Consider the following 51,190-nt stretch of genomic DNA (forward strand, 5'->3'; position numbering starts at 1 on the left):
CAGGCGTAGGACCGGCTCCGGCAGCCCCAGCTCCCGCACCGGAAGCCCCTGCAGGTCCTGCGGCAGTCCGAGCAGCCGCGTCGCCTCGTCGTTCGCCAGCAGCAGTCGCCCGTCGGCACCGATGATCAGCACACCCTCCCGCACCGCGTGCAGGACCGCGTCGTGGTGCTCGTACAACTGCGCCAGCTCCACCGGGGACAGGCCGTGCGTCTGCCGCCGCAGCCGCCGGGACACCAGCGTCGTGCCCGCCGTGGCCAGCGCCAGCGCGGCCGCGCCACTGCCCAGGATGATCGGCAGCTGCGGCAGCCACAGGGCCGCGACGTTCCTGACCGTGAGTCCGGCGGAGACCAGGCCGACCACCTTGCCCCGTGGGTCGGTCACCGGGACCACGGCCTGCACGTCCGTCCCCCTGCCCGCGGGCAGGGGTGGCCCGCCGGCCTGTTCGACGACGGTGTGGCCCTTCAGCGCCGGTCCGATGGTGCCGACGAACTGCTTCCCGATCTCCCGCGGGTAGGGGTACGTGTACCGGGTCCCCGTCGTGCTCAGGACGACGATGAAATCCATGCCCGTGCGTTCGCGCGCCGCCTCGGCCCGTGGCTGGAGCACCGCTGACGGGTCCCGGCTCCGCAAGGCCGCGGCCGTGCCCGGGGCGCTCGCGAAGGACTGGGCCGCGATGACCGACGCGCGTCGCCCCTGCTGCAGAGCGTCACGCGCTGCCTGGAGGATCATGCCCACCACCGTGGCCAGGACCAGCAGGACCACGATGGCGACCTGGAGCAGGAACACCTGACCGGCCGCACTGCGCGGGTCCAGCAGGGAAGCGCGACGTTCAGGCTGGCGTCCCACGGGCGGATGACGTTCCGGGCCCCGAGGGTGCCCGGAGAATACCTCCATACACCCTTGATAACACCACCGTGGGCCGGCCGACGCCGATCGAGCGCATGCCCTGTCCCGGAACGAAGCCCGTTTTGCCCCGATAAGATGCTTCAGTGATCAGGAAAGGACGGCCCCGGCGACACCGCCCTCCCCACGGTGGGCGACGCGTAGCCGTGGTGCTGCCGCCCGTCGTTCTGACCGTCCTGATCTCCGGCCTGGCCTTCGCCACCCCCAGAGAGGTCGCCTTCAGCCGTCTGCTGCCCGCCGCCCCCGCCCTCGCCGCCGCGATGTGGCCCGTGGTCCCGACCATCCTGCTGGGGGCGTTCTGTCTGCTGGTCATGACCGGACTCGGCCTCGTCTACTCCGATCTGGGAACGCCCTACACGGCGGCCGCGATCGTCGCGGTCACCGCGGCGGCCGCCTACACGAGCCATCTCCGGCTCCAGCGGGAGGAGGCACTCTTCCAGGTCCGGCTCGTCGCCGACGCGGCGCAGCAGGTGCTGCTGCGCCCGCTGCCGAGCCGGGTCCAGGACGTCGAGATCGAGTCGCTGTATCTGGCGGCGCAGGAGCAGGCCCGGATCGGAGGCGACTTCTACGAGGTGGCCGACACCCCGTACGGGGTCCGGCTGCTCATCGGTGACGTGCGCGGCAAGGGGCTGTCGGCGGTGGGCGCCGCCTCGGCGGTGATCAACTGCTTCCGGGAGAACGCGTACGACCAGCCCGACCTGAGGTGCATCGTCCATCGCCTGGAGACCAGCATCGGCCGCTACAGCGTCGCGATCCTCGACCCCGATCAGCCCGAGCACTTCGCCACGGCTCTGATCGCCGAGATCCGGTACGGCGGCGGGCAGGTGAGGATCCTCAACTGTGGGCACCCCCCGCCCCTGCTGATGCGGAACGGAGAGATCAGCGTCCTTGAGCCCACCGCCCCCTCACCGCCCCTCAACCTCGCGACGCTCCTCGGAGACGACTACAACATCGACACCATCACCTTCACCGCGGGCGACCAGATGCTGCTCTACACCGATGGTGTGACGGAGACCCGGGACCGTGCCGGCACGTTCTTCGCGCTACCGGAGTGGATGCGGCAACTCGGTCCGGCGGCACCCCGGGAACTGCTGGACCGGCTCCACCGGGACCTGCTCCACTACAGCGGCGGAAGGCTGGACGACGACATCGCCGCCGTCGCCGTCCGCTGCGCGGCACGGCGCTCCTAGGGAATGGCCAGCTCGGCCCAGATGGTCTTCCCGGACGCGGTGTAGCGCGTCCCCCAGCGCTGGGACATCTGGGCGACGAGGAACAGGCCGCGGCCACCCTCGTCGTCCCGGCGAGCCCGCCGCAGATGGGGTGCGGTGTGCGCGTTGTCGGACACCTCGCACAGCAGGCAGCGGTCCCTGATCAGCCTCAGCATGACGGGCCCGGTGGCGTACCGGATGCTGTTGGTGACCAGCTCGCTCACCACCAGAGCCGCGCTGAACGACAGATCGGACAGCCCCCAGTCCGTCAACTGGCGCTCGGTGTCCGTGCGGGCGTGCGCCACCATGGCCGGGTCCGGCGGCAGCTCCAGGTCCGCCACGCGGTCGGCGCCGAGCCGCCGGGTGCGGACGAGCAGCAGCGTGGCATCGTCCGTCTGCGGGCCGGGCGGCCGGGCCGACAGCGCGCGGTCACACAGTTCCTCCAGCGGGCACCGCTGCCAGGTGAGGACATGGGCGAGGCGGTCGATTCCGCTGTCGATGTCGGTGTGCCGGTCCTCCACCACCCCGTCGGTGAAGAGCGCCACGACGCTGCCGCTGGACAGACTCAGCTCGACGTTCTCGTAGGGCAGGCCGCCCAGCCCCAGCGGCGGCCCCGGCGCCAGCGCGGACAAGGCCACCGAGCCGCTCGCATCGGCCACGACCGGCGGGGGATGGCCCGCGCTCGCCCAGACGCACCGGCCGCTGACCGGGTCGTAGATCGCGTACAGGCAGGTCACCCCGAGCGTCTCGTCGCCCAGCCCGTCATCGGAATCGGGCTCCGAGTCCTGCGCGACCAGGCCGTCCAGCCGGGTGAGCAGCTCGGCCGGGTCCAGGTCCAGCAGGGCCAGGGTCCGTACGGTGGCGCGCAGCCGGCCCATGGTCGCGGCCGCGTGCACCCCGTGGCCCACCACGTCGCCGACGGTCAGACCCACCCTGGCGCCGGACAGCGGGATCAGGTCGAACCAGTCGCCGCCCACCCCCACGCGGCTGTCGGCGGGCAGGTAGCGGTACGCCACGTCGACCGCGCTCTGCTCGGGCAGGTGCTGGGGCAGCAGGCTCCGCTGGAGCACCAGGGCCGCCGCGTGCTGGCTGGTGTAGCGGCGGGCGTTGTCGATGCCGACGGCGGCCCGCTCGGCCAGTTCCACCGCGAGCGTCTGCTCCTCGGGCCCGAAGCGGTCGGGGTTGCTGCTGCGCCGGAAGGTGGCGAGGCCCAGGACCGCGTTGCGGGTGAGCAGCGGGACGAAGAGGCAGGAGTGCGAGGCGGCCGGTCCCGTCCCGCCCGGGGGCACGGACGGGGCGGCGTCGACGACGGGGCGGCTGGTGGCCAGGCTCTGCGCCTGCGGTGACGAGGGCGGGTAGGAGACCGGACTGGTCCGGAACTCCTCGGGGGTCCGGCCGTGCATCCGCAGCAGGCTGTGCCCCGGCGCCGAGCCCGTGGGCGGCTGGCGCCCCTCGATGACCGCCGGCGGCAGGTCCACCAGCACCTCGTCAGCCAGCTGCGGTACCGCCACGTCCGCGAGCTCCGCGGCCGTGCGACGCACGTCCAGCGAGGCACCGATGCGCTTGCCCGCCCGTACGAGCAGGGACAGTCGTTCCTGGGCGCGGTAGCGGTCGGTGATGTCCAGGGACTCCTCGAAGAGCCCCAGCAGTTCGCCCCGGGCGTCCACCAGCCGGTGGTAGGAGCAGGACCAGACGTGCTCGCGAACCGGGTCGGCGGGGGCGCGCCCGCGGTAGTGCATGCCCATGATCGGCTCGCCCGTCGTCAGCACGTGCTCCATGATCTGGTCTTCGTCCGGAGGGTGGTGGCGGGAGATGAACTCGCCCTCCGGGAAGAGATCCGCGGCCGGGCGGCCGATGTACTGGTCGATCCCCGCCAGCTCCAGATCGGTGGAGACGTTCCCCCAGACGACCCGCATGTCGGTGTCGAAGATCGTCAGGCCCACGGCGGACTCGGTCGTCAGCCCCTGCAACATCGCCAGCTGCGCCTCCCAGCCGCGCAGCGTGTCCAGGTCGGCCGCGACCACGACGGTCGCGGCGGCGCCACGGTGCGCGAGCGGGCTGAAGGTCACTGCCGCGCGCAGCGTCCGACCGTCCCGGCGGCACAGGTCCAGGACGGTGCTGCGGGGCCGGTGCCCCTTGCAGAGCTTGCAGAGGGTGGACAGACGCTGCCCCGGGGTCGCCGCGAGCAGCCGGGCGGCCGGCTTCCCGAGCACATCCTCGGGGGAATGCCCGAGCAGGCGCTCGGCCGAGGATCCCCATCCGGAAACGCGGCCTTCGGCGTCCAGTACCGCGGCGGCGGCCTTGGTGAGGTCCAGCGGACTGTGGAAATCGACGTTGGCGGCATGCGGAAAACGATCCATGGCACCGCTTCCCTCCGTGCTCCCTCAGCATCCCGTGCCGGCCGACGGACGACAACCGCACGCGCGAGAGCCGCGTCGCACCGCGGAGGGGAGTCCTCCCGTGCAACGAGTTGCATCGGTCGCCGTCGTCGGAGGATCGGCGTCATGGCGGGCCGATCAGCCGGTCTTCTTCCACTGCGGCCACTGCTCCAGCGCGGTCGTGACGCGTTTCGTCAGGGGCGGGACGGTCCGGGTCGCCTGTTCGTAGGCGGCGACGAGGTCCTCCAGCATCTTGGTGTTGCGCTGCACGTCGTCGGTGTCCGAGTCCAGCACGGACGCACATTCGCGGGCCGCGTCCCGGCTCCTGGCCAGCAAGCTGGACCACGCGCGGCCCAGTTCCGGGTCGGGGACGCCCAGATGGCGCCGGGCCGTGGCCGTGTCGCGGGCCAGACCGGCGCAGATGGGGCGCAGGGTGTCACCGTCGACGGCACCGGTCCCGGCGTCCGTCGACTCCTTGAACCACTGCGCGAACGCGGTGTAGCGGGACGCCACGGCGACGATGTCGGCCTGGCCGCTCGTCCTGAACCAGGCCAGCAACTGGAAGCTGCGCACGCGTTCGTCGGTGCCGGCGGCCGGTGGACGGTCGGGCACCGCCAGGGCAGTGTCGCGGCCCGTCACCGAACGCACGGCCACGACGGACGACACCACGGCCAGGAGCGCGACGGCGCCCACGGCGACGCGGGTCGGCCAGGACCGCCGTACGGCCTCTGGAGGCGCTGAAGGCGTCGGGGCACGGGGGGTCCGGGCCAGGGGCGCGGCGACCAGGGCGGCCCCGAACATCGCCGGTGCGGCCGTCTGCACCAGCAGTCCGGTCAGCGACCAGGACGCGTCGGGAAGCCAGTGGCAGGTGTCGCCCATGACTCGCAGCGGGCCCAGGCAGCCGTCTGCGGACTGCAGCAGGAACTGCCCCGCCAGCGCCAGGATCTGGGCGATGCCGGCGGCGGTCAGGGCGCGGGGCAGCCGGTGGGTGCGGGTGGTCAGGGCGACGACGGCCGCCGTCACGGCCACGCCGGCCCACAGGGCGACGGTCCGCCACCACAGGTGGACGACGCCGAAGGCCGTGCTCCGCTCGCCGAGCGGAGGGCGCCAGGAGTGGACGTACGCCATCGCCACCGCCACGGCGGCGACCCCGAGCACGCCTCCGGCCAGGCCGGCGAGGAGCGTGGAGCGCAGCCCCGTCGCCCGTGGCCGTCCGAGCAGCAGCACGGCCGGGTACACCCACAGCACCACCGCTGCCGCCGCGATCACGGGGGTCGAGCCCGCGACGCTCAGGCTCGTGAGGACCGAGGCGATCCAGGGCAGCACCGCCGCGTACTGCTCCCGCGTCCCCCACGGGCCGGGGAACATCTGGCGGATGTCCTGTTCCAGACCGCCCGCCCGGTACAGGTCCCCGGCCAGCAACAGCTTGCCCGCGCCCATCCACCAGCTCAGACCGGCCGCCGCCACGACACACCCCGCGACGGCCGCGACGAGTACCGCCGCGCGCAGCGCGCGCGGTGTGCCCGGGCTGTTCCGCAGGCTCAGCCGGGCGCACGCGGCCAGCCAGCAGACGTAGACCACACCTCCCAGGAACGGGAAGAGCAGGGGCTCCAGGTGCGCGGGCCACCAGCCCGGGCCGATGCTCGACCCGGACAGCAACTCCCCGCAGACCAGGCCGAGTCCGAGCGCAGAGCCGGCCCGCACACCCGAGGGGCCCGGAGCGCCCCGGTGCGCGGCGTACAGGGCCGCGCGCCAGACGGAGACCGCCAGGAGGGCCGCCGCCAGGCCCCCGACGACCCAGGCGGCCGGCAGCGCGTCCCACCAGATGCCCAGCGCGTTGCCGGTGACCAGGGTCACCGCCCCGAGCAGGAACAACGGCACGTCCGTCAGCGTGAACAGGGCCGCCGGGTCCTCCAGCGCGCGGCGCCGCTCCGCCCAGGACGGGTGACTGCGCCACAACGCCGGGACGCCGCGGGCCGGGCGGCCCTGTGCCCCGGCTGCCTCGGCCCGCGCCCGCCAGACGCCGGCATCGGCGCCCAGCGCCACGGCCCCCCGGTCGGCGTACAGCTCGCGGTGGCGCAGGGTGTCGGCGCGGGCCAGGACCACCAGCAGGAACAGGAACCCGGCGGTCGCGATGTCCCGGACCATGTACGGCCGGGAGGCGGGCCAGAAGACGGCGTCGGCGCCCATGAACCAGCCGAACTGCGCCGCGACGAGGCTCCCGCCGAGCACGAGGGTGAAGGGGACGGCGGCCAGGACGAGGAAGGCCCGCCACAGGGCCGTCACGGCGTACGCGATGTCCACGTCCCGGTGGCGCAGATGGGCCAGTTCGTGCAGGAGCACCGCCTGGAAGCGGGCCGGGTCGGAGCGGCGGACGTGCAGCAGGCCGTTGTCGAGGCAGAGAGTGCGCCTGCCCGCCCGGCCGAAGACGACCGCGCCGGCGTCGAACGCGGTCAGGTCGACCACCAGGTCGGGCAGGGCGCGCACTCCGGCGACCCCGGCCAGCCGGGCGACCTCGGCCCGGATCTCGCCTTGCGGGTCGCGACCGGGCAGGGGCACCAGACCGTGCCGCCGCCGTCTCCAGCGCGGCAGCAGCAGGTACACGGCCGCGGCCACCAGCAGGACGACGCCACTGCCGGCCAGGCCGTACCACTCCGGCGTCACGGGGGCGCCCTTGGCGCACTCCTTGATCGCCTCCGCGTGGGCGCTGCTCCGCGTCACGTTGTCGATGACGTTGCCGCCCGGGTCGTAGCCCGCCGCGAACTCGCAGAGGAACGCGACGTTCTGGGCGGGATACGGCCGCAGGAGACCGGTCAGCATCTCGACCGTGGCCGCCGCCATCGCGACGACGAGGACGAGGAAGCGCAAGGAGGTCCCGGCGGGCAGTACGCCCGGGTCGGGGGCCGGCGGCGCGGGCGCCGGGCGGGGCGCGGCCGCCTCCGTGGCTCCGCTCACCGGGCCGCCCCGTCCTCCTGACGCTCCCCGTCCTCACCCGGCTGGTCGTCGCGCGGGTCCTCCGTGCCCGCCAGGGCCAGCCGTGCGACCACGCTGTCGGCCAGGCCGTCGGCGTCGGCGAAGCCGCGCCTGACCGCCTCCTCGTGCACCCGCCGCCGTACGGACGCCAGTTGCTCCCGGTCTAGGCGGGGCACCTCGGGCGGGGTGACCGGGCGGCGGGCGGACGGGAGCAGCCGTCCCAGGGCGGTCGCGGCCCGGCTCATCAGCCGCCCGGTGCCGTCCGCGACGGCGGCGCGGCAGGCCTCGTCGACCACCAGCAGGACCAGGGGTGTGACCATGGCCGCGACGGTGTCGAGACCGAAGCCCAGCGGGTCGGACCGTCCGCCGGAGGACGTCCGCCGGATCCGCCGTACCACCACGCCGTAGTCCAGGCCGGCCAGGTCATCCACCAACTGCCGTTCGCCCGGGGCGTGTCGGTCGACGACGTCCCGTACCACATCCAGCACGGTCGCACGCATGCGCCCGCTCCTTCCCCCGTCCGTTCCCCGTGCGCACCCGCACCCGGGCGCGCTGTTCGGGTCCTTCCCACTGGGGCATGCCGTACGCCTGCCGGAACCCCCGGTTCACCGGACCGCCGGGCCGGTACGGCACCGACCGGCCACAGTGGCTCGGAACGAACCTCCGGCGTTCAGCCGCCGTCCAGCTCCTGCTCGCACCAGATCGTCTTGCCCCGGCGTCCGAACCGGGTGCCCCAGCGGGCGGCGAGCTGGGCGACGAGCGCCAGGCCTCGGCCGCCCTCGTCGATGGCGCGGGCGTTGCGCAGGTGGGGCGCGGTGCTGCTGCCGTCGGACACCTCGCACACGAGGCTCCGGTCGCGGATCATGCGCAGCCGGATCGGCGGACTGCCGTACCGGATGGCGTTGGTGACCAGTTCGCTGACGATCAGTTCGGTCGTGAAGGCGAGGTCCCCCAGCCCCCAGGCCGCGAGCTGGTGTTCGGCGAGCCGGCGGGCGGTGCCGACGACGGCCGGATCCTCGGGCAGCGACCACTCGGCGAGCTGGTCCTGGGCCAGGCCGCGGGTGCGGGCGAGCAGCAGAACGGCGTCGTCCTCGCCCTGGCTGGGCAGGAGGGCGTACACCGCGTCGTCGGCGAGCCGGCGCAAGGGGCGGTCGGGATGGCTCAGGACGCGCAGCAGGGTCTGCCGTGCGCCCGGCGCCGTGCGGACGAGCCCGTTGGTGTACAGCGCCAGCAGGCTGCCGTCCGGCAGCTCGACGCGCACCGCCTCGTACCCGCCGCACCCCGTGCCGAGCAGTGGGCCGGCGGGCGGTTCGAGGACCAGGGGATCGCCGAGCGCGCCGAGGGTCACCGGGGGGCGCGTGCCCCGCGCTGGCGGCCGTACAGGAGCGGGTCACCGGGTCGAACACCGCGTACAGGCAGGACGCCGTGACCGGCTCGCCCGTGTCCCGCGTCAACGAGACGGTGATGTCGTCGAGGCAGGTGAGCAACTCCTCCGGCGCCAGGTCCCGGACCGCGAGGGTGGTCAGTGCGGTGCGCAGCTGTCCCATGGCGGCCGCCACCTCGATGCCGCTGCCGGTGACGTCGCCGACGGTCAGGGCCACCCGGCTGCCGGAGAGGGGGATGACGTCGTACCAGTCCCCGCCGCCGCCCGTGGTGCCGGGCAGGTGGAGCGCGGCGGTGTCGACCGCGGTCAGCCGCGGCGGGGTGCGGGGCAGCAGATGGCGTTGCAGGCCGGTCGCTATGGAGCGCTCGCGGGCGTAGCTGCGGGCGTTGTCGATGCTGAGCGCCGTACGCTGGGCCAGCTGCTCGGCCAGGGAGAGGTCGTCCTCGTCGTACGGCCGAGGGTCACGGTGCCGGAAGAAGCAGACGACTCCGAGGACGGTGTGGCGCACCACCAGAGGGGTGACCAGGAGCGAGTGCACACCCGCGTCGGTCAGCAGCCTGGCCCGCTCGGGATCGGTGGCCAGCCATGGTTCGTCGGACGTCAGGTGGGTGACGAGCCGGGGCGAGGCGTCCTGGAGGCTCCGGCTGAAGGGTGTGGGGAAGGGGAAGGTGTCCAGAGTGCCCGAGGGGCCCTGCCGCGCGGGGTCCTTCACCGAGCGGAAGGCGACCCGGCGCAGGGGTACGTCCGCGTCGACCGGACCTCCCGACAGCGCGGCGCCGCGCACCGCCTCGTCCAGCACGTCCACCGACACCGCGTCCGCGAACCGGTCCACCACCACCGCGGCCAGCGCGTCCGCCGTGTCCCGCACGTCCAGGCTGGTGCCGATGGCCTGGTGGGCGTCGTGCAGGATGTCCAGCCGGTCCGCCGTGTGCTGGCGCGCGGAGACGTCCTCCACGACGGCGACGCCCAGGACCTGTCCGCCACCGGGACGGACCCGGAAGGCCGACACCGAGAGCACCGTCTCCTGCTCCGGGCCACCCGGAGGCCGGCCGCGGATCAGACGGCCCCGGACCCGCGCCTCGCCCGTCAGCACCTGACGGGCGAGCGAGAGCAGTTCCGGATCGTGGAAGCCCTCCGCGACCTCGTCGAGCCGCCGCCCGAGCACCGCGTCGCCGGGCAGTCCGCGCACTCCGCGTCGCGCGGTGTTGTAGCGCACGATCCGCAGCTGTTCGTCGAACACGTACAGCCCCATGGGCGCCTGGGTGAACAGCGCCTCCAGCACGGTGGCCGACAGGTCCTCGCTGTCCTGCGGCGACGACATCGCCGGGCCTAGCCCCGCGCGCCCGCGGCGGCGCCCGGGGCATCGGGGGGGAGGACCGCGGCAGCCGGTCCGCTCGTGCGGCAGGGGACCGTGCCGTGGGCGGCGAAGACGCTCGGCGAGCCGGAGCGGGGAGAGCACGGCCGGTCGGGCACGGCCCCGGAGGGGACCGGCGCGCAGCTCTGCGGGTCTCCGGTGAGACCGTGATCGGCGATGGGCGGATAGCGGCGCATCACTGGCCCCTTCGGCGTCGACACCGGGCTCTCTCTTGCGACCCTGGCGGGTGGGCCGGACGGCAGCCATCGGGGTGAGCCGAGCGGGTGAACGGCGCGGGCTGGGGGACAGGGGGCTGGGGGACAGGGGGACAGGGGACAGGGGCCAGCGGAACGCGGACGTGAGCGGGCGTGGCCGGTGGGCGGACGCGTGACCGGTGGGCGGACCCGCGTGACCGGTGGGCGGGGCGGACCGTGTGGCCGGTGGGCGGACGCGTGACCGGTGGCCGCCCGGGGCCGCTGTCCGTGCGCCGAGCACCGCCCGGCCGCGTTCGGGTCCGCCCCGGGGCGCCCGCGGGCCGGGCCGCGGCCTCCGGGTCGTGGCCGCCCCTGCGGTCGAACCCCTTGACCACCCGCGCTCCGGACGGAAACGGGACGACGGTCGCGCGCCGCGCCGCCGACCCCTGCCGAGCAGCGGAATACGGGTGGGAGCGACCGTGTTGGAGGGGCATAGTTGAAACGTCAACTTTGGAAGGCGGGAGGACGGATGCAGTTCGGCATCTTCACCGTCGGTGACGTGACCGTGGACCCGACCACGGGTCGTACGCCGACCGAGCGCGAGCGGATCAAGGCCATGGTCGCCATCGCGCTGAAGGCGGAAGAGGTCGGCCTGGACGTTTTCGCGATGGGTGAGCACCACAACCCGCCGTTCGTGCCGTCCTCGCCGACCACCATGCTGGGCTGGATCGCCGCGCGGACCGAGCGGATCGTCCTGTCGACGTCGACCACGCTGATCACCACCAACGACCCGGTGAAGATCGCGGAGGACTACGCGATGCTCCAGCACCTGGCCGACGGGCGGGTGGACCTGATGATGGGCCGCGGCAACACCGGGCCGGTGTACCCGTGGTTCGGCAAGGACATCCGGGACGGCATCGACCTGGCCATCGAGAACTACGCGCTGCTGCGCCGGCTGTGGCGTGAGGACGTCGTGGACTGGGAGGGCAGGTTCCGCACCCCGTTGCAGGGCTTCACCTCCACCCCGCGCCCGCTGGACGGCGTGGCACCGTTCGTGTGGCACGGCTCGATCCGCTCCCCGGAGATCGCCGAGCAGGCCGCCTACTACGGCGACGGCTTCTTCCACAACAACATCTTCTGGCCCAAGGAGCACACCAAGAAGCTGATCGACCTGTACCGGCAGCGGTACGCGCACCACGGTCACGGCACCCCCGAGCAGGCCATTGTCGGACTCGGCGGTCACGTCTACATGCGTCCGAACTCCCAGGACGCGGTCCGGGAGTTCCGCCCGTTCTTCGACCACTCACCGGTGATGGGAGGCGGGATCCCGATGGAGGAGTACATGGAGCAGACCCCGCTGACCGTCGGCACGCCCGGGCAGGTCGTCGAGAAGACGCTCACCTTCCGTGAGCACTTCGGGGACTACCAGCGCCAGCTGTTCATGGTGGACGGCGGCGGCATACCGCTGGAGACCGCGCTGGAGCAGATCGAGATGCTCGGTGCGGACGTCGTACCGGTGCTGCGGAAGGAGTTCGCGAAGAACCGGCCGGCCGACGTGCCCGACGCGCCCACCCACGCGTCCCTGCGCGCGGCCCGCGACGCGGAACGCGTGCACACCACCGGCCCGGCGGCCTGAGGCCGACGCACACGGCAGCCCCACGGCAGAGGAGAACGAGGAACGATGACCGACAACTTCACCGGGTACACGGCGGGCGACGGAGTGGCGCCCGACCGGTGGGCGAGCGCCCTGCACCTGTTCGACAACGGCGCCGGCGCGCCGCGCGAGGAGACCACCACGGAGCGCTGGGAGCGTGCGCAGCTGCTCTTCGAGGCCAAGGACTACATCGGCGCCGCGCGGCTGCTCGCCCTCGTCGTGGAGGAGGCTCCGGAACAGACCGGCCCGCGGCTGCTCCTGGCCCGCGCCTACTATCACTCCGCTCAGCTGCGGCGTGCCGAGGAACAGCTCCGCGCGATCATCGAGCGCGATCCGGTGGAGCACTACGCCCACCTGATGCTGGGCCGCACCCTGCAGCGCCAGGGGCGGCAGGAGGAGGCCGAGCCCTTGCTGCGCATGGCCGCCGCGTGGTCGGGCGAGTTCCCGGAGGACGACTGAGCGAGACGGCCGGCAGATCCCTCCGTGGGCTCCGTCCGGGGTGTCCAGGGTGAGTGCCCTGGACACCCCGGCGGCTCGGTGCCCGGGCCCCGGGGGCGGATGCCGACGGTGAGGTCCCCGCGGTCAGGCGGTCTGAGGTGCCCGGCGTGTGATCGCGTCCACGAACGCCTCCAGCACCCGCGCCACACCGTCCTCGTCGTTGGAGGGCGCGCGGTGACGCGCGGCCGCCAGGACGTCCGGGTGGGCGTTGGCCATGGCGTAGGGGTTCCCCACCGCGCCGAGCATGGGCAGGTCGTTGGGCATGTCACCGAAGGCCGCGATCTCCTGTGCGCCGATGCCGAGCCGGCCGCTCCAGGTGACGAGGGTGGTGGCCTTCGTGACGCCGGGCGCGCTGAACTCCACCAGTGACAGCCCGGTGGAGTGGGTGGTCTCGGCGTCCGGGCCCGCGGCGTGGCGCGCCTGCTCGTAGAAGGCGTCGAGCGGGAGCTCCGGATGATGGGCGAGGATCTTGAGCGGGGGTCTGCCGGGGCCGGGGGCGAGGATCTCCTCGGCCGTGCCGGTCAGTTCGACGGCCTCGTCCCCGAACGACCAGGCCGGGTACGCCGGTTCGTGACCGAAGGCGCCGTCGAACTCGACCGCGAACGAGACGCCCGGGATCGCGGCGCGCACGTGTTCCACGAGCCGGATGGCCTCGGGGGCCGGGAAGGGGAAGGTGTGGGCGACGGTGCCGTCCGGTGCGTGCACCGCGGCGCCGTTGGCCGCGATGACGGCGTGGGGTCCGACGCGCTCCAGCAGGCCCGGCACGCCGCGTGGCGGACGGCCCGTGACGAGCACGACACGTATTCCGGCTCCCTCGGCCGACGCCAGCGCCGCTCGCGTGCGCCGTGACAGCGTGCCGTCGCTCCGGAAGAGGGTGCCGTCCAGGTCTGTCGCCACCAGCTTCGGCGGTGTGCCCAGCGGCGGGGCGGGGGTGGGTGCCATGGGTGCCGGTACCTCCTGCGACGTTCGACGAGTACCGACCAGGCATACACGGTGCCTCACGGTGATCCCACAGGGGGGCGGCCGGATGGTGCACCGGGGAAGACGACGCATCCCGGCCGCGCGGGCCGGCGGGGCGGGCGCGTCGCGCGGTCGGTCCTCGTCCGCCAGGGCCCCGCGGTCGCCGTACGGGCGATCAGCCGCGACCCGCCCCGCCCGCCGCCGGGCAACGCGCGGCGCTCGGCGCCGAGCCGGTTCGCTCCGGTCCGTCCCCTACGACGTTCCACGCTCCCCCGACATCCCGGCCGCCGATGGCACATCCGTACGCGCCGGCGCGGACGGGCCGTGGGACGGACCCCAGGAGAGGTCCACCCCACGGCGCGTCGGCGTCACCCCGTACGGACGGTCAGCCGCGCCACGGACCGGTCACCGCGAACGTGGTGCCGGGCGTGTAGCAGTTGACGTACATCGTCTCGCCGTCGGCGGAGAAGGTGACCCCCGCGAACTCGCCCCACTCCGGCTCCTGCGCCGTACCGCCCGTCAGGACCTGGCGGCCCCGGGCCATCGGGTACACCTCGCCCTTGCGGGTCACGCCGAAGACGTGCTGGGCCCCGTTGCCGTCCTCGCACACCATCAGGCCGCCGCCGGGGGCGAGGCAGATGTTGTCCGGGGACTCGCCGGGCAGCTGCACATCGGTGTCCGGGCCGAAGACGACGACCAGGGTCAGCCGGCGGCGCGCCGGGTCGTAGCGCCAGATCTGGCCGTAGTGGTCGGCCGCGGAGCCGTCCGCGCTGCGGGCGAAGGAGGACACGAAGTACACGCAGCTGCCGCCCCAGTAGCAGCCCTCCAGCTTCTGCGCGTGGGTGATGCCGCCGGGCCCGTAGTCCTGCAGGCGGGTGGGCGTGGAGGCGGCCAGCGGATCGGGTACGTCCACCCACTCGACGCCGTCGAAACGGGTGCCCGGCTCCTGGACCGGGGAGAGATCCGGCACGCCGGGCACCCGCATCGCCTGGAGCCGGCCGCCCGCGCGCAGCGAACCGACGCCGCCGAGCGGCTTGGCCGGCAGGAAGCGGTAGAAGAGGCCGAACGGCTTCTCGAAGGCGTCCTCGGTCTCGTAGACGATGCCGGAGCGCGGGTCGATCGCCACCGCCTCGTGCTGGAAGCGGCCCATCGCGGTCAGCGGGACGGCGCCGGTGCGGTGCGGATCGGTGGGGTGGACCTCGAAGATGAAGCCGTGGTCCTTGGTGTAGCCGTTGGTGCCCGCCTTGTCCTCGGTCTCCTCACAGGTCAGCCAGGTGTCCCACGGGGTGCGGCCGCCCGCGCAGTTGACGGCCGTACCGGCGATGGCGACCCGCTCGGACAGCACGCGCTGGTGCGCGTCGAGCGTGAGCGCCGTACAGCCGCCCTTGCCGGCGGGGTCGTAGGTGAGGCCGCTGACGGTCGGGACCGGGATCGGCGCGGTGACGCGGTTCTCGTGGTTGCGGACGAGGTGGGTACGGCCTCCTCGGCCCGCGAAGGCGGCCATGCCGTCGTGGTTCGAGGGGACCCTGCCCTCTCCGGAGCGGAGCTGGTCGCCCTCGCGGGAGAGCACGGTGTAGCGGAAACCTTTCGGCAGATCGAGCAGGCCGTGCGGATCGGGAACGAGCGGGCCGTAGCCGGTGTGGCCCAGGTCCTGCGCGGCGGCGGTGCCCGCGAAGAGCTCGGACAGGGCCCCGGTGAAGGCGATGCCCGCTCCCAGGGCGCTCGCTCCGGCCAGGACCTGACGGCGTGTTGCAGACATGCGGCAGCAACCTTCCTGCTGGCGGACAGGAACTGTGATCCCGCCGTGTCTATCACCAGTCGCGGGCCACGGGAACCACGCGTGTACCACGTGTCACGTGTCGTGACGTGTGTCGGGCATGCGTCCGTGGACCGGCCGTCGTCTCCGGCCGGGGCCGCCGTCGAGCAGCCCGGTATTACAATATTCAAGCGTAGTCGGGGGAAAGGGGCGGACATGTCCGGACAGCAGATCGCGTTCGGGGCGTTGCTGCGCTCGATGCGACGGGCGAAGTCGTTGACCATCGAGGCCCTGGCAGAGGCCTCCGGGGTCAGCGAGCGGGGCATCGGCGACCTGGAACGCGGACGGCGGGCCGCACCGCAACGGCGGACGGTGGCCGCGCTCGCGGACGGCCTCGACATGGACGACGCCGACCGGGAACGGCTGCTCGCCGCCGCCCGCGCCGGACGCGCCCCCGAATACAGTCCCGTCGGCGTCCGCTCCTTCCCACGGGGCATCGACGACTTCGTCGGCCGCGCGGACGAGCTGGCCGGTCTGGAGGCGCTGGCCGCACCGCCGCGGGAGGATCGCGCCGGGGAGGGCGACGGTGCCCAGCCCGTCGTGGTCGTCATCCACGGACCGCCCGGCACCGGGAAGACCACCCTCGCGCTGCGCGCCGCCCGCCGGCTCGCGGACCGTTTCCCGGACGGCCAGCTCATGGCCGATCTCAGGGGGACCGACGACAGCCCGCCCGCCCCCTCCGAGCTGATGGTCCGGGTGCTCAAGGCCTTCGGCGTGCCCGACCGCGACCTGGCCAAAGCGGGACCGCTGGCCCACCCCGCCCTCTACCGGCAGGTCCTGGCCGACCGTCGCAGCCTGCTGGTGCTGGACGACGCCCGGGACGAGGCGCAGGTACGCCCGCTGCTGCCGGGCTCGGGCGGGACGCTCGTCCTGGTGACCAGCCGCCGTATGCTCACCGGACTGGACGACGTGCACCGGCTGCCCCTCGGCCGGCTCGAACCCGACGAGTCGGCCGCCTTCCTGGCCTCCCTCGTCGGCGAGGACCGCGCGACGGCCGAACCCGGGGCCCTGGAGGAGGTCGCCCGGCTCTGCGAGCACCTGCCGCTCGCCCTCAGGATCGCGGGCAACTGGCTGGCGACCCGCACGGGGTGGACCGTACGCCGGCTCGCGGACCGGCTGGCGAGCGAGGAACGGCGGCTGGACGCGCTGTCCGCCGGGGACCTCCGCGTCGCGACTGCCTTCGACCTGTCCTACCGGCAGCTCACACCCGCGGCCGCCCGCCTGTTCCGGCGCCTGTCCCTGGTCCCCGGCCCGGACGTCGGCGCCGCCTGCGCCGCCCGGCTCACCGGCCAGGACGTCCACGACGCCGAGGACACCCTGGAGGAACTGGTCGAGGCCGGCCTGCTCGACAGCACCGGGAACCGCTACCGGCTCCACGACCTGCTGTGCCTGTACGGCCGTGGCCGCCTCGTCGCCGAGGACGGCGAGGCCGACGTCGAGCGGGCCCGCCGGTCGATGTTCCGCTGGCTGCTGGAGACGGCCGTCGTGGCCGGCCGGTGGTACGAACCCGGCCATGGAGCCCCACCCGCCTCCTGGCGCGGCACGGTGGACCTCTCCGGTGCCGACAAGGCCCGCGAGTGGCTCCAGGCCGAGGCCGCCAACTGGCTGGCGGCCCTGCACGCCGCCGCGGCGGACGGCGACCACGCCACCGTCGTGGAGGTGGCCGAGTCCCTGCACTGGTTCTCCGACCAGTGGATGTTCTGGGGACACTGGCCGGAGGTCTTCGGCGCCGCCGTCCGCTCCGCCGAGGCGCTCGGCGACCCGCTGCTGGAAGCGACCCAGCTCAACTACTACGCCTGGGCCATGATGATCTGCGAGGGCCGGCCGCGCGACAGCCTCCCGTACGCCGCCCGTGCGCTCGCCGCGGCCCGGCGGGCCGGTGACGCCGGGCAGCAGGGGTGGGCGCACGCCTACGCCTCCTGGGCCCACCGTGCGCTGGGCGAGGACGCCCCGGCCGCCGAGCACAGCACCCGTGCCATCGCGCTGTTCGAGGCGGCCGGCGACCTGCACGGCCTGCTCCAGGCCCTGATCTCACGCGCGCTGCACCTGAGGAGCGTGGGCCGCGACGAGGAGGCGATCGAGACCTACCGGCAGGTCCTGACCCGGCTGGACGAGGCCGGCGACCGCCTCGAACCGCACATCGCCGCCTTCACCCGGGTCAACGCACTGGCGGGCCTCGGTGGCTGCTACGGCAACCTGGGGCGCTGGGAGGAGGGGGTGCGGTACCTGCGGTCCTCGGTCGAGCTGTCCCGGACAGACGGCAACATCGCTCTGGAGAGCCGCTACCTCCTCTCGCTCGGCGACATCCTCCTCCGGGCCGACCGTCCCGCCGAGGCCCGCGAGGCGTTCACGCGGTGCATCGCCCTCGGCAGCGACGCGGACCCGCAACGGGTCGCCGAGGCCCGCTCCCGGCTCGCCCGCCTGGACGACGGCCGACGCCCCACGCTGCCCGGCGCCGGCGTCAGGTGAGGGCCGGACCCGCAGGCTGCTCGTCCTCGCCCCGCTCCAGGTGCAGGGTGCGCCACTCCCGGGGGGAGAGCCCGTACGCGGCGCGGAACGCCCGGCTGAAGTGGGCGGGATTGACGAACCCCCAGCGCCGGGCCACCGCCGAGACCGTGGGCGTCACCCGCCCGCGACGGGCGAGTTCACGCCCGCACGCCTCCAGCCGCCGCTGCTGGATGAGACGGCTCACGGTGATGCCCTCGCCCTCGAAGAGCCGGTGCAGATAGCGGACGGAGATGTGGTGGGCCCGGGCGATGGACTCCGGTGAGAGGGACGGGTCGCCGAGCTTGCGGTCGATGTGGGCCCGGATGCTCACCACGAGATGGTCGCGGCCGTCGTCCGGGTCCCGCAGGACCTGATCGGTGATCAGGGTGGCGAAGAGGTCGACGACATGGCCGGCCAGCCGGTGCCCGACGGCCGCCGGATAGGAGGGGGCCGCGTCGGCCAGCGTGGCGAGGAAGGGCCGCAGCACCGCCCCCAGGCCCTGTGCCGTGTCGATGGCGGTACCCGTGACCCGCCTGATGTCACTGTCCGTGACGCCCAGCACATGGCGCGGTAGCTGGAAGACATGGGTGGCGAACCGCTCCGGATAGGTGAAGGAGAACGGCCGCGCGGTGTCGTAGAACACCAGGTCGCCCCCGCCCATCTCGGCCCGCCGGCCGTCCTGGATGAAGGTGGCGCTGCCCGACACCAGCAGGCCGACCGCCACGAGGGCCTCGGGTGAGCGCTCGATCAGGGCCGGCGTGCGGCTGACCCGCCCCGCGTCGGCCTCCATGCGCGAGACCCGCAGGTACCCGAGGGAGTCGCTGGCGATCCTGCCGTCGAACCGCCGGCCGTCGCGGGGGGCCACGGTGACCGGCACCAGTGCCCTGCTCACCGCGTCGTTCCAGTACGCGACCTTCTCCTGGTCCGGCACCGTGTCGGTCGTCAGCACCAGGCTCAACTGGCTCTCCCTTGGCATGCGTGGCACCGGGGCGCCGTACTGGTTCTGTTCCCCGCCCAGCCAACCAGCAGAGACCGGGGACCACCAGGAAGAAAGCAGGCAGAAATGGTCAGGTGAAGTGCCGCCACAGCGCGGCGACCGCGGGTGACGCCTCACCCGGAGGGCGCACCAGCATGATCTTCCAGCGCGGTGCGTGGTGCCGGAAACCGTACGCGGTCAGGTCGGGAAAGCGGTCCGCGATCGACCTGGGCAGGATGCAGATCCCCAGGTCGTTGCGGACCAGCTCGGCCGCCGCCACGATGTCGTTCACCTCGAACGTCGTGGTGCGGTCGACGCCCGCGGCCCGGAAGGCGCGGTCCACCGAGTGACGGATCGCCCAGCCCGGACTGAAGTCCACCAGCGGCAGCCGGGCGGCATCGGCGAGTTCCACCTCACCCTGGGGCGTCGTGGCGCCCAGGACCCGGCGCGGCGACGCGACCAGCACCATCTCCTCCTCGGACAGCAGCCGGGTGGTCAGCCCGCGCTGCTGCTGGCGGTCCAGCGCCACCACGGCCAGGTCGACCGTGCCCTCCCGCAGCGCCTGCCGGATGTCCGAGACCGCCGCCTGCCGCAGCTGCACGCCGAGCCCCGGATGCTCCGCCCGCAGCGCGGCCAGGGCGTGGTGGAGCCCGGCCCAGACCCCCTGCATCGTGCCCACCGTGATCCGGCCGCGCAGTTGCCCCCGCACCGCGTCGACCGCCTCCCTGGCGGCTTCCGCGGCCCGCAGGGCCGCGCGCGCCGCCGGCACGAACGCCTCGCCCGCCGGCGTCAGCGCGACGCGGTGCGTGGTGCGGTCGAAGAGCGGCGTGCCCAGCTCGCGTTCGAGCGCGCGGACCGTGCCCGACACCGCCGACTGGACCACGTGCAGTTGTCGCGCCGCCGCCGTGAAGCCGCCCGCGTCGGCCACCGCGACGACGACCTCCATCTGCCGCAGATCCATCGTGTGCTCCTTCGGGGGGTGCGGGGCCGGTCGGGGGCGGGCGGGACCCGTGCCGCATCGTAGGGCGCGCCTGACGGGGGGACGGTCCGTCAGGCGCCTGCGAACGGTGGTGTCGGCCGGCCGTGGCCGGCGTCTTCAGCCGCGGGTTTCCCCGGCCGAGGTCCGCCGCGCCGCCCGGGGCCGCTCGAAGGCCCAGTAGACGAGCGCGGCCAGCGGGAGCGCGGCGCCCAGGACGGTGAGGCCGGCCCACCCCCCGGCGTGGTACACCATGGACCCGAGCTGGGAGCCGGCCGCGCCGCCGACGAAGAACATCGCGATGAAGGCGCTGTTCAGACGGGCCCGGGCGCCGGGGTCGAGCGCGTAGATGGTGTGCTGTCCGAGGATGAGCGTCGCCTGTACGGCCATGTCGATCAGGATCGCGGCCAGGGCTGTCAGCACGATGCTGTGTCCGCCCAGACCCGCGAGCACGAAGGCCAGCGTGGCGACCACGAACGCGGCACCGGTCATGGGACGCGTGAGCCCCCGGTCGGCCCAGTGGCCGGCGAACGGGGCCACCGCCGCGCCCGCCGCGCCCACGAGCGCGAAGATGCCGACGCCGACCGGCGAGTAGTGGAAGCGGGGACCGGTCAGGACGAAGGAGACCGTGGTCCAGAACGCGCTGAACGCGCCGAACATAGCCGCCTGGTACAGCCCGCGGCGCAGCAGCGCGGGATGGGTGCGCACCAGCCGGACCGTGGACCGCAGCACGTGGTGGTACGGCACGGAGGTGGTGGGGGCGTGATCGGGGAGGGCGGCGCGCAGCGCCACCGTGAGGACGGCCATCAGGACGGCGGAGCCGAGGAAGACCACCCGCCAGCCGGCGACGTCGGAGACCAGGCTGCTGAGGGTCCGGGAGAGCAGGATGCCCGTGAGGAGACCGCTCATGACCCGGCCGACGACCCGGCCCCTGGAATGGTCCGGGGCGAGACTGGCGGCGAAGGGCACCAGGATCTGGGCCACGACCGAGGTGGCACCACTGACCAGCGCGGCGATCAGCAGCACGGGGAAGTTCGGGGCCAGTCCCGCCACCACCAGGGCCGCCGTCGTGACGATCAGCAGGACGGAGACCAGATTGCGCTTCTCCAGCCGGTCGCCGAGCGGCACCAGGAAGATCATGCCGAGGACGTAGCCGATCTGGGTCAGAGTGATCAGCGTGCCGGCGGTGGCCTCGCTGATCCCGAACACGTCGCTCAGCGACGACAGCAGCGGCTGCGCGTAGTAGAGGTTGGCGACCGTCATCCCGGACGCGACGGCCAGGAGCGCGACCAGCCAGCCGGGCACGCCCTGGGCGTCCCGCACGGAGCCGGTCCCACGGCGGCGATCAAGTGGTGTGGACATGTGCACCTTCTTTCGTCATGCGGTCACAACGACCTGACCGCCGGCCGGCTTCCTCACTCGGCGCGATCGTTCGGGATGTCAGTCATCTCGCATCGAGATGACCGCGTCGGCACCGGGCGTCGACCCTGGACGCGGGTGGACGGTGCTTTTGCCGGGCGACGCACGCGGCGATGCCTCACCGCGCACGGCTCATGCCCCTGTCCGCACGGAACGCCGGACGGCCCCCCGCGGCCCGCCCAGCCGCTCCAGGCTGGCAGGCGTGGGCTCCTCGCCGGACGTCCACCGCCGGACCGTCCCGGCGCGGAACCACCGTCTCAACCAGGGGATCCCATGAACCCGATGCCCCCGCCCACCGCAACCGGCAGCGCCGCCGGCCGCCCCCCGTACCCGGACCTGACCCTGGCGAGCGCCCCGGTGCCCGCGCTGACACGCGCCTTCCTGCCCGCCCACGTCCGTGCCACCGCCCGCTTCACCGGACCCGCACAGGTCCGCACGCTCGGTCTCCTCCAGGTCAGCACCTACCGCGGAGCGGCACGGTCCTTCGTCCGCCCCACCGAGGACACCACCGGATCCCATCTGACGCTGGGCGTCCACTCCTCCGGCAGGGCGACCCTGGTCCGGGGAGACCGCACCGCGGCCTGCCGTCCGGACGACATCTTCGTCTGCGACGGAGCGGTGCCCTTCCTGCTGCACGAGTCGCTGGACTTCGAACTGCACCTCGTCCGGATCCCACGGGTCGCCCTCACGCTGACCGACCGCCAGGCGCGGGCGCTCAGCGCCCGCGCACCCTTCGCCGACGGCCCCGTGGCGCCCCTGCTCGGCCCCCTGCTGCGGACGTTCCTCGACGCCCTGCCCGCGTACCCGCCGGCGACGGCGCTCCGCCTGGCCACGACCGTCACGGGGTTCGTCGGCTCGCTCGCGGTGGAGGACGCGGAGGACGTGGCGGGCACCGTGGACGCGGCGAGTACGGCGGGCGCGGCGGGGGCCGCAAGCGCGTGCGGACCGGTGCAGGAGCAGCAGGACCTCCTGCGGCGCGTGCGTGCCTACGTCGACGCGCGGCTGTGGGACCGCACCCTGACCCCCGCCACGATCGCCACGGCCCAGCACATCTCGGTCCGCTATCTGCACAAGCTCTTCGAGGGTCAGGGCAGCACGATCGGCCGGTGGATCCAGCACCGCCGCCTGGAGGAGGCGCGGCGCGAGCTGGCCCGGCCCGAGGCGCGGGACGTCGCGGTGGGGACGGTGGCCAAGCGGTGGGGCTTCGCCAACGCCACCCACTTCAGCCGGAGTTTCCGCGCGGCCTACGGCATGTCACCGCGCGAGTGGCGCGACGGTACCCGGCCGTCCGAGGGCCCCACCGGCGGGCACGGCTGACGTCGGGAACTGTGCACGCAGCGGCAAGTATCCGTGGCAAGGTGCCGCCCGCATCAGGTTCGCCGCGCCCTAGGCTGGGCAGTCGTGCCGGTGGAGCCGCCTCCGGCGCCGCACGCCTGCCTGCCCGGCCGCGGGGGAGGGGCCGGCACCCTTTCCGACGGTCCGGTCCTCCGCACGGCCGGGCCCCCGCGCAGGAGTTCTCTTGCAAGATGACGTTCCCGCCCCTGGGGCCCCGCCCGTCCTGGAGCGGTTGGCACGCGCCTTCGTCGAGACGTACGCACTGCCTGCGTCCTCGGACCCGGACGCGGTCGGCGCCAGGGCGCGGGTGGCGTCCTTGTGGACCGGTGACGACGGCGACGAGCCGGACATCGAGGAGGAGTGGCTGGCCCTGCCCGGCGGCGACGGCCACCGCGTCCGGGTGCGCATCCTCCGCCCCGCCGGCAGTGACGAAGCGCTGCCGGTGGTGCTGTACCTGCACGGACTGGGCTGGATGCTGACCGATGCGTACGCGCACCGGCACCTGCTGACCGACCTCGTCCTCGGAACGGACGCCGCCGTGGTCATCCCGGAGTACGACGCGCCGGAGGACGTCCGCTATCCGGGCGCCGTGGAGCGGGCGTACACCGTGGCCCGGTGGATCGCCCGGCACGGCGGGGGATGCCGGCTGGACGGGAGCAGGATGGCCGTCGTCGGTGCCAGCGCGGGCGCCCAGCACGCCGCCTCGCTCGCCCTCCTGGCGCGGCAGCGCGGTGGCCCGGCCCTGCGGCACCAGGTGCTGCTCTGCCCGGTGACCGACGCCGCGATGGACACCCCTTCCTACGAGCAGTTCGCCGACGGCTACTTCCTCAGCCGCGCGGCCATGCGCGACTACTGGGAGCAGTACGCACCCGACCCACGGATCCGGACGCACGACACCGTCTCCCCGCTGCGCGCACCCACCCGCTCGCTGCGCGGCCTGCCGCCGACGCTCGTCCTCACCGCCGAGGCCGACGTGCTGCGCGACGAGGGCGAGGCCTACGCCTCCCATCTCAGGGAGGCGGACGTCCCCGTGGTGTCCATCCGCTACCACGGGACGATCCACGGCTTCGTGCTCTTCGACCCCCTCCGCGGCACCGACGCCTCCCGGGCGGCCCGCATCCAGGTGACGGACACCCTGCACACCGCGTTGCACGCCGCCTGACCGGTCCGGCCGGGTGACCCCGACGCGTGCGGCGCGTCCGGGTCACCCGGCCGCGCCCATCGCCTCCGCGCGCCGCAGCCGCCGCCACTCGCTCGGCGCCACCCCGTACGCCGCCTGGAAGCGCCGGCTGAAATGGCTCGGGCTGCTGAACCCGCAGCGGGTGGCGATCGCCGCCACGGTGAGACGGTCGTACCGGGTGGCGGCGAGCATCTCCCGTGCCTTGCCGAGGCGCTCGGTGATGAGCCACTGCTCCAGGCTGAGCCCCGCCTCACTGAGCAGCACGTAGAGCCGGCGCACGGAGATCGCGTGCTCCGCCGCGATCCGTTCGGGCGTCAGATCGCGGTCCGCGAGGTGGCGCCGCGCATGGGTCATGATCCGGGTGAGCAGGGTGTCGTCCAGGACGGAGCGGACGGCGGCGGACTCCTCGGCGTGCGCGGCCGACACGAGCAGCGCACGCACCAGATCGGTCGTCGCGGACGCCAGGTGCCGCGCGCCGGGGTCGGCTTCCAGCCCGTCCGGGTCGCGCCACAGCCCGCGCAGATGGGTCAGGACCAGGTCGTGCAGCGGACTGGCACGCAGCCGTTCCGCCGCCCGCACCACCACGTCCACCGGCAGCCCGAGCCGGTGCATGTCGAACAGCATGGACCGGGACGCCCCGTCGCCGGACCAGCCGTACACCCGAGGCGACAGCTCGTGGAAGACACAGATGTCGTCCGGACCCAACATCCGTCGCGCGCCGGAGACCTCGGCCCGGTGCACCCCCTCCGTCTGGAGCGAGACGGAGACCACCGGGTTGCTCCGGTGGTGCCGGACGTGCCGTTCCGTGCGCCGCACCTCGAAGCCGGAGTTGCGGGTGGCGAAGAGATGCAGACCTCCCACCCGCCACATCCGCATACGGGCGTGGATGCCGGACGCGGGCTCCTCGTGGACCACGTCGTTGGGCACCGACGAGTCCGTCAACGCGTGGTGGAACGCGTCCACCCGGTCACGTGGCGCCACGGTGGCGAGATCGAGCAGCAGCACACAACCCCCCGGATCGAATGTCTGGATGCCGCGATCCGACGATACGGCGCCCCCGGACGGGCCGGCGGCCGGTGAGCGCGCACAGGCCACAGACGGTGCGCACACAGTCAATCCGCCCCGCCGCGCCCGCCCTAGGGTTCCGGACGTACCGGAGGTTTCGCCCACGGCGTGGTGGCGCGCTCCGCGCACCCACCGGACCACCCACGGGTCCGGACGTCCCGCGGCCCCGGCACCCACCCACGAGCCACCCACCCGCCCGGCAGCCGGGCGAGGGCCGGCACCCACCCAGCGACCAGGGAGTCTCCCCATGTCCCGTCCCGACCGTCCGACCGTCGTCCTCGTCCACGGGGCTTTCGCCGACGCCTCCAGCTACGCGGAGGTCATCCCCCGGCTGATCGCCCGCGGCTTCGACGTCGTCGCCCCGGCCGTGCCCAACCGCAGCCTCATCGGGGACGCCGCCTACGTCGCCGCGATCGTCCGCCAGATCCCCGGCCCCGTCGTCCTGGTGGGCCACTCCTACGGCGGCGCCGTCATCACGGTCGCCGGCACCGAGGACAACGTCAGCGCGCTGGTCTACCTGGCCGGTTACGCCCTGGAGGAGGGTGAGAGCCTCGGCGAGCTGCAGGGCCGCTTCCCCGACTCCGACCTGGCCGCCGCCCTCGTCTACACCCCGTTCCCCGTCGAGGGTTCGGACCAGCCCGGCACCGACGTGTCGGTCCAGCCCGACAAGTTCCCGGCCATCTTCGCCGCCGACGTCGACCCCCGCCTCACCTCCGTCCTCGCCGTGTCCCAGCGCCCGCTGGCCGCGCAGGCCTTCACCGAGGCGGCCCCGGCCGCGGCCTGGAAGACCAAGCCGTCCTGGGGCCTGGTCTCCTCCGCCGACCACACCATCAACCCCGACGTGGAGCGCTTCGGCTACCGGCGCGCCGGCATGACCACCGTCGAGGTGGACTCCTCCCACCTGGTCATGCTCGCCCACCCCGAGAGGGTCGTGCACCTCATCGAGGACGCCGTCCGGGCCACCTCAAGCTGACCGCGGCCCGCCCCACCCCTCCGCCCCCGACAGAGAGCGAACGATGAACCCACCGATCTCGCGCCGTACCGTGACCACGTCCCTCCTGGCCGGTGCCGCCGCCCTGGGCACCGCCGGAATCGCGCACGCCGCGCCGGCCGCCGGCCGAACCGCCGCCGGACACGACCGCCCGGCCGACCCCACCGTCGTCCTGATCCACGGCGCGTTCGCCGACGGCTCAAGCTGGAGCGCCGTCGTCCAGCGCCTGCTGCGGCAGGGCCACCGGGTGCTGGCGCCCGCCCTGCCCCTGCGCGGACTGGCGAGCGACGCCGCCTACATCCGCAGCGTCCTGGAGAGCGTGAGCGGACCGATCGTCCTGGTCGGGCACTCCTACGGCGGTGCCGTCATCAGCGAGGCCGCGGCCGGTCTCCCGAGCGTCAAGGCGCTGGTCTACATCGCCGCCTTCGTCCCCGAGATCGGGGAGAGCGCGCTCCAGCTCACCGACAAGTTCCCCGGCAGCACCCTGGGACAGGCGACCGTCACCCAGCACTACCCGCTGCCGGACGGCGGCCAGGGCGAGGAACTGGTCATCAGGAAGGACCTCTTCCGCAACCAGTTCGCCGCCGGTGTCCCCGTGCCGACCGCCCAGGTCATGGCCGCGGGCCAGCGCCCGATCACCCTGGCCGCGCTCCAGGAACCGGCCACCGCCGCCGCGTGGAAGAAGATCCCCAGCTGGTACCTCGTGGCCACCGAGGACCGCAACATCCCGCCGGCCGCCGAACGGTGGATGGCCGAGCGCGCCCGCGCCCACACCGTCGCCGTCCGCGCCCCGCACGCGGTGTCCGTGAGCGACCCCGGCCCCGTCACCGACCTGATCCTGCGCGCGGTCCGGTCCGTCCGCACCGGCCACTGATCCGGCCCGCCGCCCGTCACCGCGCCGGCCCCGTGCCGGCGCGCACACGGGCTACGGCGCCTGTGACCCCCGAGCGCCTGTGACCCCGAGGAAGAAGCACCAAGCACCATGCCGCTCCGTCGCATCCTGCCCGCCGTGCTCGCCTGCTGCGCCCTGCTGACCGCGTGTACGGGCCACAGCGCGGACGGCACCTCCGGGGGCGCCCCGCCCGCGTCCGCCGCCAGCGGTACGCCGTCGTCGACGGCCCCTGGCCCCGCCCGCGGCGACACGCCCAGCCCCTCCGGGCCGGCCGGCACCGGTACGGCTGCGGCGTCGCCCGCCGCACCGGCACCGAAACGCTGCCGCACCTCCGACCTGAGGGCCTCCCTCGGGCCCGACCACCCCGGGGCCGGGCAGCAGAACTTCGCCCTCGTGCTGACCAACCGGTCCCCGCGCACGTGCAGCCTGTACGGCTTCCCGGGCGTGGCGTTCGTCGACGGAGCGGGCGACGCCGTCACCCCGGACCCCGAGCGGGCCACCGACCAGCCGCCCCAGGGGGTGACGCTGGCCCCGGGGCCGGCGCCTGGTCGGCGCTGAGCTACACCGATCCGGCGATCACCGGCGTCACCACCGTCATGCCGCGGACCCTGCTGGTCACCCCGCCCGACGAGACCGCCCCGCTGTCCGTCCGCTGGACCGGCGGCAAGGTCTCCGACACGGGTAAGGCGTCCGTCCCCCGCGTGAGTCCGCTCAGGCCGGGCAGCGGGCCCTGACACACCCGTCCCGGCCCCCGTCCCGTCCCATCCCGTCCCGTTGTCAACGAGCGCGTCAGGAGCAGTGTGTCCCGCACCCGCCTCCGCGGTTTCTCCCGGTCCGACACCACCCGCGCGGAGGCCTTCAGCGACGGCGTGCTGGCCATCGCCGTCACGCTGCTGGCCCTCGGTCTCGCCGACCCACCGCACCGGCCGGGCGGCCTCGGCCACGCCCTGCTGGCCCAGTGGCCCGCCTACCTCGGCTATCTGGCCTCCTTCGGATACGTGTCGGTCATCTGGCTCAATCACCACCAGGCGTTCGTGCGGGTCCGCGTGATGGACCGGGGACTGCACGCCGCGAACCTGCTGCTGTTGTTCAGCACGGCGGCGCTGTCGTTCCCCACGGCGGTCGTCGCGGACGCGCTCCAGGCGGACCCGGACGGTTCCGACGCCCGGGTCGCCGTCGCCCTCTACGCCGGTCTGGCGGCGGTGATGTGCCTGAGCTGGGTGGCCTTCTACCACCAACTGGCCCGCCGTCCCGAGCTGTTGATCCCGGAGGTGGAGAGCGCGTACGTACGGCACGGCCGCCTGCGGTCCTGGGCGGGAGCGCTGGCGTACGGCGCCGCCGGGCTCCTCGGTGTCCTGGTCGCGCCGCTGGCGGCCGTCGCCGTCTTCGTCGTGCTCCCGGTGTTCTACTTCATCACCAGTGACGGCTTTCCCGAGGGACGGTGAACGCACCCGTCCCCGTCAGGCGGCGGGTTCGACGGCGGGATCCCGCGGGGGCCGGGCCGGGAGGGTGAGCACGGCCAGGAAGGCCAGGACGGCCACCGTGGCGAAGAAGTAGAAGCCCCAGGGGTGGCCGATCCCGGCGGAGACCAGGGCGCCGGTGATCGACGGGCCGACGATGGAGCCGATGCGGCCGATGCCGGACGCGGAGCCGAGCGCGGTGCCGCGGACGGAGGCCGGGTAGTAGTGGGTGACGTAGGCGTAGACGAGCACCTGTGCCGAGAAGACGAACACACCGGTGAGGAAGACGACGGTGTCGAGCAGCAGGTCGCTGTCCATTCTGACGCTGAGACAGGCCAGCATGCCCACCGAGACCGCGAACCAGCCCAGCGTGGTGAGCTTGATGCCGCGCCGGTCGGCCACGAAGCCGCCCAGCACCAGGCCGGCCACGCCGCCGACGTTGAGTATGAGGAGCTGGGTGACGGCCGTGGGGACGGGGTAGCCGGCGTCGTTCATGAGCTTGGGCAGCCAGGTGTTGAGGCCGTAGACCAGCAACAGGCCCATGAAGGAGGCGACCCAGATCCCGATGCCGGCGCGGAGGTAGGCCGGCTTGAGCAGTTCGGTGAACGGAACGCGCTCGGCACCCGGTGCCTCCTTGGCGCGGACGAACGCCTCCGACTCCGGCAGACGGAACCACTGGACGACCGCGACGACCAGTCCGGCGACCCCCAGGACGTAGAAGAGGACCTCCCAGTCCTCGGTCACCCGCAGCGCGAGCAGCGAGGTGATCACGGCGCCGGTGTGGTAGCCGGTCATGGTCAGCGTGCTGGCGCGCGCCCGCCGGTCCGCCGGCATGTGTTCGGCCATCATCGTCAGGGACACGGGCATGCACGCGCCGAGCCCCAGACCCGCTGTGAGGCGGAGTACGGCGAACATCGTGACCGAGCCGGCGAGCGGCACCAGCAGGGTGAAGACCGAGAACAGCACGACCGAACCGATGAGCAGCAGGCGCCGGCCGAGCCGGTCGGCCAGCGGACCGACCAGCACCGCGCCGATGGCGACGCCGACGAGCGACAGCGTGGCGATGGTGGTCGCGTCCCCCGCTGTCATGCCGAGGTGACGCGTCTTGAGCAGGGTCGGGATGATGGCGCCGAGGACGACGAGGTCGTAGCCCTCCAGCAGGACGGTGATCCAGCACAGGACCACCGTCCAGAGGTTGCGTCCGGCGGTGCCGGTCCCCGAGGTGGTGCCGGACGCGTCGGACGAGGCGATGGATGCCATGGCGGTGTGCCCCCTGAGAGCGGCTGCGGGAGACGGAGATGGGGAGGGTGCTGAGCGGTGGTGCCGGACCGCGGTTTCAGAACGGGTACTCGGCGATGTCCGGTCGCACGGTGAGCCACTGCGTCTCGGTGAACGCCTCGACGTTGGCGGCCGCGCCGCCGAACCGGGAGCCGGTGCCCGACGCCTTGACCCCGCCGAAGGGCGCGTTGGGCTCGTCGCTGACGGTCTGTTCGTTGATGTGGACCTTGCCGGAGTCGATCCGGTCGGCGAGCCTCATCGCCGTACCGACGTCACCGAGGATGCCGACGGACAGCCCGTACTCGCAGTCGTTCACGATCCGCGCGGCCTCCTCCGGCGAGGAGAAGCCGATGACGGGCGCGACGGGCCCGAAGATCTCCTCGCGCCACGCCGGCATGTCGGTGGTCAGACCGGTCAGCACGGTGGCGCGGTACCCGGCACCCACGATCTCGCCGCCCGCGGCCAGCGTCGCGCCCGCCGCGACGCTCTCGGTGACGATGCGGTGCACCCGCTCCAGCTGCCGCCGGTCGATGATCGGGCCGAGCGCCACGTCCTCCCGGGCCGGGTCGCCGACGGGCAGCGCCCGGGCCTTCGCGGCGAGCGCGGCGGTGTACTCCTCCAGCAGGGACTCGTGCACGATGTGCCGGCCGGTCGTCATGCAGATCTGCCCCTGGTGCAGATACGAGCCGAACGCACCGGCCGAGGCCGCCTTGCCCACATCGGCGCCGGGCAGCACGACCAGGGCGTTGTTCCCGCCCAGTTCGAGGTGGGCCCGCTTGAGCAGACGGCCGGCCCGCTCGCCGATGGCCCGCCCCACCGGCGTGGACCCGGTGAACGACACGACCCGCACCTCGGGGGCCTCGACGACCGCCTCGCCCACCGAGCCGTCACCGGGGAGCAGATGGAGCACACCGGGGGGCAGTCCGGCCTCCTCGAAGACCCGGGCGATGACGACTCCGCCGCTCACCGCCGTCCGCGGATCCGGCTTGAGCAGCACCGCGTTGCCCAGCGCCAGCGCGGGAGCCACCGAGCGCAGCCCCAGGATCAGCGGGAAGTTGAACGGCGCGATCACGCTCACCACCCCGGCCGGGCGGCGCCGGGCGAACGACCAGCGGGGCTCCTCGGACGTCAGCACCTCACCCTGCGGACACGTCGGCAGCGCCGCGCACTCGAAGCACTCGCCCCGCGCCAGCCCCACCTCGAAACCCGCCTTGGCCCGGACGGAGCCCGCCTCCCGCACCAGCCAGTCCTCGATCTCGGCGGCGTGCTCGGTGAACAGCTCGCCCGCGCGGCGCAGTACGGCCGCCCGTTCCTGCGGGGACGTGGCCGCCCAGGCCCGCTGCGCCTCGGCGGCCCTGGCGGCGGCACGCCCCACCTCCGCCACCGTGGCCAGGCCCACGGTGCCGAGCCGGTCCCCGGTCGCCGGCTCGACGACCGGCTGCTCGCCGGTGGCGTCCTTCCAGCCGTCGCCGAAAAGCCTCTTGCTCCAGACGTCGCTGTCCAGGAGTGTCATCCAAATTCCCTTCGTGAAGCCCGCGGAACGGGTGGGCTCTCGGTCGCAGCGTGCTCAGGAGGGCGTGGTGAGCGCCGTGTCCACCTGGACGAGCCGGGGGCCGTCCGGGCGTTCGGCGAGGACCGCCCGCAACTCGTCCACGCCGTCGGCGTGCAGGGCGGGCACCCCGTAGCCCTCCGAGATACGGGTGAAGTCCAGGCCCGGGATGTCCAGGCCCGGAGCGTCCGGCACGCCGAGGAGGCCGCCGAACCAGCGCAACGCGCCGTACGTCCCGTTGCGCAGCAGCACCACCGTGAGCGGAACCCGGTGCTGGGCGGCCGTCCACAGGGCGGTGATGCCGTAGTTGGCCGAGCCGTCCCCGATCACCCCCACGACCGGCCGGCCGGGTTGAGCCATGGCGACCCCGACCGCGCCGGGCAGGCCGAACCCGAGACCGCCCGCCGCCGGGAAGTAGTAGGAGCCGGGCCGGCGCAGATCCATCTGGCGCCACCACGAGGAGTTGGTCGAGGTCGACTCCACGACGTACGCCGTGTCGGCGGGCAGTTCGTCCCGCAGGGCCGCGAAGACCTCCTCCGGATGCAGGCGCGGCCCCTCCGCGGAGCGCGGCGCCGGCACGGCCCGGTAGCCGCCCGAGGGCACCTCGGACGCGTCGAGCGCCTTCGCCAGCAGCTCGATCACCGCGCCGGGGTCGGCGACCAGCGCCTCGCCCATCGGCGCCCGCGCGGCGGCGGAGGCGTCCTCCGTCACCTGGATCAGCCGGGTGCCCGCCGGCAGATACCGCCCGGGGAGGTGTTCGTGGTAGCGGAACACGGGGGCGCCGAGCACCAGCACCAGATCGTGGCCCTCGAAGGCCCGGCAGACCGGCTCGATACCGGCGGGAAGCACACCGCGGAACAACGGGTGGCGGTTGGGGAAGGGGAGCCGGAAGAGCGAGGGCGCCGCCCACACCGGGCCGCCGAGCCGCTCGGCCAGCCGTACGGCGTCGTCGAAGCGTCCAGCCGTGTCGATGTCACCGCCCAGGACGAGCGCGGGCCGCCGGGCGCCGGCCACCGCCTCGGCGAGCCGTCGACCCTGTTCGCCGGCGGGCACCCCCGCGCGCTCGACCCGCCGGTCCAGCACGGCCGACGCGTTCTCGCCCGCGTCGGCCGCCCAGTCGTCGTAGGGGACGGAGAGGTAGGACGGCCGGCGCTGCAACCGCGCCTCGAAGACGGCCTGGGCGAGCGCGCGCGGCACGTCCTGGGCGCACGCCGGCTCGGCGGCCCAGCCGACGAGCGGCCTCATCAGCGCCGGGGCGTCGACGCTGGCGAGGTTGGCCTCCGGCCCGATGGCCGGCCGTACCTGCTGACCGGCCACGATCACCAGCGGCGTCCGCGAGGCCACGGCGTTCGTCAGCGCCCCCATCGCGTTGCCGGAGCCGGAGGCGGCGTGCAGATTGACCAGCACCGGCCGGCCCGTGGCCTGGGCGTAGCCGTCGGCCATGCCCACGACGGCCCCCTCGTGCAGGCCCAGGACGTACCGGAACCCGTCGGGGAGGTCGGTGAGGAAGGGCAGCTCGTTCGAACCGGGGTTGCCGAAGACGGTGGTCAGCCCCTGGCGCTCCAGGAACTCATGGGCGATGCGGCGCACGGACGGCACAGGCGTTCCTCTCGGAAGTGACGCAGCACACGCTAGGGAGCGCGCGACCTGGCCACCAATAAATGTTGGCGCCCCGCGATATAGACTCCATCGATATGAGCAGCTTCGACCTCAACCTCGCCCGGGTCTTCGTGCTGCTCTACGAGACGGGCAGCGTCACGGCCACCGCCGAGACCCTCCACGTCACCCAGCCGACGGTCAGCTACAGCCTGGCCAAACTCCGCCGGCACTTCGACGACGACCTCTTCCGCCGCACCGGCCGTGGCCTGACCCCGACCGCCGGCGCCCGGCGCCTCTACGAGCCGCTGCAACGCGCCCTGGCCGACATCGACGGGGCGATCCGCCAGGGCGACGACTTCGACCCCGCGACCATGGCGGGCCGCTTCACCCTCGCCCTGTCCGACCTCGGCGAGGTGACCCTCTTGCCCCGTCTCGTGGCGGCGGCCCGCGCACGCGCGCCCCGGGTGTCCTTCACCGTCCGCGCCCTCGACGTCGACGACGCCGAGGGCCAACTGCGCCGCGGCGAACTCGACGCGTTCGTCGCCACCCCCGTCCTGACCTCCCACCGCACCGTGCGCATCCCGCTCTTCCACGAGCGCTACGTCGGCATGGTCGCCGCCGACCACCCGCGCGTCCGGGGCGCGTCCGTCACCCTGGCCGAGCTGGCGGCCGAGCACCACGCCACGGTGTACGGCCCCAGCGGTCACGTCGTCCCCCGGTCCGTGCTCGCCACCTACGGGCTGCTGGACCGCGCGGCCGTGGACGCCACCCGTTTCTCGCTGCTGCCGTACCTGCTGGAGCGGACCGACCTGATCGCGATCGTCCCCGAGTACGTCGGGGAGGTCTTCACCGCCTCCCACCGCCTGCGCCTGGTGCGTCTGCCGTTCGAGACGGAGCCGATCGAGGTCGCGCTCTACGCCCGGCACGAGGCCTCCCGCAGCCCGTCCCAGCGCTGGCTGGTGCAGTTCATGGCGGAAGTCCTGGGCGAACGGGTCAGCCCGGCCCAACTGCCGCCCAGCGCCTAGGGACTCCGGGACGGGTGGGCGGCCGGTCAGCCGCGCGCGCCGGCCTCGGAGTGGCAGCCGAGTTCCAGGTACCGGGTGCGGGCGCCCCAGGATCCGAGGTCCGGAGTGTCGGCCAGGACGTCGTGCCGGCGCCGGGCGCCGGAAGCCGCCTCGCCGGAAGGGTCGTCGTCGTGCGCGGTCGGCGGATGGCCGGGGCGCCCGGCCCGGAGCCGTACGCCCGACCGCGCCTCGGACTCGCGGACCGGCTCCCGGAAGCCCAGCCGAGAACGGGACCTCCGTCGACCTCCGCGACATCGGCAGGGTGCGGACGCCAGGCCCCGGTCCCGCGCCGGGTGCGCCGCCGCCCGGCCGGTCACGCCGGTCGGGCGGTGGGGGCCTGCCGGGTGCCGCTGCCGCTCACCCCGCGGGATCGAGGACGACCGGCAGCTCCGCCAGGCCCCGGAAGGCCGGGAACGGGACCTCCAGCCAGCGCGGTCCACCGGTGGGGTCGGCCAGTGCCATCCGGGGGAACCGGTCGAACAGGCGGGTGAGGGCCAGTTGGGTTTCCAGCCGGGCCAGCGGGGCTCCCAGGCAGTAGTGGCTGCCGTGTCCGAAGCCGAGATGGGCGTCCTGCGCGTTGCCCGGCCGCCGCACGTCCAGCTCGTCCGGCGCGTCGAACTTCCGCGGGTCGCGGTTGGCCGAGCTGAGCGCGATCTGGACCAGGGCGCCCTTGGGGATCAGTGTCCCGCCGTACTCCACGTCCTCGGTCGCGTAGCGGAACGTCGCGCTCTCCACCGAGCCGTCGTAGCGCACCAGTTCCTCGACCGCCGCACGGATCAGCTCCGGGTCCTCCCGTACGGCGCGCAGCTGGGCGGGGTGGGACAGCAGGTGGTGGACGGCGTTGCCGATGAGGTAGGCGGTCGTCTTGTGCCCCGCGAACATCAGCAGGAACGCCGTGGAGACCAACTCGCTCTCCGTCAGCCCGCCGTCGTTGTCGCGGGCCGCGATCAGCGCGCTGAGCAGATCGTCACCCGGACGCTCGCGCTTGGCGTCGATGAGGTCGGTGAAGTAGACGTGCAGACCCTCCTCCGCCTGCTGCTGGGCCCGTTTGGCCTCCTCGCCGAAGCCGGTCTGCGCCACCGTGGTGGACAGGTGCTGCATGCGCTGCCTGTCCTCCGGCGGCACGCCCAGCAGATCGCAGATCACGATGATCGGCAGCGGGAACGCGAACGCGGGCAGCAGGTCGAAGCGCTCGCGGGCCGGGCACTCGTCCAGCAGGTCCCGGACGATCTCCTCGATCCGCGGCCGCAGCGCCGCCACGCGCCGCGGGGTGAACGCCGAGTTGACCAGCCGGCGCAGCCGGGTGTGCTTCGGCGCGTCGGAGTTGAGCATGTTGTCGTCCAGCGCGACGGACGAGTCGCCGAAGATCCTCCGGTAGGCGTCCATGGCCCCGTACATGTCCTTGCTCAGCCGCGGGTCCGACAGGGCGGTCCGCGCGTCCTCGTACCGGGTGATCAGATACGTCTCGTTGCCGTGCGGGGGTCTCATCGGGCAGACGGGCGCCGCGTCGCGGAGATGGGCGTAGACCGCGTGCGGATCGCGGCGGAACTCCGGGGTGCACCGCTCGGCCGCGGCGACGGCCTCTTGCGTGGTGGTCACGGACGGCTCCTGAGGTCGAAGAGGGTCTGGGCGTTGCCGCCGAGGATGAGCCGCTGGGACGCCTCGTCGACCGGCAACTTCTCGATCATGTGGATGAAGTCCTCCAGCGGGGCGGCCATCGGCGGCGAGTCGGTGCCGAACAACATCCGCTCCGGGCCCAGCACTTCGGCGTTCAGGCTCAGGTGCGCGGCGCTGAACGGGCTGGTGTCGACGTACATGCGCCGCAGGGCGGCGGCCGGGTCGGCGGCGGGCCGCACGGCCCGGGCCGCCGGCCGGCCGGCCGCTCGCTCCCCGGCCGTGCGGTCCCCGGGCGCCCGGCCCTCACCCTCCGGTCGAGCGGAGCCGGGCGCAGCGGCCCCGGGCCGCCCGGAGGGGGGGGGGGGGGGGGGGGGGGGGGGGGGGGGGGGGGGGGGGGGGGGGGGGGGCGGGGGGGCGGGCGGCCCCCCCCCCCCCCCCCGCGCCGCCCCGCCGGGCGGGGGCCGCGGGGCGCCGGGCCCCCGGGCCCCCCGGGGGGCGGCGCCCCCCCCCCCCCGGGCGGGGGCCCCGCCGCCGTGTGCAGGCGCTCCGGCAGCAGCGCCATCGCGCCGCCGCCGGTCGCGCCGATCAACCGCAGACCCGGGTATTTGTCCAGCCACCCCGCGAACGCGATCATGGCCATGCCCATCGTGACGTCGCCGAAGCGGCCGATCTGCTCGACGAACCCGGTCTCGTCCACCCGTTCCGTGCCCACCGGCTCGGCCGGGGCGTGCACCAGCACCGGCACCCCCGCCTCCGCGGCCAGCGCGAAGAAGGAGTCGGCGCGGGGCGAGCCGAGCAGCTCGCCATGCACGCTGGACGTGGTGATCAGACCGACGAAGGCCGGGTCCGCGAGGGTCTCCCGGACTCCTTCCAGGTGATCGTCGTCGCCGAACGGGTTGGCGTACACGTAGCCGCGCAACTGGTCCGGGAACCTCCGGATCAGCCCCGACATCCAGTCGTGGAAGCGGCGCAGCCGGTCGCGGGGCTGGGCGTAGTTGTCGACGCCCGGCACCCGCGCCATCGCGCCGGCCCCGACGGGGCTGCCGATGACGGTGAGGTCGATCCCGGCCTCGGCGCGGGCGGCGAGCATGCCGTCGACGTCGGTCAGGCTCGGGGGCATGGGGAAGCGTTCGGCCGCTTCCGGTGGGGACAGATGCCCGTGGATGTCGATGATCACGTGTCGGTTTCCGGTTTCGGTGCGAGTGCGCGGGTGACCGCGGCACAGTCCTGGTCGCCCAGCCCTTGCTCGGTGGCACGGACGTGGGTCTCCGCCGCGGCGGTCGCCAACGGCAGACTCAGGCCGACTGTCGCTGCCTGCTTGGAAGCGAGCATGAGGTCTTTCGCCATCAGCCGCAGCCGGAAGTCCGGCTCGTCGAAGCGGCCGGAGGCCAGGCGACGGGACTTGAACGCCATGACCGGCGAGGCGAAGCCGCTGCCCGCGATGGTCTTGAGGACCAGCTGCCGGTCGAGGCCGCAGGCGTCCGCCAGTTCGGTGGCCTCGGCCAGCGCCTGCACCTCTATGCCCATCAGCAGGTTGAGGAGCAGTTTCATCCGCATGCCTGACCCGAGTGCGCCCAGATGGACGACCTCCTTGCCCAGCGCCGTCAGCAGCGGGCGGGCGGCGTCGAAGACCCGCTTCTCGCCACCGGCGAACAGCCGCAGCTCTCCGTCGCGGGCGTGGTCGCGGTTGCCGAGCATGCCGACATCGAGGACCGAGGGCGCGTCCCCGGCGATCTGCACGACCTCGTCGGGGGCGACGGTGCTGGCGCAGATCAGGACGCCGGGGTACGGGCCGTCGGCCAGCACACCGTGCGGCCCGTGCAGTACGGCACCGAGGGCCTCGCCGTCGGAGACGACGCAGAGGGCGGCGCTCGTGCCCGCGACGGCCTCGGCGGGGTGGGCGGCGGGGTGGGCGCCCGCCTCGGCGAGAGGCGCGGTGCGCTGCGGGGTACGGTTCCAGACCCGGACCGGTATGCCCTGGTCGAGGAGGCGACCGGCCAGGCCGGCGCCCATCGTGCCGAGTCCGAGTACGGCGACGGGGCCGTTGACGGTGCCCGTCATGCGGACACCCCCTTGGTCTCCTTGATCACCCGGAACCGCATCGACTGCCGCTGGTCGACGAACTGGCGCAGCGGGGCCACCAGTTCCTGGTGCTCCTCGCTCTGCTGCCAGGCGAAGAAGTCCTCGGCCGACCGCCACTCGCTGGTGATCACCCACTGGCGGGAGTCGTCGACGGGTTCTCCGAGCCGTTCGACGATGTGGCCGGGGGTGTTGGACACGGACTTCCTCAGGTGCTCGTACAGATCCAGGAAGCCCTGCTCGCCGCCCTCGATCACGCGGACCGCGAAGACGACGTTCAGCTTCTCGGCCGACAGGCCGTTGTGGTTGGTGCCCATGTGTCTCCTCCTGAGTGAGATCGGGCAGGACACGACACCAACGGACTCATGTCCCTCGTACGGCTGCAACTCCGAATGGGGGAGCGGCCAGTGGCCACAAGGGGTGCACGTTCCGTCATTAGTCATTTCGAGTGACTGACGGGGGTCCTCCTCGGGGGTGACCCGCCGTACGGCGGCCGGGTGACGGATCGTCGCCGGAGATGAAAGGATGATCACCCTTCGAGGTGACACCGGGGCGGACCTCCCCGGGAGGGGAGTGGCGCGGCGTGCCCGACAGGCCGGCGGAAGAAGCGGCAGGCGAGGCGGCGACGCGGACCGGTGCGGCGCCGTGCCGGGTCGTGCTGTGCCGGGACTGCTGCTGCGGCAGCCCGAAGGTGGCCGGTGTCGACCACGCGGCGCAGACCGCGCGGCTGCGGGCCGTGGTGCCCGTGCGTGTCTCCGACTGCCTCGACGTCTGCGAGCAGGCCGACGTCGTCGTCGTACAGCCGTCCGCCGCCGGCCGGGCCGCCGGCGCGCGGCCGGTCTGGCTGGGGCTCGTCAACGATCCGGACGCGACCGAGGACATCGTCACCTGGGTGCGCGCGGGCGGCCCGGGCGTGGCTCCGCTGCCGGACATCCTCAGCCTGTACGTCTTCACCCCGCCCCGACGGCGCGCGGCTCCCTGAGACCCTGACCGCGCGGGGTCCGGTCCCGGCGGGTGTGCGGGGGCTGGTGTTGGCCGGGTCTGCGGGGGCTGGTGTTGGCCGGGCGTAGGGGGTCCGGTGTCGGCCGGGCGTACTGAGGCCGTTTCGGCCGGGCGCCGGTCGTGCGGTACGGGTGCACTCGGTGAGGCCGAGCGTGAGCTGGGCGTCGGTGAGGCGGAGGCCCAGCGTGCCGGCTACCCGGCGAGGGTGTCCCGGCGGGGCTCCGTAAGGGGCTGCGGCACGGTCCGTCGGGAGCGTGCTGCTCGCGCCCCCCTGCGCGCCGCGGGGCATGCTGACCTGGGCGATCGCGGAGGTGGTGTGGGCGTGCGGACAGCGCGGGCCGGGGGGCCGGACCCGGTGCGGCCGGGCGGGATCGGGCCGTGGCGGTTCGTCGTGTGGTTCGGCCTGGTCAGCCTGCTCGCCGACTTCGTGTACGAAGGGGCCCGCTCGGTCACCGGCCCGCTGCTGGCGTCCCTCGGGGCCTCCGCCCTGGTCGTCGGTGTGGTCACCGGCGCCGGTGAGGCGGCGGCGCTGGTGCTGCGCCTGGTGTCCGGGCCGCTGGCCGACCGGACGCGCCGCTTCTGGGGCCTGTCGATCGGCGGCTACGCCCTGACCGTGCTCTCCGTGCCCCCGCTGGGCGTGGTCGGCGTGCTGTGGGCGGCCTGCGCCCTGGTGATCGCCGAACGGGTGGGCAAGGCGGTGCGCTCCCCGGCCAAGGACACCCTCCTCTCGCACGCCACGGCCGCGACCGGACGCGGCCGGGGCTTCGCCGTCCACGAGGCGATGGACCAGGTGGGCGCGCTGGTCGGTCCGCTGACCGTGGCGGGCGTGCTCGCGCTGAGCGGCGACGCCTACGGCCCCGCGCTCGGCGTGCTCGCCGTGCCCGGTGCCGCGGTGCTGGGGCTCCTGTTCTGGCTCCGGGCACGGGTGCCGGACCCGGAGGCGTACGAGCGGCAGGTGACCGCCACGCCCGCCACGCCCGGGCCGCCCGGGTCGCCGCCCGCCGGTCGTCTGCCCGCCGCCTTCTGGACGTACGCGGCGTTCACCGCCGTCACGACGGCCGGCTTCACCACCTTCGGCGTGCTGTCGTACCACCTCGTCCAACGGCACCTGATGACGACGGCGTGGGTACCGGTGCTGTACGCGGCGGCGATGGCCGTGGACGCGGTCGCCGCCCTCGCCACCGGCTGGCTGTACGACCGGATCGGCCCGCGGGTGCTGGCGGTCCTGCCCGTGCTGGCCGCCGCCGTGCCGGCACTGGGGCTGACGCACACCCTCCCCACCGCCGTGGCCGGTTCGCTGGTGTGGGGCGCGGCGACGGGCATCCAGGAGTCCACACTCCGGGCGACCGTCGCGGACCTGGTGCCCCCGCCGCGCCGGGCGACGGCGTACGGCGTCTTCGCCGGGGTGGTGGGCGGCGCGACCCTGGTGGGCGGGGCGCTGACCGGAGCCCTGTACGGCTACTCGGTCCCGCTCCTGATCACGGTGGTCATCGCGATCCAGGCCGCCGCGCTCGTCCTGCTCGCCGTCACGCGGGGGTCGGACGCCCGGAGGGCTGGGCCGTACCGACGCCGGCCGCCGGTGGACCGGGCTCCGGGGAACGGCGCGGACGGACCTGCCTGAGACGGGGCGCCACGGGGACCATGAAGTGTCAGGAGCACGCGAAGGACGGGCCGGGGCGGCCGGTTCAGCGGCCCCGGTGGTGCAGCAGGAGGTCGGCGACCACCGGGCGGTGGTCGGAGGCCGTGGTCCCGGACTCGCGCGTGGCGGTGACGGTGACGTCCGGTGAGACCGTCACGAGATCGATGCGCTTGACCGGCTCCACCGCCGGACAGGTCTTCCCGCCGCTCGGCGCCGCGTCGGCCAACGGGCCCCACAGCCGGGCCAGTTCAGGGGCGTCCGGCTCGGCGTTGAAGTCGCCGAGGAGCACCTTCGGGCCGGAGTCGGCGGCCAGGATGCCCAGCATGTCGTCGACCTGGGCGTGCCGGACCGAGGGGTCCGTGCGGTAGTCCAGGTGGGTCGCGTACACGTGCACCAAGGTGCCCCGGACCTTGACCGCCACCTCGGCGAAGCCCGGCGCGGGGGCCGGCACCGGGTCGGGTGTCTGGGTGGACAGCCGGGTGATCTCGTGGTTCCACGCGCCCCGCACCGGGAGGCGGCTCAGCAGCGCGACGCCGTACTGCCGCCGTTCCCCACCGGGCGTCGCCGGCGGGAGGTCGTAGATCGGCGCGAAGAAGACCCGCATGCCCAGCCTTCCGGCCAGTTCCCGGGCCTCGTCCGTGAAGTCGCTCCGCGCACCCCAGTGCACGTCGACCTCCTGAAGACCGATCACGTCGGCGTCCAGGTCCCGGATCGCCGCCGCCGTGCGGTCGAGGTCGAAGACGTCGTCCTGGCCCGCTCCGGCGTGGATGTTGTACGTGGCCACGCGCAACGGCACACGGGCCGCGGCCGGTCCGGCACCGGTCATTCCGTCCGCCGCGGCGGCGCCGGACGGTGCGGCGCCGAGCGCGGCGGTGGCGGCGAGAACGGCGGCGGCCAGTACGCGCGCAGCGGCGCGTCGGGGCTTGCGGTCCACTGAATCCTCCCGAGGTGGTCCTTGCAGGTCGGCTGGGCGGTACTCCTGCCGCAGCCGGGCGGCGCGGGCGCCGGGGTGCGGCGAGGGTGCGAACTCCGCGCCGAGCGGCGCCGCCGCGATCCGGTCGACGATCTCCTCGGCCTCACCGAGATCCCGGGTAACCGACTCGGTCGGCAGGTCCTCCCCGTGGCCGGGGGTGAGCAGCGCGGTCCGCACGACCGTGTCGGTGCCCTCGGCGCGGGGCAGCGCCCAGGGCACGAGCAGGAAGACCAGCATCATGCGGGCCTCCACGATGAGCAGGTCGTCCGTCGGCCCGTTACGGTCCGCCCACCGCAGGCGCCGCGACGCCTCCGTCCGCTCCTTCGCGCCGGAGCCGGACGACGTGGGCTCACCCCCGCGCAGGTTGCGCATGCCGAGCACGAGGCCCACGAAGACGACGGAGAAGTTCTCCCCGTGCTCCCGCAACGCGGTCTCGACGCCGGTCAGCCGGGCGAGCACCGGGCTCCACGCCTCGGCGGGCTCCCGGCCCGTCGCCGCGTGCGACAGCCGGTGAGCCTCCTGGAGCGCTTCGGCGAGTTCCTCCTGCCGGCCCGCCGCCCCGCCGTCGTCCCCGTCCCGCCGTACCTCGCCGACCATCGGCCCCCCGCCGCCCGCCTGCCTCGTCCCCGCATGATGCCCGGCCGGGGGCCGCTTGACCACCGAGCCTGCATGGCCGCGGCTGACGGCCCGGTCTTCGGCCGAACCGGTACCAGGTGGGCCCCGCCGTCGTCGCTCATGTCTTCACCGTCCCGGCAAGGCCGGATATCGGTCGTTTCTGGGTACACGCGAGGTAGGGATCAGGCGCTCAGGCAGAGGGCGGTTGGTATGGACGAGGTTGCCCGGAGCGGGGATCGGCGGACGGACCGTGCCGGACCCGTCATGACCTCGGCCGCGTACGAGGGCAGCCCCACCGACATCGCGGCGGCCCGTGACCTGGCGCGCGCGTTCCTGAGGAGGGTGCAGGCCGATCATGGCCTGCCGGTGTCCGAGCGGGTGATGGGCGTGGTCCAGCTCGTGGTCAGTGAACTGGTCACCAACGCCTGCAAGTACGCGCCGGGACCGTGCCTGGTCGATCTGGAGCTGTCCGGTGACAGCGTCGGAATCGCGGTCTGGGACACCGCGCCCGTGCTGCCCGTGGCCAAGGCCGCCGATCCCGGCCGGGTGGGGCAGCATGGGCTTGAGATCGTGATGGCCGTGTGCCAGGGCTTCGAGGTGCACCGGGAACCGGTCGGCAAACGGATCACCGCGTCCGTGATGCTGGCGGACGACCCCGGGGGAGACGTGGCCGGCCGCTCCCCGGTGTGACGACCGGGTGCGCGGCCGCCGCCTCGTCCCCGGCGGCTCCCACGGGCCACGGCGCGTGCTCCGACCGAGTGGCAGAGGAGAAGCGGCGTATGGGCGGAACGGACGTTTCCCGGCCTGTCCCGGGCCGGCCCCTGGCCGGTGCCGGCGCGTCGCCCACCGGCCTGCTCGATCTGCTGAGCGTCGCCGCGGTGGTGCTGGACACCAACGGGCGCGTGGTCTTCTGGAGCCCCCAGGCGGAGGAGCTGTTCGGTTACACCGCGGACGAGGCGCTGGGCCGGTTCGCGGCGCGGCTGCTGGTCCACGAGGAGCACTGGGACGAGGTGATCACGCTGTTCGCCGAGGTCATGGAGTCCGGTACCGACTGGGCCGGGGCCTTCCCGATCCGGCACAAGGACGGCAGCACGCGCCTGGTGGAGTTCCGCAACATGCGCCTGCTCGACGACCTCGGTGACATCTACGCCCTGGGCCTGGCCGTGGACCAGTCGACCGTGGTACGGGTCGAGCGGGGCGTCGCCCTCTCCGCACGCCTGGTCACCCAGTCCCCGATCGGCCTGGCCATCCTCGACACCGATCTGCGCTACCTGACCGTGAACCCCGCCCTCGAACGGATGCACGGCCTGTCCGCCGCCCAACAGCTCGGCCGACGGGTCCGCGACGTCCTGACCTTCCTCGACGTCGAGGCCATCGAGAGCCGTCTGCGCCAGGTCCTGGAGACCGGGGAGCCGGTGACCGACCACTACGTCGTCGGCTGCCCCAGCGCCGATCCGCACCGGGAGCACGCCTGGTCGGCGTCGTACCACCGGCTGGAGGACGCCGCGGGCCGGGTGCTCGGCGTGGCCACGTCCGTCATCGACATCACCGAGCGGCACGAGGCCAACATCGCCGCGACCCGTGCCCGGAACCGGCTGGCCCTGATCGCGCACGCCTCCGCCTCCATCGGTACGACCCTCGACGTGGAGCAGACGGCGCACGAGCTCGCCGGGGTCGTCGTACCGGACCTGGCCGACATCGCCACCGTCCACGTTCTCGACAGCGTCCTGCGCGGGCGCGCTCCGTCCGTCACCGGTCCCGCCCGCTTCCGGGCCGTGGCCACCGCCGCGGCCCACGCCTCCGAGGCCGCGCACGCGGCCGAACCGCCCGGACGGGTCGCCGCCTACGACAGTGACCGTCTGCTCACCCGGTGCGTGCGTACCCGCCAGCCCGTGCGGGTGGCCGAGACCACCCGCCAGGACCTGCGGCACATCGCCCGCACCAGCGAGGCCGCCTCCCTCCTGGAGCAGACCGGGGTGCACTCCTACCTCGCCGTGCCGCTCCTGGCCCGCGGCGAGGTCCTCGGAGCACTGAGCCTCGCGCGCGTGGGGACCCCCGCGCCCTTCGACGAGGACGACACGCTGCTCGCCTGCGAGCTGGCCGGCCGCGCCGCGACCTGCATCGACAACGCGCGCTGGTACCAGAGCGCGCGCAACACCGCCCTCACCCTCCAGCGCCGCCTGCTCCCGCAGCTCCCGTCCCGCCTGCCCGGCCTGACGATCGCCTGCCGCTATCTGCCGGCCGGAGCCGTCAGCGAGATCGGCGGTGACTGGTTCGACGCCATGCACCTCCAGGGGGACAGGACCGCGCTGGTCGTCGGGGACGTGATGGGCAGCGGCATCAACGCCGCCGCCAGCATGGGGCAACTGCGCAGCGCCACCCGCGCGTTCGCCGGGCTCGACCTCGACCCGGCAGAGGTGCTCCGGCAGCTCGACCGCCTCACCGAGGACGTCGAGCACACCATCGCCACCTGCGCCTACTGCCGGTACGACCCCGAGCGGGGCCTGTGCCGCATCAGCCTCGCCGGTCATCTGCCCCCGGCCCTGGTCCGGGCGGGTCGGCCGGCGCAGCTCCTCGACCTTCCGTCCGGTGTGCCGTTGGGCGTCGGCGGCACCTCCTTCGAGACGACCGCGTTCGACTTCCGCCCCGGTGATCAACTCGTCCTCTACACCGACGGACTGGTCGAGACCCGCTGCGACCCGATCGACGCCCGTCTCGGCACCCTTCTCGACGCCCTGACCGCGACGGCCGGCCAGGATCTCGGAGAGACCTGCGACCGGGTCCTGGAGAGGCTCCGGCCGCCGGGAGGCGACGACGACGTGGCTCTGCTCGTGGCCCGCGCGGAGGGCTGAACCGCCAGGGCGCGCGGGGGTCCGAACCCCCAGGGCGCGGGACGCGTGCGCCCGCGCGCCGTCGCTCGGGTCAGCCCGGGTACAGGGCGACGAGGGTCCCGTCGCGGATCGGCTCCTGCGCGTGCGTCGATGCGGATCAGCTCCTGCGCGTACGTCGATGCGGATCGGCGCGCCGCCTACGTCGATGCGGATCGACCCGCGGCGTACATCGACGCCGGCCCGCACGCCGTCGAGGACGAGGTGCCCGTGCCGTCAGCCCGCCCACTCCAGCAGGCGCTCGCCGGCCTCCGGTGCCCGCAGCCGGCCGAGCGACTCCTTCTCCAGCTGGCGGACGCGCTCCCGGGTGAGTCCCACCTGGTCGGCCACCTGCTGCAACGTACGGGACTGCCCGTCGTGCAACCCGTACCGCAGGCTGAGGATCATGGCCTCCCGGGGTGCCAGCGTGCCGAGGGCGTCCCTCAGCTCCTCGGCGAGCGCCCGGTACTCGGCCACCTCCGGGGCCTGCAGCACGTCGGCGGCGGGGATGAGATCGCCGACCACGGTCTCGCCGGTGTCGTCCACGGGAGTGTCGAGACTGAGGGTCTGCCGCCCGACACGGCGCAGCCAGGCGACGCGCCCCTCGCCGAACCCTCTCCCGGGCCACTTCCTCGTCCGTCGGCTCATGGCCGAGGCGCAGGTACAACCGCCGTTCGGCCTTCGCGAGCTTCTGCAACTCCTCCACGACGTGCATGGGCAGCCGTACGGTACGGGCGTGCCGGGCCAGACCGCGCTCCATCGCCTGACGGATCCACCAGGTGGCGTACGTGGAGAACTTGAAGCCCTTGGTGTGGTCGAACTTCTCCACGGCCCGGATGAGCCCGAGGTTGCCCTCCTGGACCACGTCGAGCAGGGGCACGCCCCGGTGCGCGTGCCGCTTGGCGATCGCCACCACGAGCCGCAGGTTGGCCCGGATCATGTGGTCCTTGGCGCGCAGGCCCTCCCGGACGGCAGCCTCCAGTTCCCGGCGCCGCTGCGGAGCGAGGCCGTGTTCGCCGGCCTCGGCCCGTTCCAGTTGCCCGGTGGCGTGCACACCGGCCTCGATGTGCCGGGCCAGCCGCACCTCGTCCTCGGCGGTGAGCAGTGGGGTCGCGGCGATCCGGGCCAGGTACTGGCCCAGCAGGTCGGGTTCGTCCCCGGTCTCGGGCACCCTGCTCCGCGGACGTGCGGAGCGGGCGGCGGCACGACGGCGCTCACGGGGATCCGCCGCCGCGGATCGTGCCGGCGCAGGCATGGTTCCGGCCCTCCGACTCTGTCGCTCGCTTTGCTCTCCTCGCTTCCAGCGGGGTGCCGGGTACCCGGCTGGAAGGCCACGACACAGAGGACCCGACGGCTCCCCGCGACAGCGGCGTTTCGGCCAACCGGCGTTTCGCGGTCCGTCCGAATTACATGTGTTTGATATCGCGGCCCGGTCGTTGAACCCGACGACACAACCGGACGACCGCCGAGGGGGACCGCGGTGACCTGGAACCTTCGCACCGGCGGGGAAGCGCCCCGCCCCGCGGCACACGACGACCAGCCGTCCTTGGACCGGGGGAAAGGAGACGCCGTGAGCCGTGTCTGGCTCCCGCCCGAGCAGTACGCCGAGCAACTGATGAAGGCGACCGGATTCGCCTGCGTCCACTTCACCGACGAGCAGGACCGGCCCGTCCAGCTGCACTCCCGGTACAGCCCCGCGCATCCGTGGCAGATGCCCGGCGGCACGATGGAGCCCGGTGAGCGGCCCTGGGAGACGGCTGTACGGGAGTGCCACGAGGAGACCGGCATCACGGTGTCCGGCCCGCCACGGCTGCTGGCCGCGGTCTACGGACTGCCCGGCGAGGAATGGCCGTACAGCACCATGGGTCTGATCTTCGACGGGGGCCGCCTGAACGACGCCCGGATCCAGGGCATCACTCTCGACCCGGAGGAGCACGACGAGTTCCGCGTGCTGCCGCTGGAGGCGTGGCGACCGCTGATGCCGGCCCAGGACTTCGCCCGGCTGAACGCCGTGACGAAGGCCCGCCGCACGGGCGTGGCCGAGTACTTCGACACCTGGGACTGGGGAGAGGTGTGAGCGTGGAGTCGGTGAGGCGGTCAGGCTCGCGGGCGGGAGCCGTGCCGGCCGGTCTGCTCGCCGTGTTCGCGCACCCGGACGACGAAGCTCTCCTCGCCGGCGGCGTGCTCGCCCGGCAGGCCGCCGCGGGCGCCCGCACGGCCGTCGTCACGGCCACATGGGCGCCCGACAGCCCACGCGTGGGCGAACTCGCCGACTCGCTGGCGGCCCTGGGCGTCCGGGAGCCGCCACGGATGCTCGGCTACGCCGACCACCGGGTCCCCGACTCCGCTCCCGGCCGGCCCCGGTGGTGCGATGTCCCGCTCGACGAGGCAGTCGGCCGCCTGGTCGCCCACATCAGGGAGGTCCGGCCCGAGACCGTCGTCACCCACGACGCCTACGGGCAGGTGACCGGGCATCCCGATCACCGGCACACGCACCGGACGGTGATGCTCGCCGTGACCGCCGCCGGGCTCGGGCGGCTGTACCCCGAGGCGGGTGAGCCCTGGCAGCCCCGGACCGTCCGGTTGGCGACCCATCCCCACTCGGCCGTGGCCGAGCTGGGTGAACTCCTCGGCAGTGTCGGCAAGTGCGTTCTGAGCGTGCCGGACTGCCACGTCACCGACATCGTGGACGTCCGGCCGTGGAGCGGCCCGAAGTGGGCCGCGGTCCTGGCGCACCGCAGCCAGGCGGAGGGGGAGCGCGCGCTGCCCGCGATGCTCTCCCGGCTTCCCGAGGAGACCCGCGGTCGCCTGCTCGGCACCGAGTACTACACCCGCGTCACCCTCGGTCCGGCCGTCCCGTGAGCGCGGTGAAGCGGTCCACGTCGATGTTGCCGCCGGACGCGATGACACCGATCCGCCGGGGTGGGTTGTCGACGCGTCCGGCCAGCAGGGCGGCGAGGGGCGTCGCGCCGCTCGGTTCCAGGACGATCTTCAGGCGTTCGAAGGCGAAGCGCATCGCGGTGACGATCTCGGCATCGCTGACCAGCGCGATGGCGTCGACCAGGCGCTGGTTGAGGGGGAAGGTGATCTCGCCCGGCGTGGCCAGGGCCTGTCCGTCGGCGATGGTGCGCGGGACCGGGACGGTGACCCGGGTGCCGGCCTCCAGGGAGCGTTTGGTGTCGTCGCCGGCCTCCGGCTCGACGCCGATGACGCGGATGCCCGGGTGCAGCGCCGTGGCGGCGGTGGCGCTGCCGGCGATGAGGCCGCCACCGCCCACCGGCACGAGGAGGGCGTCCAACGGCCCGGTCTCCTCCAGGAGTTCCAGCGCTGCGGTGCCCTGGCCGGCGATGACGTGGGGGTGGTCGTAGGGCGGGATCAGGGCGAGGCCGCGGTCCTCGGCCAAGGCGTGGCCGAGCGCGGTGCGGTCCTGGGTGTAGCGGTCGTAGGTGACGACCTCCGCCCCGTATCCGGCGGTCGCCTCCCGCTTGGAGCGGGGGGCGTCCTCGGGCATCAGGATGACGGCGCTGGTGCCCAGTTCCCGGGCGGCCAGTGCGACGGCCTGGGCGTGGTTGCCGGAGGAGTAGGCCGCGATGCCCTTCGACAGCTGGTCCCGGGGCAGTTGAGCGGCGGCGTTGTAGGCGCCGCGGAACTTGAAGGCGCCGATCCGCTGGAAGTTCTCCGCCTTGATGAACACCTTCGCCCCGACCAGGGAGTTCAGCGTGCGGGAGGTGAGGACCGGGGTGCGGTGGGCGATGCCTTCGAGGCGGGCGGCGGCCTCGCGGACATCGGCGAACGTGACGGTTGGTGCGGCGGCCATGGGCGTCCTCGAAGTGTCCTTGACGGGCGGGGAGACGGGTGGGGCAGTCGTGCGGGGGAGACGGGTGGCGGGCGGGGTCACCAGCCGGTGACGCGCGGCCAGTACGCCTCGATGCCGGGTGTGGACGCTCGCGTGCCGCCGGAGCCGTCGATGACGTGGTAGCCCAGGTGCTGGGCGGCGGTGGCGCAGGCGTGGTTGGGCAGGACACGCAGGCGGGTGCCGATGGGCAGGTCGGGCAGGGTGGCGCCGTCGCGGGCGGTGAGGGTGCCGTGTTCCTGGCTGGCGGCGGTCATGACCAGGCCCGGGATCAGCGTGCCGGACAGATCGGTGACCAGGCCGTAGCCCTGGTCCTGCGGCTGGACGGCGGTGCCCCGGTCGCGCGACATGGCCATCCAGCCGCCGTCGGTGACGATCCATCCGTACTCGGGACGGTGGCCGATGACGGTGACCACGACCGACAGGGCGAGGTCGTCCACGTCGCAGACCCCGAGGCCGGCCATCACCAGGTCGAAGAAGACGTAGTTGCCCGCGCGGAGTTCCGTGACTCCGGTCAGGTCCTCGGCGGCGTGGGCGGTGGGGGTGGAGCCCACGCTGACGGTGGGCACGGGCAGGCCGGCCGCGCGGAGCCGCTCGGCCGCGGCGACCGCGGCATCGCGTTCGTTCCGCGCCGCCTTGCGCTGTTCCTCGACGGTGTAGCAGAAGTACGACTCGCCCGCGTGGGTCAGTACGCCGTCCAGGCAGCCCGCGTCGTGCAGGATGCCGGCGATGCCGGTGAGCCCGGGGGCGTCGGGCTTGAGGCCGCCGCGGTGGCCGTCGCAGTCGATCTCGATCTGGGCGGGAAGGGCGATGCCGGCCTCGCGGGCGGCCGCGGCGACGAACGTCGCCTGCTCGGTGCTGTCCAGCAGGACGCGCAGGGTGACACCGCGGTGCGACAGGGCGATGACGCGCGGGAGTTTGTGCGGTTCGATGCCGACGGCGTAGGTGATGTCGCGACACCCCGCGGCGGCGAACGCCTCGGCCTCGGCGAGCGTGGAGACGGTGACGGGCCCGGGGGCGCCGTCGTGCAGGAGGGCGGCGGCGTCCACGCTCTTGGCCGTCTTCACATGGGGGCGCAGGGTGACCCCGAGGCGGTCCGCCCGCGCTCGCAGGCGGGCGGCGTTGCGCCGGACCCGGTGCACGTCGACCACGGCGAACGGGGTGTCGGGGTCCGCCAGGCTCATGGGGGCGGGGGAGGGCTCGGCGGGGGAGGACGGAGCGGGGACGGGCCCGGTCGTCATGGGCAGGTGACCTCTCACTTCGCGTAGTTGTAGACCGTGGCCCGGGACACGCCGAGCAGGTCCGCGATGGTCTGCGCGGCGTCGCGCGAGTCGAAGTAGCCGTCCCGTTGCAGCTGTCGTACGAGGGCCTTCTTGTCCTCCCGGCTCAGCGAGCGGGGGGTGGCGGCACGCTCGGCGGCCCGGGCCTCCACCGCCTGGCGCAGCTCGCGCGCGGTGCGGTCACGCAGCGTCTCCAGGGGCCGGTCACGGTGCTCGGTGTCCGTGGCCACGAGGTTGGTCAGGGCCAGGGTGACCGGGGACAGGACGGACACGTCCAGGTTCAGGCACAGTGCCGCGATGTACTCGCCGGCGGCGTTCTTGATGCCGATCGAGGTGCTCTTCGCCGGGCGGCCGTCGGGGAACCGGTTGGGATAGTTCTGGATGACGCTGGGGTACTGCGGATCGGCGATGCGGGCCAGGCCCAACTCCGTGGCGGAGTCACCCACCTGACGACCCGACAGGTTGTTCTCGATCGCGCGGATCGCGTGGTCCGGATGCCGCAGGTCGTGCAGCACCACCTCGCACAGACCGGGGAACATGCGGCCCAGCGCGACGGCGATCTTCTCGGCCTCCCGGATGAGATGCTCGTCCGCGCTGTCCTCGCCCACGCCATACCCCCATAGATTTGCCGTCCATCTCTGGACTGTGAGTCTAAAGAGAGGGGTGTGCCGGGTCAACCGCGATCAGTCGTGATCGGATGAGGGGGCCGAGGGCGGCACCTGCCGTCCGTTCCACCGAGGGAGACACATGACCGACCGGTCCAGCGCGGCACACCGGTTGTGGCTGCGCCGCTTCCACCAGGCGGCACCGGGTGCGCCCAGGCTGCTCTGCCTGCCGCACGCCGGCGGCTCCGCGAGCTTCTACTTCCCCGTCTCCAAGGCGCTGTCCCCCGCGGTCGACGTGCTCGCGGCGCAGTACCCCGGCCGTCAGGACCGCCTCGCCGAAACCCCGGCGGAGTCCGTCCAGGAACTCGCCCAAGGGGTGTTCCGCGCGCTCGACGAGGACGACGGCGCACCCCTCGCGCTGTTCGGGCACAGCATGGGCGCCCTGGTCGCCTTCGAGCTGGCCCGGCTCCTGGAGTCCGCCGGGCGGCCTCCCGCGGTGGTCTTCCTCTCCGGCCGCAGGGGGCCGTCCGTCCACCGGACCGAGACCGTCCACGAGGGCGGCGACGCACGGCTGATCGAGGAGGTCGTCAAGCTCGACGGCACCGACGCCGCCCTGTTCCAGGACAGGGAACTGCTGGAGATGATCCTGCCCGCGCTGCGGGCCGACTACCGCGCGGTGGAGACCTACCGGCGCGCCCCGGGCCCGCGGTTGAGCTGCCCCTTCGTCGTGCTGACCGGCGACGCCGACCCCCGGGTCACCCCCGAGGAGGCCCGGAGGTGGGACGAGGAGAGCGACGGCCCGTTCGAGCTGCACGTGTACCCCGGCGGCCACTTCTACCTGACGGCGCAGCAGCAGGCCGTGGCGGCCCGGATCGAGGCGACGCTGCGGCGACTCGGCCCCGGCGCCGGAGCGGTGGCCTGAGCCCGCGGCCGTACCCGCCGAACAGCGCGGGGGGGGGCCCCGGGGGCCCCGCCCCCCCCCCGGGGGGGGGCGGGGGGCCCGGGGGGGGGGGGGGGCGCATTGCAACCCACCCGCGGGGGGGGGCCGCGTGTGGGCCACCGCCGGG

General features: G+C 73.8%; 41 protein-coding genes and 2 pseudogenes (1 of these 43 only partly in view). 19 read left to right on the plus strand and 24 right to left on the minus strand.

Annotation, left to right across the window (positions count from 1 at the left end):
* Positions 1-846, minus strand: the 5' portion of a protein-coding gene (locus tag ACH4LD_RS20190; RefSeq protein ID WP_398056224.1) for a SpoIIE family protein phosphatase. Its footprint begins 1,923 nt before the window's first position; the window shows 846 of its 2,769 coding nt (coding positions 1-846); its start codon is at positions 844-846; the stop codon falls past the left edge of the window.
* Positions 847-1,049: 203 nt separating this feature from the next.
* Between ACH4LD_RS20190 and ACH4LD_RS20195 the strand changes: the two genes are divergently transcribed.
* On the plus strand, positions 1,050-2,093 hold the full coding sequence (locus ACH4LD_RS20195; RefSeq protein ID WP_398056223.1) for a PP2C family protein-serine/threonine phosphatase: 1,044 nt from the start codon (positions 1,050-1,052) through the stop codon (positions 2,091-2,093).
* Here ACH4LD_RS20195 and ACH4LD_RS20200 read toward each other — a convergent pair.
* The 5 genes and pseudogenes from ACH4LD_RS20200 to ACH4LD_RS20220 all read right to left on the minus strand — a co-directional run.
* Positions 2,090-4,471, minus strand: coding sequence for a SpoIIE family protein phosphatase (locus ACH4LD_RS20200; RefSeq protein WP_398056222.1), 2,382 nt, complete (start codon positions 4,469-4,471; stop codon positions 2,090-2,092). The two genes, ACH4LD_RS20195 and ACH4LD_RS20200, sit on opposite strands and share 4 nt — an antisense overlap.
* A 156-nt stretch (positions 4,472-4,627) precedes the next feature.
* Entirely contained in the window at positions 4,628-7,444 is a 2,817-nt protein-coding gene (locus ACH4LD_RS20205; protein ID WP_398056221.1) for a M48 family metalloprotease, read from the minus strand.
* Positions 7,441-7,962 (minus strand): hypothetical protein, encoded by a 522-nt coding sequence (locus ACH4LD_RS20210; protein ID WP_398056220.1) that lies wholly within the window; start codon positions 7,960-7,962, stop codon positions 7,441-7,443. Before ACH4LD_RS20210 ends, ACH4LD_RS20205 begins: the two co-directional genes overlap by 4 nt.
* A 170-nt stretch (positions 7,963-8,132) precedes the next feature.
* Positions 8,133-8,810, minus strand: coding sequence for an ATP-binding protein (locus tag ACH4LD_RS20215; RefSeq protein ID WP_398056219.1), 678 nt, complete (start codon positions 8,808-8,810; stop codon positions 8,133-8,135).
* Between the two features lie 61 nt (positions 8,811-8,871).
* Positions 8,872-10,467, minus strand: a pseudogene (locus ACH4LD_RS20220) (PAS domain-containing protein); the annotation flags it as partial.
* Between the two features lie 456 nt (positions 10,468-10,923).
* Between ACH4LD_RS20220 and ACH4LD_RS20225 the strand changes: the two are divergent.
* Both ACH4LD_RS20225 and ACH4LD_RS20230 read left to right on the plus strand, forming a co-directional pair.
* Positions 10,924-12,030, plus strand: coding sequence for an LLM class flavin-dependent oxidoreductase (locus ACH4LD_RS20225; protein ID WP_398106179.1), 1,107 nt, complete (start codon positions 10,924-10,926; stop codon positions 12,028-12,030).
* 45 nt (positions 12,031-12,075) lie between these two features.
* Entirely contained in the window at positions 12,076-12,507 is a 432-nt protein-coding gene (locus tag ACH4LD_RS20230; RefSeq protein WP_103817980.1) for a M48 family metallopeptidase, read from the plus strand.
* 123 nt (positions 12,508-12,630) lie between these two features.
* Here the strand turns inward: ACH4LD_RS20230 and ACH4LD_RS20235 are convergent, their stop codons facing one another.
* The gene (locus ACH4LD_RS20235; protein WP_398056217.1) at positions 12,631-13,488 is read right to left on the minus strand and encodes an HAD family hydrolase; all 858 of its coding nucleotides are present in this window, start codon (positions 13,486-13,488) and stop codon (positions 12,631-12,633) included.
* Positions 13,489-13,891: 403 nt separating this feature from the next.
* On the minus strand, positions 13,892-15,265 hold the full coding sequence (locus ACH4LD_RS20240) for an alkaline phosphatase PhoX (RefSeq protein WP_132790308.1): 1,374 nt from the start codon (positions 15,263-15,265) through the stop codon (positions 13,892-13,894).
* 213 nt (positions 15,266-15,478) lie between these two features.
* On the opposite strand from ACH4LD_RS20240, the gene ACH4LD_RS20245 reads away from it, so the two are divergent.
* Positions 15,479-17,791: an ATP-binding protein gene (locus ACH4LD_RS20245; protein WP_398056216.1), complete on the plus strand. Its 2,313-nt coding sequence runs from the start codon at positions 15,479-15,481 to the stop codon at positions 17,789-17,791.
* On the opposite strand, the gene ACH4LD_RS20250 is transcribed toward ACH4LD_RS20245, so the two are convergent.
* From ACH4LD_RS20250 to ACH4LD_RS20260, 3 genes are all read right to left on the minus strand, one after another.
* Positions 17,784-18,767 carry a helix-turn-helix domain-containing protein gene (locus ACH4LD_RS20250; protein ID WP_398056427.1) on the minus strand — a complete coding sequence of 328 codons (984 nt, stop codon included), beginning with the start codon at positions 18,765-18,767 and terminating at the stop codon, positions 17,784-17,786. The genes ACH4LD_RS20245 and ACH4LD_RS20250 overlap by 8 nt on opposite strands.
* 109 nt (positions 18,768-18,876) lie before the next feature.
* Entirely contained in the window at positions 18,877-19,746 is an 870-nt protein-coding gene (locus ACH4LD_RS20255) for a LysR family transcriptional regulator (RefSeq protein WP_398056215.1), read from the minus strand.
* Between the two features lie 135 nt (positions 19,747-19,881).
* Positions 19,882-21,123, minus strand: coding sequence for an MFS transporter (locus ACH4LD_RS20260; RefSeq protein WP_398056214.1), 1,242 nt, complete (start codon positions 21,121-21,123; stop codon positions 19,882-19,884).
* A gap of 330 nt (positions 21,124-21,453) precedes the next feature.
* On the opposite strand from ACH4LD_RS20260, the gene ACH4LD_RS20265 reads away from it, so the two are divergent.
* Entirely contained in the window at positions 21,454-22,497 is a 1,044-nt protein-coding gene (locus ACH4LD_RS20265; protein WP_398056213.1) for a helix-turn-helix domain-containing protein, read from the plus strand.
* 202 nt (positions 22,498-22,699) lie between these two features.
* A complete protein-coding gene (locus ACH4LD_RS20270; protein WP_398056212.1) occupies positions 22,700-23,677 on the plus strand; it encodes an alpha/beta hydrolase in 978 nt (325 codons plus the stop codon).
* A 42-nt stretch (positions 23,678-23,719) separates the two neighbouring features.
* Here ACH4LD_RS20270 and ACH4LD_RS20275 read toward each other — a convergent pair whose 3' ends face one another.
* Entirely contained in the window at positions 23,720-24,700 is a 981-nt protein-coding gene (locus ACH4LD_RS20275) for a helix-turn-helix domain-containing protein (protein WP_398056211.1), read from the minus strand.
* Positions 24,701-25,007: 307 nt separating this feature from the next.
* On the opposite strand from ACH4LD_RS20275, the gene ACH4LD_RS20280 reads away from it, so the two are divergent.
* The 5 genes from ACH4LD_RS20280 (at position 25,008) to ACH4LD_RS20300 (ending at position 28,088) form a co-directional block, all read left to right on the plus strand.
* Entirely contained in the window at positions 25,008-25,733 is a 726-nt protein-coding gene (locus tag ACH4LD_RS20280; protein WP_132790294.1) for an alpha/beta hydrolase family protein, read from the plus strand.
* A gap of 43 nt (positions 25,734-25,776) precedes the next feature.
* Positions 25,777-26,625, plus strand: a complete 849-nt coding sequence (locus ACH4LD_RS20285) for an alpha/beta fold hydrolase (RefSeq protein WP_398056210.1) — start codon at positions 25,777-25,779, stop codon at positions 26,623-26,625.
* 108 nt (positions 26,626-26,733) lie between these two features.
* Positions 26,734-27,201, plus strand: coding sequence for a DUF4232 domain-containing protein (locus tag ACH4LD_RS20290; RefSeq protein WP_398056209.1), 468 nt, complete (start codon positions 26,734-26,736; stop codon positions 27,199-27,201).
* Between the two features lie 38 nt (positions 27,202-27,239).
* The gene (locus tag ACH4LD_RS20295) at positions 27,240-27,377 is read left to right on the plus strand and encodes a hypothetical protein (protein WP_398056208.1); all 138 of its coding nucleotides are present in this window, start codon (positions 27,240-27,242) and stop codon (positions 27,375-27,377) included.
* Positions 27,378-27,443: 66 nt separating this feature from the next.
* On the plus strand, positions 27,444-28,088 hold the full coding sequence (locus ACH4LD_RS20300; RefSeq protein ID WP_398056207.1) for a TMEM175 family protein: 645 nt from the start codon (positions 27,444-27,446) through the stop codon (positions 28,086-28,088).
* Positions 28,089-28,103: 15 nt separating this feature from the next.
* On the opposite strand, the gene ACH4LD_RS20305 is transcribed toward ACH4LD_RS20300, so the two are convergent.
* The 3 genes from ACH4LD_RS20305 to mdlC form a co-directional block, all read right to left on the minus strand.
* Complete coding sequence (locus ACH4LD_RS20305) at positions 28,104-29,363, minus strand: MFS transporter (RefSeq protein WP_398056206.1); 1,260 nt, start codon at positions 29,361-29,363, stop codon at positions 28,104-28,106.
* Positions 29,364-29,439: 76 nt separating this feature from the next.
* Complete coding sequence (locus ACH4LD_RS20310; protein WP_398056205.1) at positions 29,440-30,894, minus strand: benzaldehyde dehydrogenase; 1,455 nt, start codon at positions 30,892-30,894, stop codon at positions 29,440-29,442.
* A gap of 54 nt (positions 30,895-30,948) precedes the next feature.
* Complete coding sequence (gene mdlC / locus ACH4LD_RS20315; RefSeq protein ID WP_398056204.1) at positions 30,949-32,529, minus strand: benzoylformate decarboxylase; 1,581 nt, start codon at positions 32,527-32,529, stop codon at positions 30,949-30,951.
* Positions 32,530-32,624: 95 nt separating this feature from the next.
* Between mdlC and ACH4LD_RS20320 the strand changes: the two genes are divergently transcribed.
* The gene (locus ACH4LD_RS20320) at positions 32,625-33,554 is read left to right on the plus strand and encodes a LysR family transcriptional regulator (RefSeq protein WP_132790282.1); all 930 of its coding nucleotides are present in this window, start codon (positions 32,625-32,627) and stop codon (positions 33,552-33,554) included.
* Positions 33,555-33,950: 396 nt separating this feature from the next.
* Here the strand turns inward: ACH4LD_RS20320 and ACH4LD_RS20325 are convergent, their stop codons facing one another.
* From ACH4LD_RS20325 to ACH4LD_RS20340, 4 genes are all read right to left on the minus strand, one after another.
* Complete coding sequence (locus tag ACH4LD_RS20325) at positions 33,951-35,192, minus strand: cytochrome P450 (RefSeq protein WP_398056203.1); 1,242 nt, start codon at positions 35,190-35,192, stop codon at positions 33,951-33,953.
* Positions 35,189-35,449 (minus strand): amidohydrolase family protein, encoded by a 261-nt coding sequence (locus ACH4LD_RS20330; protein ID WP_398106180.1) that lies wholly within the window; start codon positions 35,447-35,449, stop codon positions 35,189-35,191. Before ACH4LD_RS20330 ends, ACH4LD_RS20325 begins: the two co-directional genes overlap by 4 nt.
* Before the next feature lie 934 nt (positions 35,450-36,383).
* A complete protein-coding gene (locus ACH4LD_RS20335) occupies positions 36,384-37,271 on the minus strand; it encodes an NAD(P)-dependent oxidoreductase (protein WP_398056201.1) in 888 nt (295 codons plus the stop codon).
* Positions 37,268-37,606 carry an antibiotic biosynthesis monooxygenase family protein gene (locus ACH4LD_RS20340; RefSeq protein WP_132790272.1) on the minus strand — a complete coding sequence of 113 codons (339 nt, stop codon included), beginning with the start codon at positions 37,604-37,606 and terminating at the stop codon, positions 37,268-37,270. Before ACH4LD_RS20340 ends, ACH4LD_RS20335 begins: the two co-directional genes overlap by 4 nt.
* A 338-nt stretch (positions 37,607-37,944) precedes the next feature.
* On the opposite strand from ACH4LD_RS20340, the gene ACH4LD_RS20345 reads away from it, so the two are divergent.
* Both ACH4LD_RS20345 and ACH4LD_RS20350 read left to right on the plus strand, forming a co-directional pair.
* Positions 37,945-38,271, plus strand: a complete 327-nt coding sequence (locus ACH4LD_RS20345) for a hypothetical protein (protein WP_398056426.1) — start codon at positions 37,945-37,947, stop codon at positions 38,269-38,271.
* Between the two features lie 342 nt (positions 38,272-38,613).
* Entirely contained in the window at positions 38,614-39,912 is a 1,299-nt protein-coding gene (locus tag ACH4LD_RS20350; RefSeq protein ID WP_398056200.1) for an MFS transporter, read from the plus strand.
* 64 nt (positions 39,913-39,976) lie between these two features.
* Here ACH4LD_RS20350 and ACH4LD_RS20355 read toward each other — a convergent pair whose 3' ends face one another.
* Positions 39,977-40,864, minus strand: a complete 888-nt coding sequence (locus tag ACH4LD_RS20355; protein ID WP_398056425.1) for an endonuclease/exonuclease/phosphatase family protein — start codon at positions 40,862-40,864, stop codon at positions 39,977-39,979.
* Between the two features lie 918 nt (positions 40,865-41,782).
* On the opposite strand from ACH4LD_RS20355, the gene ACH4LD_RS20360 reads away from it, so the two are divergent.
* Positions 41,783-42,208: an ATP-binding protein gene (locus ACH4LD_RS20360; RefSeq protein WP_398056199.1), complete on the plus strand. Its 426-nt coding sequence runs from the start codon at positions 41,783-41,785 to the stop codon at positions 42,206-42,208.
* An 89-nt stretch (positions 42,209-42,297) separates the two neighbouring features.
* Positions 42,298-44,370 (plus strand): SpoIIE family protein phosphatase, encoded by a 2,073-nt coding sequence (locus tag ACH4LD_RS20365; protein WP_398056198.1) that lies wholly within the window; start codon positions 42,298-42,300, stop codon positions 44,368-44,370.
* A 252-nt stretch (positions 44,371-44,622) separates the two neighbouring features.
* Here ACH4LD_RS20365 and ACH4LD_RS20370 read toward each other — a convergent pair.
* A pseudogene (locus ACH4LD_RS20370) lies at positions 44,623-45,640 on the minus strand (RNA polymerase sigma factor RpoD/SigA).
* A gap of 315 nt (positions 45,641-45,955) precedes the next feature.
* Between ACH4LD_RS20370 and ACH4LD_RS20375 the strand changes: the two are divergent.
* Together ACH4LD_RS20375 and ACH4LD_RS20380 are read left to right on the plus strand one after the other, a co-directional pair.
* Positions 45,956-46,462: an NUDIX hydrolase gene (locus ACH4LD_RS20375; protein WP_132790264.1), complete on the plus strand. Its 507-nt coding sequence runs from the start codon at positions 45,956-45,958 to the stop codon at positions 46,460-46,462.
* 41 nt (positions 46,463-46,503) lie between these two features.
* Complete coding sequence (locus tag ACH4LD_RS20380) at positions 46,504-47,247, plus strand: PIG-L deacetylase family protein (protein WP_398056424.1); 744 nt, start codon at positions 46,504-46,506, stop codon at positions 47,245-47,247.
* Here the strand turns inward: ACH4LD_RS20380 and ACH4LD_RS20385 are convergent.
* The 3 genes from ACH4LD_RS20385 to ACH4LD_RS20395 form a co-directional block, all read right to left on the minus strand.
* Positions 47,222-48,202, minus strand: a complete 981-nt coding sequence (locus tag ACH4LD_RS20385; protein ID WP_398056197.1) for a threo-3-hydroxy-L-aspartate ammonia-lyase — start codon at positions 48,200-48,202, stop codon at positions 47,222-47,224. The two genes, ACH4LD_RS20380 and ACH4LD_RS20385, sit on opposite strands and share 26 nt — an antisense overlap.
* Positions 48,203-48,279: 77 nt before the next feature.
* On the minus strand, positions 48,280-49,479 hold the full coding sequence (locus ACH4LD_RS20390) for an alanine racemase (RefSeq protein WP_398056196.1): 1,200 nt from the start codon (positions 49,477-49,479) through the stop codon (positions 48,280-48,282).
* A gap of 14 nt (positions 49,480-49,493) precedes the next feature.
* On the minus strand, positions 49,494-50,126 hold the full coding sequence (locus ACH4LD_RS20395) for a transcriptional regulator (RefSeq protein WP_398056195.1): 633 nt from the start codon (positions 50,124-50,126) through the stop codon (positions 49,494-49,496).
* Between the two features lie 139 nt (positions 50,127-50,265).
* Here ACH4LD_RS20395 and ACH4LD_RS20400 point away from each other — a divergent pair, with 139 nt between their 5' ends.
* Positions 50,266-51,045: a thioesterase II family protein gene (locus ACH4LD_RS20400; RefSeq protein ID WP_398056194.1), complete on the plus strand. Its 780-nt coding sequence runs from the start codon at positions 50,266-50,268 to the stop codon at positions 51,043-51,045.
* Positions 51,046-51,190: the final 145 nt, after the last annotated feature.

Origin of the sequence: Streptomyces sp. NPDC017676 (genome assembly GCF_044329325.1) — a bacterium.
Taxonomy (GTDB): domain Bacteria; phylum Actinomycetota; class Actinomycetes; order Streptomycetales; family Streptomycetaceae; genus Streptomyces.

What these genes read in the sequence shown, in the direction of transcription:
- ACH4LD_RS20235 (WP_398056217.1), bottom strand. Translation starts at nt 13,488, where the DNA reads ATGGCACCCACCCCCGCCCCGCCGCTGGGCACACCGCCGAAGCTGGTG.
- ACH4LD_RS20290 (WP_398056209.1), top strand. Translation starts at nt 26,734, where the DNA reads ATGCCGCTCCGTCGCATCCTGCCCGCCGTGCTCGCCTGCTGCGCCCTG.
- ACH4LD_RS20335 (WP_398056201.1), bottom strand. Translation starts at nt 37,271, where the DNA reads ATGACGGGCACCGTCAACGGCCCCGTCGCCGTACTCGGACTCGGCACG.
- ACH4LD_RS20280 (WP_132790294.1), top strand. Translation starts at nt 25,008, where the DNA reads ATGTCCCGTCCCGACCGTCCGACCGTCGTCCTCGTCCACGGGGCTTTC.
- ACH4LD_RS20305 (WP_398056206.1), bottom strand. Translation starts at nt 29,363, where the DNA reads ATGGCATCCATCGCCTCGTCCGACGCGTCCGGCACCACCTCGGGGACC.
- ACH4LD_RS20360 (WP_398056199.1), top strand. Translation starts at nt 41,783, where the DNA reads ATGACCTCGGCCGCGTACGAGGGCAGCCCCACCGACATCGCGGCGGCC.
- ACH4LD_RS20285 (WP_398056210.1), top strand. Translation starts at nt 25,777, where the DNA reads ATGAACCCACCGATCTCGCGCCGTACCGTGACCACGTCCCTCCTGGCC.
- ACH4LD_RS20225 (WP_398106179.1), top strand. Translation starts at nt 10,924, where the DNA reads ATGCAGTTCGGCATCTTCACCGTCGGTGACGTGACCGTGGACCCGACC.
- ACH4LD_RS20320 (WP_132790282.1), top strand. Translation starts at nt 32,625, where the DNA reads ATGAGCAGCTTCGACCTCAACCTCGCCCGGGTCTTCGTGCTGCTCTAC.
- ACH4LD_RS20295 (WP_398056208.1), top strand. Translation starts at nt 27,240, where the DNA reads ATGCCGCGGACCCTGCTGGTCACCCCGCCCGACGAGACCGCCCCGCTG.
- ACH4LD_RS20230 (WP_103817980.1), top strand. Translation starts at nt 12,076, where the DNA reads ATGACCGACAACTTCACCGGGTACACGGCGGGCGACGGAGTGGCGCCC.
- ACH4LD_RS20400 (WP_398056194.1), top strand. Translation starts at nt 50,266, where the DNA reads ATGACCGACCGGTCCAGCGCGGCACACCGGTTGTGGCTGCGCCGCTTC.
- ACH4LD_RS20340 (WP_132790272.1), bottom strand. Translation starts at nt 37,606, where the DNA reads ATGGGCACCAACCACAACGGCCTGTCGGCCGAGAAGCTGAACGTCGTC.
- ACH4LD_RS20365 (WP_398056198.1), top strand. Translation starts at nt 42,298, where the DNA reads ATGGGCGGAACGGACGTTTCCCGGCCTGTCCCGGGCCGGCCCCTGGCC.
- ACH4LD_RS20310 (WP_398056205.1), bottom strand. Translation starts at nt 30,894, where the DNA reads ATGACACTCCTGGACAGCGACGTCTGGAGCAAGAGGCTTTTCGGCGAC.
- ACH4LD_RS20210 (WP_398056220.1), bottom strand. Translation starts at nt 7,962, where the DNA reads ATGCGTGCGACCGTGCTGGATGTGGTACGGGACGTCGTCGACCGACAC.
- ACH4LD_RS20260 (WP_398056214.1), bottom strand. Translation starts at nt 21,123, where the DNA reads ATGTCCACACCACTTGATCGCCGCCGTGGGACCGGCTCCGTGCGGGAC.
- ACH4LD_RS20255 (WP_398056215.1), bottom strand. Translation starts at nt 19,746, where the DNA reads ATGGATCTGCGGCAGATGGAGGTCGTCGTCGCGGTGGCCGACGCGGGC.
- ACH4LD_RS20265 (WP_398056213.1), top strand. Translation starts at nt 21,454, where the DNA reads ATGAACCCGATGCCCCCGCCCACCGCAACCGGCAGCGCCGCCGGCCGC.
- ACH4LD_RS20200 (WP_398056222.1), bottom strand. Translation starts at nt 4,471, where the DNA reads ATGGATCGTTTTCCGCATGCCGCCAACGTCGATTTCCACAGTCCGCTG.
- ACH4LD_RS20385 (WP_398056197.1), bottom strand. Translation starts at nt 48,202, where the DNA reads ATGGCCGCCGCACCAACCGTCACGTTCGCCGATGTCCGCGAGGCCGCC.
- ACH4LD_RS20240 (WP_132790308.1), bottom strand. Translation starts at nt 15,265, where the DNA reads ATGTCTGCAACACGCCGTCAGGTCCTGGCCGGAGCGAGCGCCCTGGGA.
- ACH4LD_RS20390 (WP_398056196.1), bottom strand. Translation starts at nt 49,479, where the DNA reads ATGACGACCGGGCCCGTCCCCGCTCCGTCCTCCCCCGCCGAGCCCTCC.
- ACH4LD_RS20245 (WP_398056216.1), top strand. Translation starts at nt 15,479, where the DNA reads ATGTCCGGACAGCAGATCGCGTTCGGGGCGTTGCTGCGCTCGATGCGA.